The sequence below is a fragment of the Desulfovibrio oxyclinae DSM 11498 genome, from assembly GCF_000375485.1.
GTDB classification, from domain to species: domain Bacteria; phylum Desulfobacterota; class Desulfovibrionia; order Desulfovibrionales; family Desulfovibrionaceae; genus Pseudodesulfovibrio; species Pseudodesulfovibrio oxyclinae.
Genome location: NZ_AQXE01000002.1, coordinates 171,021 through 227,842 on the forward strand (window position 1 = coordinate 171,021; position 56,822 = coordinate 227,842).

Genomic DNA, 56,822 nt, shown 5'->3' on the forward strand with positions numbered 1-56,822 from the left:
CCGTTCTTGTACACGTTGGGGTCCAGCCAGAGTTCGAGCCGCTGCCACGGTTCGGGCAGCAGGGAGGAAGCGGCGGACGCGGCCAGCGCGATGGCGACCGGTTCGGTGCAGCCGAGGGCGGGCACCACTTCAAGGCGCAGGAGGTCCTTGACGGCGTAGGCCATATTATTGCCTTACGGTGGAGTTGGGACAGCTTTCGCTCATGGTGCACACGGCACAGCCGCCGGAGTACGGAAACGGGGTGAACACGGCGTACTTGCGGTTGATGGTGTTGTCGTCCTTCCATTCGATGCCGAGTTCGCCGGTGGCATCTTTGACGCCTTCCGGGGCGCGAGGCAGCGGGGCGCAGGCGCCTTGCTCCAGTTCGGGCACGAGGCCGCGGGCGGCGGTCATGACCATGCATACGGCCAGATTGTGGAAGGAAAGCGCGAATGCCGGAGAGTCGTTCCAGATGTAGTCGATCTCCTCGTCCACGTCAGCGTCGAGGAAAACGAGGATGTAGCCGTTTTCCCCTTCGGTGTTGGTGAGCTTGTAGGCATTGAGCTTCTTGACCCAGTCGTCCCAGCGGGGGGCGAATTCATCAAGCAGCTCCTGATCGATGCGTGTCTCGCCGGTAAGCTCGGCAAACATGAAGAGGTCGAATTCCGGTGTGGCTTCGAGTGTTTCCATTTCGTATTTCGGCAAGGTCGTTCTCCTTGAATGCGTTGTTTTGTCGGTGCCTGATTACCTTTTTTGGCACCGTGGCACAAGTTTTACGGGGGTGCGTTGCAATGAGCGGCGGGAGCGGGTAAAAGGGAAGTACTGTCGGAGGGATGAGTCCCCGTCATCCTTTTTGCCGGCAGCGAGAACCGAACCGGAGGCCGGATGACGAACGATCCTTCACCGACCGAGCGCAAGCAGCCGTTTCTGAACCGCGACCTGACCCAGCTGATGCTCGCCATCCTCATCGGCGTGCTTTCGGGCTACGGGGCGATTCTCTTCAAATACCTGCTCAAATCCATGCAGTGGCTGTTTTACCAGCACTCCGGGGAATTTCTCGAATACGCTCACGAGATACCCATGTGGGCCAAGGTTTCCATGCCCGCACTTGGAGGGTTGATAGTGGGACTCGTGGTGCACTTCTTTGCCAGCGAGGCCAAGGGGCACGGCGTGCCGGAAGTAATGCAGGCCATCGCCCTGCGTGGCGGTGTCATCCGCAAGCGCGTGGCGGCGGCCAAGATCTTCGCCTCGGCCGTGACCATCGGGTCGGGCGGCTCGGTTGGTCGTGAAGGACCCATGGTGCAGATCGGCTCATCCATCGGTTCGAGCATCGGTCAGGTATTCAAAGTCCCGAGCCGACACATGCGAACCATGATCGGCTGCGGCGCGGCAGCAGGTATTGCGGCCACCTTCAACGCGCCCATCGCGGGCGTGCTCTTTGCGCTTGAGATTATCATCGGCGACTGGGGCATGACATCGTTCTCGCCCGTGGTGCTGTCCTCGGTTACGGCCACGGCCATATCCCGTTATTATTTCGGTAACTTTCCGGCGTTTGAAATCCCGCATTACGCGGTGGTTTCCCCTTGGGAATATCTCATGTACCCGTTCCTCGGCGTGGCATCGGGGCTGATCGCTCTGAGCTTCACGCGCATTCTGTACGCCTTCGAGGACGGCTTCGAAGGCCTGCGGTTCATGCCGGAGTGGATCAAGCCGGCGGTGGGCGGCGCCATGCTCGGCGTGCTGGTGATCTTCTGCCCCGAGAGTTTCGGCGTGGGCTTCGGCGCCATGAACCTTTCGCTGACCAACCAGATGGGCTTTGTCATGCTTTTTGCCCTCATATGGGTCAAGATTCTGGCCTCGTCCCTGACGCTCGGTTCCGGCGGATCGGGCGGCATCTTCGCTCCTTCGTTGTTCATAGGAGCCATGACCGGCGGCGCGTTCGGCAGCCTCATGAATATCATGTTCCCCGGCGTGACTGCATCGCCCGGAGCCTATGCGCTGGTGGGTATGGGCGGCCTTGTGGCCGGGACCACCTATGCGCCGATCACCGCCATCCTGATCATCTTCGAGATGACCGGCTCGTATTCGATCATTCTGCCACTGATGCTGACCTGCATCACGGCGCTGGTGCTGAACTCGTCCATCAGCAAGGCCAGCATCTACACCATCAAGCTGCTCAGAAAGGGCATCGATCTGACGGGCGGACGCGTGCAGAACGTCTTGAAGAAGATGCTTGTGGTGGAGATGATGAGCGAGGACGTGGTCACCGTGAGCGAGGGAGCCACGCTGGAGTCCATCGTCTGGACCTTCAAGACGGAGAACGCGTCCTACCTGCACGTGGTGGACGGAGAGGGGATGCTCAAGGGTATCATCTCGTTCCGGGACATCCGGCCAGTCCTGCACGAAGAAGGGTTGCTGCAATTGCTCATCGCCAAGGACATTTGCACGACGGATCTTGCCACCATTCACATGGAGGACACGCTACAGACCGCGCTGGACCTGATTACGGAAAAGGGGGTCTCGCAGCTTCCGGTGGTGGATGCGGACGGCAGGCTCATCGGCTCGCTTACGGAGAGTGCCATCAATTCAGCCTACGGGCAGGAGCTGGTGCGGCAGGAGCTTTCCGGAGAAGGGTGAAGGCCGGGCCACAAGGCTCAGCGCCTGCGGCAGTAGCTCAGGAATTTCTTCGCTTCGGTGAACTCGGGGTTGAGCTTCAGGGCGTTTTCAAGCGCGTCCTGAGCCTCAGTGGCATTTCCCCGGTCCCAGTGGGCGCGGGCAAGGTTGAACAGCAGGTGCTCGTCGTCCCGGTTGTGCTCCAGCGCTTTGGAGTAGTAGCGGATGGACTCCTCAAAGTGCCCGTTCTTACGCAGATTCATGCCGAATTCATTGAGCTGCCTGCGGTGTTCGTAGCTGAAGGCGCCCTCAATTCCCATAAGGGTGTTCACCACCTTGCGCAGCTTCTCATAATCATTCTTTTCCGAGTACACTTTCCCAAGGCCGTAATTGGCATCGACGTTGAGATCATCGATCATCAGCGCCTTGACGAACTTGAGTTCGGCCTCGTCGAGCATCCCGAGGCTGAAATAGCGTTCCCCCTCGCGCAGTTTGCGCGCAAGGGATTCCAGCGCGGGCACGGTGTGCATGCGATAGTAATCGGGTTCGGGGGCGTACTGATGCAGGAATTCGAGCCGGGGGACCATGGTCTTCACGCCGGAGGGGACGTGATTGGCATTGAGCGGTTGCACCTCGAAGGTCTCATCATCCAGACGACGCACATACCAGAAGGTCTGGCCCTCATGTTTTCGCTGGGTGCCGCCGCTTCCGATGTCTTCCGCCTGACTGCGGGAAAAGACGCCGAGTATTTTGGGAAATTCCGACAACGTGAATCCTCCGGGTGCATTGGGTCGAATACCGATTAGACGCATCCGGGGCGGGTCTGTCAAGTTCCGATGGCTCGTGCGGAAATGGTTCAGGCCAGTACCAGCCGGTAGATCAAACGCTCCCAGCAGACACTGATGCGGTGGGCGGCGGAGTCGCAGAGGCCGAGATCGCGCAGTCTGCAATAGACGTGCAGCGGATTCAGTCGGTGTTGCAGACGTGAGCGCATGGTGTTCATGGCGGCCTCCCTTTTCCTTCTTATCGGCAGACCGCCGGAAGGCCTTAGGGGCGCGACACAGCCCAGACGTGGAACCCGGCGTCTTTCTTGAAACCGACGCCGACCGCCCCCTTGTGCAGGTACAGGCACATGGCCCAGTCGCGCTCGAAGGAGCTGCTGGTGGAGGACCAGTATGCCTCGCGCGTGTCGGCAAAGGGATGCTCGGCAGAAAGGGCCGGTGAGTGCTCGGATGCGTCCACCAGCGATTCGAGTTCGCGGATGGTGGGCAGCGCCCAGCCGGAGCGGTTCTCCGGGACGGGCGTTTCAAGCGCTTTTACGGCGGCGAGGGCATCCTTCCACGAACAGGGGCCGCTGGTCAGATCGGCGGACTTTGTCCAGAGCAGCCCCGTCAGTTCGTCGAGCACGGTCTCGCCCTGCGGCTTGAAGCGGGGCTCGGGCCATGCGGCACCGGTGGCGGTATCGTCGGCTCCGGTGTCGGCAAGCACGTCGCTGGTGCCGCACACGGGCCAGACGAGACAGTAACCGTCGCGCCTGCCGTAGAACATGCGCCCGCCTTCGGTGTGGACGTACCACTGGTAGCCGGGCTGCATGGCGCTGGGGGTGCTGGTCCAGTACCAGCCAAGCGGCCCCTTGTCGAAAGGGTGATCGGCCGGGATGGCGGGTTTGCGGTCGTTGAAAGAGATCAGTGAAAACATCTCGCGCCGGTTGGGCATTCGCCAGCCGCTGCATCCGCCGGGGCGGGAAGCGTCCAACTCGCGCACGGCCTCAAGGCACTCCTCGTAAGTGAGGGGAAAGTCGGTAAAATTCGGATTGCCGAGCCATGTCAGGCCGGTGAGTCTGTCGAGAACGGTTTCCCCGTCGCGCTTGAAGCGCGGTTTGGGCCAGCGGATTCCGGGGGAGAACTCGGCGTCCTGCCCGGAGCCGTCGCAGTCCACGGGATTGCCGTTTTCATCGGCGCAAAATGTCTGTCCGGTATTCAGGTATTTCATTGCTTCCTCATGACGAAGATCGCCAGCACGATGATGCCCAGCGCGCAGAGCACCCCACCCAGATACACCGCCTCCATGCCGAAGGCCGCGAAGAGACCGCCCATGAGCATGGGGGCCAGTGTCTGCGCCGTGCGCAGGATGGTGCCGTTGACGGCCATGAACGCCCCGCGCTGTTCTATTCCTGCCATGCTTGAGAGCATGGTCATGACGGTGGGAATGGTCAACCCCTGCGCCAGACCGAAAAAGGTCACCGGGGCGATGCTGTGCCAGAATCCCGGCATGTGCGGCAGACCCAGCATGGACACGGCGTAGCATACGCCGCCTGCGGCGATGAGGGTGCGCGGCCCGAAGCGGTCGGAGAGCTTGCCGATCTGGAACGAGGCCAGCGCCGTGATCATGGACGAGGCGAAGAAGATCATGCCGATGGCGGCTGGCGATGCGTGATAGCGCTGGTCCAACAGGATGGGCAGATAGGTCACGATGGGGCCATAGAGTACCGTGAACGTGAGCAGGGTGCAGCAGAACAGGCCGAGGGCGTTGCGTGAACGCATCTGGCTCAGGGCGTTTTTCAGATAGCTGGCAAGTTTTTCTTTAGTGCGCGGTTCCGGGGTGTTCATGCCCGAAGCGATGGCGAGTCCCACAGGGATGGCCAGCAGGGGCAGCAGGAACGGCCAGCGCCAGCCGATCATGGCCAAGAGGCCGCCCACTGCGGGGAACGCTGCCGTGCCGATGGAGAGTACCGCGGCGTTGTAGCCCATGGCGGTGGCCCGGTCGCGCCCTTCGTAAAGGTCGCCGATGATGGTGCCGTAGAGGACGCCCAGCGGGGCCGCGCCGCTGCCTTGCAGAAAGCGCAGAATCAGCAGGGAGTGCAGGTTGGGGGCAAAGAAACAGGCCGCGCCCGAGATGCCGAACAGGAAGAGCGACGGCACCAGTACGCGCTTTCGTCCCATCCGGTCGGCCAATATGCCCACCAGTGGCGAGAAGATCATGCCGGGCAGGGTGAAAATGGATATGACGAGTCCGATGCCCACGGGCCCTATTTCGAGTCCGTGCATGATGTCCGGCAGGGCCGGGATGATGCTGGAGACGCCGAGGATGGCCATGAGCGTCACGCTGAAGACGTACTGGAGGTTCTTGTCGAGGTAGAGTTTGCGCAAGGGTGTTTCCGTCCCGATGAGTAATGAAGGAGGGAATGTACTTGGTTTCGAACCGGAAGGAAACCCCGGAAGGCTTAGCGGGCGCGGCGGATGCGGTTGCGGCCTTCGTTCTTTGCGGCGTAGAGCGCTTTATCGGCCTTGTGGAACAGGGTGGTGGAATCCTTTTCGTCAAGGATGCTCAGGGAGGCGAAGCCGATGCTGACGGTAATATGCAATGAACCCTCTTCATACGGGATTTCCGACGCTTCGACGGTCGAGCGCAGGCGTTCAGCCGCCGTGGCCGCTTCGTTGATGTCGGTATCCGGCATGAGCACGGCGAATTCCTCGCCGCCCACTCTTGCAAGCAGGTCCTGCCGACGGCAGATCTTGTTCATGAGCCCGGCAAGGTGGCGTATCACGCTGTCGCCCACGGGGTGTCCGTGGGTGTCGTTGACCTGTTTGAAGTGGTCGATGTCCACCATGAGCAGCGAGAGGTCCGACCCTGATCGGCGCGACGAGTCGAATAATTCCCGAAGCGTTTTTTCGAAGACATGGCGATTCCGGCAGCCTGTAAGGGCGTCGGTTTCCGCCTGTTCCAGCAGACGGGTCTCCCGGGCCTTGCGCGTGCGGATGTCCACCGCGATGCCGGAGAGGTGCGTCGGTTTTCCCTCACGGTCCCGGGCCACGTTGCCGATCAGTTCCACCCAGCGGCCATTGCCTTTTGGGGCTCGAAGCTGCACGTCCATGCGAAAGGAAGTCGTGTACGACTCCGCCAGCTCGCGTGCGCGTGCGACCACCGCCCGGGCATGTTCCGGCGTCAGGAGAGCAAGCGCCCCGCGGATGTTGCAGGAAACGGTTCCTGTGGCGTCCGGCGCGGTGAGCTCCGTGGTGTACCAGACGCGGCTGGTGCGCAGGTCGCAGGACCACGCCGCGCTGTCCGTGAGTACCTTGAGGATGTCGAACTGCTGAAGCCTTTCCGAGAGCCGCTGCCTGATGACAGCACTGGCGATGAGCTGGGCCGCGGTCTTGAGCAGGGCGATCTCTGTCTCGGACCAGTCGTATTCGCGTTCGCAGTCGTCGAAGCCGAGGGTCCCCCACCAGACACCTTCCACCATGATGGGGATAGTGAGCATGGAGTGAATGCCCTGCTGAACGAGGGTCTCCCGCAGCCATGACTTCTCCATGGCGTGGGGCAGGGTCTTGTAAGGCCTACCCTCGGTACGGCCTTTCACCACGGCGCGATATTCGGGAAGTTCAAGTGAGCTGCTGAACATGGAGAACTGCGGCATGCCGATCTGGACATACCGCCGGGCCGAGGCCCATTCGAAAATATAGTCCTGGGTAACGCTGCTTTCCGTCAGGCGGATGGTCTGGAAAATCCAGACGCGGCTGACACCGGTGACGCGTCCGAGTTCGGCCAGCACGGTGTCCACACCGCGTGGCCAGCCCTGTCCGTTGACGAGGTCTTCTGCTCCGGCGGCAACGGCGGAAAGCAACGCGGTCGCGTCTATGCCGTGTCTGTCGTCGGAGCTGTTCATCTGCGTTACCTAGATAGCCGCGTCCATGAGCAGGTTGTCGCGGTGAATGGCTTCCTGAAAAGGTACAGGACCGATTGTCTGGGCAATTTCCGACGAGTTCTTTCCGGCGATGGAGTGCAGTTCGTCTGAAGAGTAGTTCGAGAGACCGACACCGAGCATGTCGCCGTCCGCCACGACCTGCACGAGCGTGCCGCGCGGGAAGCAGCCGTCAACCTTTTTGATTCCGGCCGGGAGCAGGCTCTTGCCGCCTTCGGTCAGGGCGCGTGCGGCCCCGGCGTCCACGGTGAGGGTGCCTGCCGGGTCTTCATGGTAGGCCAGCCAGAATTTCTTGCTGGAGACGGTGTTCTCCACCGGCAGGATGAAGGTGCCGTGGCGTTCGTCCTCGAAGGCCTGTTCAATGGAAAACTCGCCTTTGCCCGAGACGATGAGCGTGGCCACGCCGAGCTGTGCGGCGCGATGCGCTGCCCGGAGCTTGGAGTACATGCCGCCGGAACCCACGCTGGTCTTGCCGTCACACATGGTCTCGAAGTCAAGAGCGGAGATGTCCTCGATGATGCGCAGGCACTTGGCGTCGGGATTGCTGTCGGGGTTGGAGTCGAACACCCCGTCCGCGCTGGTGAGGTTCACGAACAGGTCTGCTCCGGCGAGGCCGAGGGCCATGGCGGCGAGTGTGTCGTTGTCGCCAAATTCCAGTTCCTGCACCGCAACGGTATCGTTTTCGTTGATGATGGGGATGACACCCCACGAAAGCAGGCGTTCAAGCGTGTTGCGGGCGTTGAGGAAACGGTGGCGGTCGCTCAACCCGTCGCGGGTGATGAGAATCTGCGCGGTGGTCTTGCCGAACCAGCCGAAGGCCTCGTCATAGTCATGCATGAGGCGGCCCTGTCCCACTGCGGACGCTGCCTGACGCGCGGGCAAGTCGTCCATGTCGGGCATCTGGCCGTTGTGGGCCTCGCGCATGCGCTTCCGGCCGGCGGCAACGGCGCCCGATGAGACGAGGATGATGTCCATCCCCCGGTCGTGCAGGCGGGAGAGCTGTCCGGCAAGTCGGATCATGGCCTCGCGGTTGAGACCTTCCTCGCGGGTCAGCACGGCGCTGCCCACCTTCACCAATACGCGGCCTGCCTGTTGAAGCAGCCCCTTACGCGGATTCTCTCTGGTCATCGTCCGGGTCTCCGGTCTTGTTCTCGGCTTCCTTTTCGGTTCTGTTCAGCTCGCGCAGTCTGTCCCACATGGCGTCGAGCAGTTCGTCCACTCCGTCGCCGTTGAGGGCGGAAATGAAGAACACGCCGGAATCCTGACATTTATCCCTGAGGTTTTCCAGTGTCTCCTGGTCCAGGGTGTCGATTTTGTTGATGACGCGGATCTGCGGCTTGTTGGCCAGCTCCGGATTGTAATCGGCAAGCTCGTCGTCGATGATGGAGTAGCCGTCCAGCGGATTCTCCATGTCCAGATCGTCGGCTGCGAGGATGTGCACGAGGAAGCGGGTGCGTTCCACGTGCTTGAGGAACGTGTGGCCGAGGCCCTGTCCCTGACTCGCGCCTTCGATGAGGCCCGGGATGTCGGCGATGACCATCTTGTTGAACCACTCGTCCTCCACCACGCCGAGGTTGGGGACCAGAGTGGTGAACGGGTAGGCCGCGATCTTGGGCCGGGCGGCGGAGACCTGCGAAATAAAGGTTGATTTTCCGGCGTTGGGCAGGCCCAGCAGGCCCACGTCGGCCAGAATCTTGAGTTCGAGGCGCAGCTTTTTTTCCTCGCCCGGCTTGCCTTCCTCGGCATAGCGCGGGGTGCGGTTGACGCTGGACTTGAAGTGCAGGTTGCCGCGTCCGCCCTGACCGCCCTTGCAGATGACCACTTCGGTGTCATCGTTCACCAGGTCAGCCACGAGTCGCTCGGTCTCGTTCCCGTCTTCGTCTTCGGTGACTTCGAAGATCAGCGTGCCGGTAGGCAGATCGATGTACAGATCGTCGGCGGCTCGGCCGTAACGGTCGCGTCCCATGCCGGGCTGCCCGTTTCTGGCGGCGTACTTGCGCTTGAGCCGGAAGTCGTACAGCGACATGAGGCGGGAGCTTGCGCGCAGGATAACGTCGCCGCCGCGTCCACCGTCGCCGCCGTCGGGGCCGCCCTTGGGGTTGTTGGCTTCGCGGAGCAGAGAGGCGCAGCCGTTGCCGCCCTTGCCGGATATTACCTTAATGGTCGCTTCATCTACGAATCGCATGATGTCTCCGTGGTCATGAGGCCGGGCGCAAAACCCTTCATCGGGCCTGCGAGGATTGCTGAAGGTGACTTCGCACCGTGCATCGTCCGGGTATTATGCCGAAACCTGCGAAAAATGGAATGGCGAAGTTTCAGCGGCTTGGTCAGCGTGCCCTCGGCTCGGGATCGTCCGGAATGGGACTCCCGGTTCGGGGTGTCGATCAACGCTCCTAGAGGCGGTCCTTTGGCGAATTTCCGGGCGGAGCTTCGGATTTCAAACGCCAAAACGGATGGGAAGCGCCTGTTAGACGCCTCCCATCCGAAGGGAAATCCTTAAGACCGGGCGCCGGGCCTAGGCCTCGGCGGGAACCACGTGTACGCGGGTCTTTACGGCTTTCTTGCGAGTGAACTTCTCGTACTTGACGATACCGTCGACGAGGGCGAACAGGGTGTAGTCCTTGCCCATGCCGACGCCGTTGCCCGGATGCACCTTGGTGCCGAGCTGACGCACGAGGATGTTGCCTGCTGCGACGTCCTGACCGCCGAAGCGCTTTACGCCCCGTCTTTGTCCGGCACTGTCGCGTCCGTTCCTGGAACTACCACCAGCTTTCTTATGAGCCATGATATCCTCCTGGCAGGGCTAGGCCTTGATGGCCTTGACCTTGATTTGAGTGAAGTCCTGGCGGTGACCCTTGGTGTTGCGGGCGTCTTTCTTGGACAGCTTGTGGAACACCACGACTTTCTTGCCGCGGTTGTGTCCGAGGACTTCGCATTCCACGGCAGCCCCTTCGACGTAGGGAGCACCAACTTTGGTGTCGCCGTCGTTGTCCACCAGAAGCACCTTGTCGATGCTGAGGGATTCCCCGGCTTCGACCTTCATCAGATCTACGTTGAGTTCAAGACCTTCTTCTACGCGGTACTGTTTTCCGCCGGTCTCGATAATTGCAAACATTGTCTACCTCCATCTGGTCAGAGAGCGGCAACCTATCTCCAAAACGCGCAGAAAGTCAAGGCCCGCTGACGTATTTTTTCACTTTTTGTACGGCTGGTCCGAAGCGTCCGCAACCGCCGCCACAAGCGCCTCCACGCGCGACGCTCCGGCTCTGCGCAACGTCCGTGCGCACTCCCGCAAAGTGGTCCCCGTTGTCAGCACGTCATCCACGAGCAGAACGCTTTTGGCTCGGACGGTTTCAGAGTTTGCGACAAAAGCTCCGGACAGGTTTTTTCGCCGCTCCCCGGGACCCAATTCGCTCTGCGGACGCGTTGCACGGATGCGGCGCAGAGCCTTCGGGCTCAACCGTCCTCCATGCTCCGACGTCACAGCATGCGCCAGCAGCAGGCTCTGGTTGAAGCCGCGCCAGCGAAGGCGTCTGCAATGAAGCGGGACTGGAACCACCAGCTCCGGCAGCTCATCCGTACCCCGTATGGACTCCCTCAGGATGGCGCGCAGTGGCGCGGTCATCTGGATGCCTCCGGCGAACTTCAGGCGCAGGATCATCTCCCGCAGCAGGTCGTCGTAGGCGCCATGAAAATGAATGCGCTCCCACGGCGGCGGTTCGATGCGACACATGGCGCACAGGGTCGGTTCACTGTCTGGGTCCGAGGAAAGTTCGCCGCACCGGGGGCAGTATCCTCCGGCGCGGGGGCGGAGCCTTTGTGCGCAGTCTTCGCAAAACAGCATGCCGAACGATGTTTGCGACGGGCAAAGTGTGCACCGCCCGGCATCAAGGCCAAGGCTTCGGGCCAATCCGGCAAACATTACGATTCCGGCCCGGTCCACGCCTCGCGACCGGCCCGCAGGAGGCGCTCTCGGGCGGACTCGTCGGCCCGCATGTCATTCGGTCCGTCCTTGCCCCGGAAATGAAGCGACTGCGCAATTTCTATCCCATAGTCCTTAAGGAAGAACCTCAGGGAGCGTTCTGCGCCTTCAAAGAGCTTTTCGCCACGCGGGCGGCCCGCAGCCATGGCCAGTGTCGCGGTGCGCGCAGGCTGTTCGACAAGCCACGACTCGCCGCGGTTCCGGGCGGCCCAGAACTGCTGCGAACGGTCCATGAGTGTCGTGAACCGCGAGGGCAGGGCATAAAAGTAGATGGGCGAGCTGATCAGGACGGTCCGGGCCTCCAGCAGAGGGCGGAACAGCTTCATGGAATCATCGCGCGGTGAGAGCACGCAGCATTTTTCCGGGGGCTGGCCCGCGGCCTTTTCGCATGCTCCACAGGCGAGGCAGTGCTCCACGGCGTAATCGCGCACGAAGAGGACCCGGGCCTCGCCGCCGGCATCCATGACGCCCTGCGCCATGAGTTCGGCGGCGTGGTCCGTGTTGCCTCCCTTGCGGTGGCTGCATGCGAATATGGCGGCGTAGCTCACTCGTCTACTCCTGTCCTGCGGCTTCCGTTTTGGACCATACCGGCTCCTTTCGCCGATAGTGGGCCACCACGTGATCCTCCACGTTCTCTATGTCCACGTCCCATTCGGGATGGATGTCCAGCACATAGAAAATCTGCGGCACGGCGCCGGGGTCTGCGGTCAGCTCAATCTTGTCCGACTTGGCGAAACGGAGATACCAACCTATCTCCATGGTCAGGCCTCAGCACTTGCCGCGAATGTCGGCGCGAACGACTTCTTCGCTCATTGCCGCCTCCTAAAGTCCCGTGAAGAAGGGGTTATGGTTCTTCTCGTCGCCCACCGTGGTCTCGGGGCCATGGCCCGGATACAGCACGGTCTCCGGCGGAAGGGTGAAGATGTTCTCCTCGACGGATTTCTTCAGCACGTCGAGGCTTCCGCCCGGAAAGTCGGTGCGGCCGATGGAGCGGTAGAAGACCAGATCGCCCACGAAGGCGCACTGGGCATCCGGGAAGTAGAAAGTCAGGCTGCCCTGCGAGTGACCGGGGGTGGCGAAGATGCGGCAGCGCATTCCCGCAAATTCGGTCTCGCCGGGAGTCAGCGGCTTGAAGTCGTAGGCCGGAACCTCGGGCAAACCCATCATTCCGCCGCCACCGAGTTCGGTGTCCAGCAGGGGACGGTCGTCCTCGGAGGCAAGGATGTCTTTTTCGAGGGCGTCGGCGAGGGCCTTGTTGCCCAGCGTGTGGTCGAAGTGCAGGTGCGTGTTGAGAATCGCGTCCACTTCGAGTCCCTGCTCTTCAAGGTACTTGAGTAGGGGGCCCGGTTCTCCGCCGGGATCCACCACCACGGCCCGGCCGCCGTCGGACAGAACGTAGCAGTTGGTTTCGAGCGGGCCGAGGGGAATGGTCTTTACGGTCATCTAGAATTCCTCCAACATGAGGTCGGCGAGTTCGAGGCGGGTGGACGTGCCGTCCTGCGCAGGCTGTCCGATCGCGAGCACCGCCTGCAATTCCTGGGTGTCGGGGATGCCGGCCGCTTCGAGGGCCGCGTCCTGGTCGTTGATGATCTGGCCCAGCCAGACGGCTCCGAGGCCCAGGTCGTGCACGGCCAGAAGCATGTTCTGGATGCAGGCGCCCGCGCCCTGATGGTCCTTCATTTCACTGTACATGCGTTCCTTGTCGAGCGTGATGCATATAAGCGCTGCGCTCTGTCGGACCACATGGGCGTATTTGGTGCATTCGGCCAGCTTTTCCTGTCGCGGGTCGCCCGCGGGGATGACGAGAAAACGCCACGGCTGGTTATTCAGCCCGCTGGGAGCCCATCGTCCCGCTTCGAGGATGGTCAGGATGTCCTCCCGCGAGACCGCGTCTCCGGTGAACTTGCGGATGCTTCTTCGTTCTCTGATTGCCTTCAGCACTGGAGTGTCCATTTCAATCATATCTACTCCGGTAGTTTTGGGTTAGCCTTTGTGGGTACATTATGCAGATGGACGCCGCAAGTACCGAAACCCTGTGACCGGATGCGGCGTCATTCGTATATGGAACTGAAACGTAGTTGTGAACCGGGGCCCCGGACGGAGTGAGAGGTTGAGCGAGAGCGAAGCGGAAAAGGAAATCATACGTGATGTGCAGGCCGGAGACACTGAGGCGTTCCGGTTTCTGGTGGAGCGTTACCAGGGACCGATCTACAACCTCATGCTTCGAAGCGTGACAGAGCGTGAAACCGCTGCGGATCTGGCTCAGGAGACGTTCACCAAGGCCTATGCCGCCATCGGCAGGTTCAACGCGTCCAAGCGGTTTTTCCCGTGGCTTTATGCTATAGGGATTAATCTGCTCAGGGACCATATGCGCAAATCCGGGCGGGAATACACAGGGATGGATCCGGATTGTCTCGGAGAAGGAGTGCCGCCCGTGGACATGCAGACCCGGCTTGATGGCCAGCGAATGGCCCAGGAGATTGAGAGGCTGCCCGAAGCCTACCGTGAAGCGCTGGTGTTGCGCTTTCGGGAGGATTGCAGCATGAAGGATATTGCCGAGGCGCTTTCCATTAGCGTGAGCGGCGCCAAGATGAGGGTTTCCAGAGGGCTTTGCATGCTCAGGAAACGATTCGGAGGCGAAAAGCATGACCAATGAACGTTTTGATGACGAAATGCTTGCCAGCATGATTCGCGAAATGCCCCGGGCGGATGTCCCGGAGGGGTTCGCAGACAGGGTCATGTCTTCTCTTGAGCCGCGCAGGCCGAGCCTGTGGGAACGGCTTCTGCTGTGGATGCGCAGGCCGATCACCATCCGGATAACTCCGGTCAGGGTTATCCCGGCCATGGCTGTTGCCGCGCTGCTGATGGTGCTGGCTCTGCCTATGCAGCAAATGGCGGTCGCGCCAGACGGATCGGGGGCGGTGCCCGTGCGGTTCGTGCTCGGCAAGAATGTCGACGCGAGACAGGTGGCCGTGATAGGCTCCTTCAACAACTGGTCCCCGGACGAAGCGGCCATGCGGTACGACAAGTCGCTGGGGGCATGGGTCGCCGACCTTGAGTTGCCGCCCGGAACGCACGAGTACGTTTTCCTCGTGGATGGTGAACGCGTCGTGGCCGACCCGGTGGCGCCGCTGAGCAGGGACGACGGTTTCGGCAACCGTAATTCGGTACTGTACCTCACAGGGGATCATGAACAGTCTTTGTAGAGTCATCCTCTTTACGACATTTCTGACGTTGCAGGCTGTCTCCGCCAGTGCGGATGACGGCCTGCAACGTTCTCACGAGGATTGGAGTCCGCAGGTGGCGGCGGTTCTCAAGCAGGCGCGGGAGCTTCGTTTCCCCACCTCGCTGCTTGAGGCCAAGGCCATGGAGGGGCGCGCCAAGCGCGTGCCTGCCGTGCGGGTTGCCGCAGTCCTCAAGGCCCACCTCGACAGTTATCTCAAGGCGCGCGCTGCGTTGGCCGATCTGCCCGGCGAGCGGGACCCCTACAAGGAGGTCCTGGCTGGCGAAGCCATTGGTTCCGGTGCTTCCGAACAGGCCGTGCGCGCCTATTTCAAACAGTTCCCCGATCAGGAGCTCGACCGCTTTTCTCTCGGTATGGACATGCTCGGCATGTTCGGCGAGCTGGATTATCCGGTCGAGGACGCCATGCGCATCTTCACGGCCGGATTCCAATCCGGTACGCTTGACGGCGAGTGGCGATATTTTTCCCGCGTGATTACCCTGACGAGGTCGCGCGGACTTTCTGACGACGCCGCGGCCAAGGTTGCCGTGGAAGTCCTGAAGGAAGGCGGAACCGTTCGAGACGCCATGGCCCTGCTCGGGCTGACATCCAGAGGTCTTTTCGAAGAAAGGAAATAGGGCTGTGACCACATGGCCCCTGATCCGTAAATGAGAACAAGGACGCTTTGTTCGCGAACACATGGGAGTCCTGAAAGTGAAAAGCCGTTTTGTTTCGGCAATTGTGCTGATGATGCTGGCATTGAGTGCCGGATGCGTACCATCGCTTACCGGAGCCCACTATCTCCAGCAGGAAGATTACGACGAAGGTATCAGAAGTATGCGACAGGAACTCGCACAGAATCCCAACGATCCTGCAGCCAATTACTATCTTGGCAGGATGTACATGGCCAAGCAGGAGCCGGAGCCGGCGCTTCCCTATCTGGAGAAAGCGGCAAAGCTGGATCCTGAAGACTCGGACTATCATTTCTGGGTCGGCGTGGCCAACTGGGCGCTTCTGAACTTCGACAAGGAGCGCGAGGCATACCGCCGGGCGCTTCAAGCCAACACTCGCCATGTCTCCGCGAACCTCTACCTCGCGCACAACTACCTTGACAGAGGCGAGTGGGAAAATGCCCTGGCGTTCTATGATCGCGTGCTTGAACTGGACCCCTACAACCCCGAAGCGCTCTACAGCAGGGGTGAGGCCCTTTACGGTATGGGTCGCAAGGAAGAGGCGCATCAGGCCTGGCTCGAATTCATGGAAGCCTACCCCGACGGCGTCCTCGGATTCAAGGCCACGGAAAATCTGAACTCGCTGGGCGACTACACCTATCGCAACTACATCCTCGGCCAGCGCAAGATTACGCTCCGTGTCCCCCGGTTCGAAATGGGGGAGACCATCATGACGCTGACCGACGAGTCCAAGCCCTCCCTTTCCGTGCTGGGGGCCATGCTTGAAAACAATAGAAAGCTCGATGTCCACGTGGTCGTGTTTGACGCGTCCGGTGCGGCATCGGCCAAACGGAAGGCCCTGCTCATCCGCAACTACGTTTCACGGATGTGGCCCGAAGTTGATCCCTCCCGCCTCAAGCCGAGTTGGTTCGGGCAGGGGGAAAAGGTAGAAACCGAAGACGGCACCATGACCCTTGATGAGACGGTCAAGTTCATCACCGTGGTCGAGTAGCCGTTTGGAGGAAGAGTCCATGAAGATTTTCATGAAGTATATACTGCTTTCCATGCTGGTGCTGATGCTGGCCGCGCCCGTTGCAATGGCGCAGACCGACACTGACACGACCGGCGATGACACTACGGTGACCGATACCGACACCGGCACGGAGACCGATACTGGCGCGGAAACGGACACTGATACCGACACCGATACCGACACCGGTGACGATACGGCGGAAACTTCGACTTTTGCCAACCCGACGCAGGCCGAACGTGCCGCCACGGTTGCGGAAGCCGCTGCCGAGGTGGCCGCTGCCGAAATGCAGGGCGACCTTGACGCCGCCACCGCCGAGACCGAAGCCGCCGAAGCCGATGTGGCCGCTGCCGAAGCCGACGTTACCGACGCTCAGGCCGCAGTAGACGCGGCGCAGGCCGACATCGCAGCCGCAGAGGCCGATCTGGCAGCCGCTGAAACCGATGAAGCGGCAGCCGCCGCCGAAGCGGACCTCGCAGCCGCGCAGGCCGACCTCGCGGAAGCGGAATCCGGCCTTGCGGCCGCCGAATCCGGTCTTGCAGCAGCCGAGAACGATCTGGCTGCGGCACAGACCAATGAACAGGCCGCTGCCGAAGCCGTGGCCGAAGCCGCATCCCTCGACGCCGGGGATATCGGTTCCATGCGCGATCAGGGCATGGGCTGGGGACAGATCGCTCAGGAACTGGGCCTGCACCCGAGCATCCTCGGCATGGGCCACAACAAGGCAAAGAGGCAGACTCAGCGCACGGCGGCCATGGCCGGACCGGGTAACGGTCGCGGCAAGGGCATGGGCCTCGCCAAGGGCCGCAAGACCACCCGCAACATGAAGACCGGAATCGCCAAGACCCCGGGCGTGCGCGGTGGCAAGGGCAACTCCAAGGGCAAGGCCATCGGTCTGAGCCGCGCCTCCTCCAAGGCCAAGGGCGGCGCCAAGGGTTCCAAGTCCGCATCCAGCGCTTCCGCTTCCGGTGGACGCGGCAACAGCGGTAAGGGAGCCGGCGGCAACAGCAACGCCGGAGGCAACGGCAAGGGCAAGGGCAAGGGTAATGGCCGGGGCAACGGCAACGGCAACAAGTAGCCCGGCCACTGAATGACGCAGATTATGGAGCGGTCCGCAGAGGCGGGACGCTCCTTTTTTCATGCTTTCGGCGCCACGGCTTTGAAAAACGGTTGAAACGCGCTATGCTCGCAGTACCCTTGACCCCGGAGGCCCATCATGTCGGATTCGACGGATCAATTGCGCGAGCAGTATCTGCAGATCAGCAGAAACCTGCTTTCCACGTTCCCAGAGGACGTTCCGCCGGTGCGGCTGTATGAGTGGAACGAGCTTCTGGAGCGGGTGGATATGTTCCATGAAGCCGAGAAGGTCATGAGCCCGGAGCGTCGGCGCGAGGCGCAGCAGACCTGCGACGAAGGGCGCCTGTATCTTCACCGCGACGACTATCGAACCTACGCCAAACTCCTGAGCAAGAACCTCGGCCTCGTCCTGCTTGAGGACGATCTCGACAACCGCGACGTGGCCGAAACCTTTTTTCGCGCTCTGGTCGAGAAGATGGGGACTTTCTATGACCAGCCGACCCATCACAGCCTCAGGGAGGTGCGCGCGGACCTTGGTGTGCTGTGCGAATATATCTGGACCAATCCCTGCCGCATCGGCTTTCTGGTGCGTACGCTGGGCTATGGATATTCGCTGGAAATACACACGGTGAACACCATCTTCATCGGCTTAGGCCTGCGCGTCATGGCTGCATGGCGCGACCTTCAGCGGCTGGAGCTCGGCAGCCTCGCCCTCGGGCTGGCCTTGCACGACGTGGGCATGATCCGCGTCCCCGGCTTCATCCGCGACAAGCCGGGCGTGCTCATGCACAACGAGCGGCAGTCCATGAAAAAGCATCCCGACACGGGCATGATGATGCTTGCCCGGCTCAAGGTGAAGGACCCGGTGGTGGAGGAGTGCGTGCAGCATCATCACGAGCGGGTCAACGGCACGGGATATCCCGGCAGGCTTCGCGGCGAGGCGGTGGGCCTGAACGCTCGAATCTGCGGCCTTGCAGATGCCTTCTGCGCTTCGGTGGGAGAGCGCCCCTATCATGGAGCCAAGGAAATGGAAAAGGCCGTCCGCCAGTTTTCGGACGACCCTTCCTATGACAGTCGTCTTGCGGGCCTTCTGGAACAGCTCGTCCTCAGGCGGGAGGAACCTTGCCCCCTGCCGTTCGTGCCGCGCTCCGGCCCCAGAACCTGATTATTTCATGCTTTTCACGGCGGCCAGAGCCGTGGTCACGGCCACGCCCGCGCCGCATTTCATGCGCATCCAGTCCGCGCCGGCAAGCACGGAACCTGCGGCGTGGAGGTGTTGCGCAAACGGCTTGCCGTCATTCCCCAGCGGCCGCAGGGATTCGTCGCAGACCAGTCCGGTGCGGTGCACTTTGTGGCCGCGCTGGTCGAAGTAATTGAAGCGGTGCCAGTCCTCGCGGCTATCGGGCTGCTGGACCGGCAGGCCGATGACGGTTTCGCGGATGCCGGTGCGTTCTCCTGTCAGCCCGCCGCCGAGGAAGCGGCCGCTGGCGAGCAGGACGTTTTTCGCCAGCACTTGGCGCTCCACGCTGGTGCCGGTGACGCGCAGGCGGTATAGTTCGTCGTGTTGGTCTTCCCAGACCAACCTCTGTTGACGGAAAAGGCGCAGATCCATGCCGGAAGACGCTTCCTCGAAGGCTTCCTTGATGCGGATGCCGGGAACACCCGGAGGCATGGTCGGAATTTCGAATATCCGCACGCCCAGCCGTCTTTCCATATCGTCCATAATGTCTTCGGGGCGATAGATGCCAAGACAGGCCGGGAGACCAAGCCACGACGCGTCACCGATCAGCGGTTGCAGCACCTTGGCGAAGCTTTCGCGGCCGCGTTCGGTTTCCAGCATCCGGGCCACGTTCTCAGCGTAGACTTCTCCGCCCGGTCCGGGCAGGCGTACGGTTTCGCCTCGCAGGTTCGCCCGTTTCGGGGAGAGGTTGGCCGCTATCTGGCGCGCGCTGAACCCCTTGAGCCCGGCGAAGTCAACGATGACGCATTCTTCCGTTCCCGCGAGCATCTCTTCCGCAGGCCGCATGGTTGCGGGCACGAACCACGTGCGCTTGAGGGTCCCGGCAGGGCTGGGCAGGCGGTGGTTTGTCTCTCCGCCCCCTTCGTAGCGGAGGCCGGAGCGGGTGAGGAAATCCGTCAGTTCGGTGAAGGCCTCACGCATCCCCGCTTCGTCAACGAAACGGTAGGGGTGCTGGGGAAAGGCGTTCAGCAGCTCCGGCAGGGCCTTGAACGGTTCGTTGACCGGTGTGGCCTTACCGCCTTCGTCGGTGGCGGGGATCGAACCAAGCAGGTCGAAGTAGCCGGTGGTGTAGGCCAGCGAACCCGTGTTGCCCGCCTGGGCCACGCTCATGCCGCGATTGGCTGCAAATATCGCTGCGGCCATGCCCGCGATGCCGGTCCCTATTATCGCGAGGTCGCAATGGATGGTGTCTGCCATGGCTAGTCGTCCTCTCCTTCGATCTGTTCCAGTCCCAGCAGGCCGCAGTGGAGCGCTTCGGCCAGCTCCGCCTGCACGAGCTGCGTTTCCCACAGCACCGGGCGCAGCCCCTTGAAGCGCTGGGCAAAGAAGCCCTGCATATTCTTCAGGCCGCCCGGGGAGTCGAACCGACCGGTGTCGTAAAGATGGGCGGCGATGCGCATTCCGCAGAACGAGCCCTGACAGGAGCCCTTGCCGATGCGGCTGCGAAGTCCCAGTGCCTGAAGTCCGGGGTCCGGGATGAATTCGGAGCAGTCGTTCATGATTTCGTCAATGGCGCTGGCGGGAACCATCTCGCACTCGCACAGGATGGGGTCGTCCGCGTCCGGATTGCGCGCCCAAATCTTCGGTGCACGTCCCGGTTCGGTCCACTCGCAGGCGTTGACCGTTGCCAGCGGCTCGGTGGCGGTCAGACACGGTGCGCTCACGCCGAGGCGCGATGCCACGAGGTCGGAGCATCTTTCGGCCATGACGCGGTAGGTGGTCAGCTTGCCGCCGGTGATGGTGCAGAAGTTGGAAAGGTTCGCGTCCTCGTGGTCGAACAGGGAGAAGTCGCGGGATACGCTGCGGCCGTCGCCTTCACCGTCGCCCACCAGTACCAGCGGGCGAACCCCGGCGTAGGCGCGGATATAACGCGTGTGGGCGAGGATGGGCATCATGGGCCAGCCCTGTTCCACGTTGCGGTCCACTTCCTCCACCGTGGGGCGCGCGTCGGCTGGGTCGTCCACGCGGACGCTGGTGGTGCCGAGGATGGAGACCGTGCCGCCCGGAACGAGAATGTCGCCGTCGGACGGCGGCCTCAGGCGGTTGATGACCCGGCTGGAGAGCCGCTCCTGCGTTACCAGCAGGGTGCCGCGGGAATAGAGCATGTCAACGGACGCCCCGGCCTGCGCGGCCACGGAGGCCGCCCATGCCCCGGCGGCGTTCACATACTGTTCGGCCTCAATGCGCAGTTCCTCGCCGGAGTCGGTGTCGCGACAAATGGCGGCGCGGATGCGTCCGTTTTCGATTTCGAAGCGTACTACCTCGGTATGCCGCAGGTATTTGCTGTTGTTGACGAGCTTGGCGTGCGCCACGTTTTCGAGCGACAGCTTGAAGGGGTCAACGGAGGCGTCGGGCACCTCGTAAACCGCAATGGTGTCCTCGGCGAGGTGTGGCTCCTGTTCGCGCGCTTCGGCCGGGTCCACTTCGGTACAGTCGATGCCGCACTTTTCGCAGTGGCTCTTGAAGTCGGCGATGAAGTTCTCGTCGTCTCCGGCGACCGCGCTGAAGTATCCGCCGGTTTCATCGACGCACTGGGGGGCGAGTTTTTTGAGAATGTCGCCTTCTTCGCGGCACTCCGCCGCCGCGTGTGCGTCGTTGGAGACGTAGCGGCCGCCGCTGTGCAGCAGACCGTGGTTGCCGCCGGAGGCTCCGGCGTTGACGTCGGAACGGTCCACAAGGGCGCAGTGCACGCCCCGTAGCGCCAGGTCGCGCATGACCCCGGTACCGGTGGCTCCGGCGCCGATGATCAGGACCTGTGTCTGTATTGTTTTTCTTGTGCCCACAGTGATACCCTCTCAGGTGTGGATGCGTTGTACGTCCATGGATGGTATCCAAAAGACGCGACTCGTGTATAGGAATTGTTTGGGCCTCGCAAGTTCGCACGGTGCGGCGAGGTCCGGTGCAGGTTTTCCGGCTCGGGACGAAATGCTTGCTCACCACTGATGCATGCAGTATGAGCGGCTCGTCGGGTGCCCCTGCCCCGCACAGCAAACCGGAGTTTCATCCCATGAAGAAATACGGAAAGTCCTTCAAGGAAAAGGCACAGTCCCTGCTGCCGAGCGATGGCAACTACGACATGTGTCTGACCTGCGGCCTCTGCTCGTCCGGCTGTCCCGCCTCGGGGCTGGCGGATATGGATCCGCGCAAATTTCTGCGCATGGCCGCCCTGAACATGGAACAGCAGCTCGAAACCACCCCGTGGGTCTGGATGTGTACCATGTGTCAGCGCTGTACGCACGTCTGTCCCATGAACATCGACATCCCCCGGCTCGTGTACCACGCCAGAACGCGTTGGCCGCGCGAAAAGCGCCCCAAGGGCATCGTCGGCTCCTGCGACGTGGCGCTTCGAACCGACACCGGCTCCGCCATGGGCGCGCGCCCCGAGGATTTCGAGTTCGTGGTGGAGGACATGCTGGAAGAGGTAAAGGAAACGCAGCCCGCACAGGCCGACCTGAGCGTTTCCATGAATCGAAAAGGGGCAAAGTTTTTTCTGAACCAGAACTCTCGCGAACCCATGACCGAGCCGGACGAGATGGTGCCGCTCTGGAAAATCCTCAACGTGGTGGGTGCGGACTGGACCTACAGCTCCGTGGGCTGGGCCGCCGAGAACTATTGCATGTTCGCCGCCGACGAAGAGGCGTGGGAGAGCATCGTCCGTACCAAGGTCCGGGCAGTGGAGGAGTTGGGCTGCGAGGTCTGGCTCAACACTGAATGAGGACACGAATTCTACGCAGTCCGGGCCGGACTGAAGAAATTCGGGATCACCCCCTCGTTCAGGCTGGAGAGCATCATCCCGCACTACGCGCGCTGGATTCGTGAAGGGCGGCTGCCCGTGAACAGCGACTGGAACACCACCGGCGTGAAATTCACCGTGCAGGATCCGTGTCAGCTGGTGCGCAAGTCGTTGGGCGACGACGTGGCCGATGACCTGCGTTTTGTGGTGAAGAAGGTCGTTGGCGAGAAAAACTTTATCGACATGCACCCGAACCGCTCCAACAACTACTGCTGCGGCGGCGGTGGCGGAGCGCTTCAGGGCGGCTTTCCCGAGGAGCGCCGCGCCTACGGGCTGCGCAAGTTCGAGCAGATCGAGGCCACCGGGGCCGCGTACTGCATCACCCCCTGTCACAACTGTCACTCCCAGGTCCACGACATCACCGACCATTTCGGCGGTGGCTGGCATACGGTCCACCTCTGGACTCTCATCTGCCTCTCGCTGGGCATTCTCGGCGAAAACGAGCGGTCCTATCTCGGTGAAGACCTTGCCGAACTTGGACTCTGATTCGTTCATGTCCGATATATACGTACGAAAAAGGCGACAGGGTCACCCTGCCGCCTTTTTTTTGTGCATTTCCCCGGACCGGGGATGAAAAATTAGCCTCAGGAGAATCCGCCGGAGCCGCAACCGCCGGAACCACACCCTCCACCGGGGCCGCCCGCGCCATATTTGTCGCCAAGGGCCTTTTTGAAGTCGGGAATCTCGACGCTCACGTCACCTCTGGTGTTTACCTGCGAAATGAGCCTGACGGCCTTTTCCCCGCCACAGGCCGGGCACTTCGGGGTTTCGTCGGGATCGAAAACAAGCTCCTCGAACTGCTTCTGGCAATCGGGACATTCGTATTCATAGATGGGCATGGCTAGCTCCTTGGTGATTGGATTTGCTCGGTCCATAAGATTGGTTCCCGATGACGGAATGTCAAGAGCAGGGTGATTGCACTTGTGAGGGGTGTTTTGTGCAAAATTAAGTGCAGCATGTTGCGCATTGAGCTGAAGTGTCTTTCTGGTGTTGTGGCTTAATATATTGTTATTATATGATTTTAGTGTTTTGGCATGCGCGGTGCTTTAGTGACAGTACAAAAGGCGAAAAGGCCCTCCGGGGCATCACACTCTCACTATAAGGCAAAGGAGAATTTCATGACCAAGAAGACACTCATCTTTTCCATCGTTGCAATCGCAATGTTTTCCATGGCCGCCATGGCCTATGCCGGACCGGGTTACGGACGCGGCGGCGGATGCGGCGGTCCCGGAATGGGTAGCGGTCACGGCTACGGACACGGCAACGGCTTTTACAGCCAGCTGACTCCGGAGAAGCAGGCCGCGGTTGACGGTATCTTTGAAAAGTACCGCGCAAAGCAGATCGAGCTTCGTGACAAGGCTCGCGCCGCACATATCAAGCTCGAAGCGTTTGCCAACTCCGGCAACCCCGACGAGAAGCGCATCGACGCACTCGTGGCCGATCTGACCGATATCCGCGAGCAGATGTGGGACAACCGCGCGGCCATGTCCAAGGAGATTGAAGCCGAAACCGGACTGCGCTTTGATGGTCGCGGTCGCCGCGGCGGAGGATTCAACTGCGCCTACCTCGAAGGTGATATGCGCGGCGGTCACGGCACGCACGGCTACGGTGCCGGTCATGGAATGAACCGCTGGTAGATTTCGGAAAACGTGACAGGAAACAAGTAACCGAAAACGGTAGTGATTCGGGGCAGCGGTTTGGGCGCCGCTGCCCCGTATCTCGATTCTCCCGGTTTCATGGCGATCTTCGCCGTGGTATCGGGAGGAGATGTTGCAGAAGGGCAGGGCACTGCATCCGCGCAGCATCTGGCGGCTAACGGCCTTGAAAAAGGCCGGCTTCGGGCATAAGGTCGCGCGCAGCGCACGCATCGGCGAGCGCGGAACGCATCAATGAGGATTTCGATGGAAGTACGTTCGATAGGTTCCGAGCACGGCCCGGTGGTGGCCCTCGTACTGGCGCTGATAGTGCTCGGGCTCGGCAGCGTTTTTCTGACGTGGCGCAGCATCGACCGTCAGAAGGAGCTGGTGCGTGAGCACATGATCCTCTCCGGCGGCTCCATCCTTCGCGGCGTGGAAGCCAACCTCATGCGCATCATGCGCGGCATGCGCGGCAATCCCGAAGTGACTTCACTTTTCCCCACTGTTGCGGCCGACCTTTTTTCCGAACTTTCCTCTGCCGAGGACATCGCCTTCGTGGGTGTTTACAATCCGGAAGGCACTCCGCTCATCGCCTCGGCGGACAACGAAGGACTCCGCCTCAAGCTCCCCGAGGACGGCGCAGTCATCAATTCCGGCAGTGCATGGCATGTCCTGAGTGAGCTCAAGGGCAGCGACGTGCTGGTATCCGGTCTGCTCATGCAGCCTGGTCTGGCCTTTATTTCAGGCGGAAAACGTCCCTTGCAGGAATGTGAGGAAGGCGAAGACTGCGATATGATAGGTGAAAACGATACGCATCGTGGTATGATGCACGGCGGCGGAGGCATGATGCACGGTCGCCGTGGCATGATGCACGAGGAAGGAGGGCGCGGACAGGGCAAACGCCTGAATCCGCCCGCAGCCTATCTTGTGGTGGGCATCAACGCCGCCAAACACATGGCGCAGTTCCGTCAGTACCGGCGCGCCGCCATTCTTCAGACCGGATATGTTTTTCTTGCGGCCGTGGTCCTGTGGTCGCTGGCTTTTGCATACCTCAGAAGGCGCGACCAGAGCCGCAGGCTGGACCGCATGGAGCAGTTCCAGAACAGGCTGCTCGACAACATGCCCGACGGTCTCGTCACGCTGGATTCCGACGGCACCATTCTTGCCGCCAACGGCTCCGCCAAGGTGCTGCTTGGACCGCAGGACGACGAGCCGCCCAACCTTCTGGGACGCAACTGGAAGGAATTTCCGTGCAGCGAAATAGGGGACGGGTACGACTGGCGTCAGTATGACCTTGAAGGGCGGCGTCTCGAAATACTTTCCATCCCGTTCACCGAGGATGAAGATGACGCGCAGGAGTTCGGCCGTCGTCTGGTGCTGATTCGCGACCGTACCCGCATCAAGAGCCTTGAGGAAGACCTCGACGAAGCGCGGCGACTGGCCGCGGTGGGACAGCTTGCCGCAGGTGTGGCCCATGAGGTGCGCAATCCGCTGAGTTCGCTGCGTGGCTTTGCACAACTCTTTGCGGAAAAGCTCAAGGGGCAGGCTCCCATGGACGCTTACGCCGCCACCATGGTCCAGGAGGCCGACCGCCTGAACCGCGTTGTGACGGACCTGCTGTATCTGGCACGCCCCCGGGCACTGGCGCCGGAACCCGTGGACATAGCCGAAGCCGCGGATGCCCTGAGCCGCCTGATGCATTTTGATCTCGAACACCGCCGCGTCACGCCGCAGACCGATTTTCAGGCATCGCACGCCATGGCGGATGCCGATGCGCTGCGGCAGATTCTGCTGAATCTCGTGACCAATGCGCTGGACGCCGTGGGCGACCGCGAGAACGGACAGGTGACCCTGCGCACTCGTCACGGCAAGGGCGGTGTCTGGGTCATCGTGGAGGATAACGGCGTCGGCATGGACGAAGAGACGCGTAATCAGGCGCTTGAACCGTTCTTTACCACCGGCAAGCGGTCCGGAACCGGACTGGGGCTTGCCATTGTTCAGAATATCATGCGCGCCCACAAGGGCCGCGTTGAAATAGAATCCGAACCGGGACACGGCACTGCCGTCAAACTGTTCTTTCCCGACATCGAGGACGACGTATGAGCGAAGAAAGAAAGACCGCACTCATCGTGGATGACGAACCCGGCCACAGGCTGATGGTCCGGGCCGTTCTGGAAGACGCCGGATGGAACGTGGCCGAGGCCGACAGCGGCGAATCCGCTCTGGAGGAGCTGGCCGCGCTGGCGACGGACGGCTGCAATCCCGCGGACTGTCCGCCGGACGTGGCGCTCGTGGACATGAAAATGCCCGGCATGGACGGGCTGGAGCTGCTGCGAGAACTCAACATGCGTCGCCCCGGACTCCCGGTGGTGCTGCTGACCGCATTCGGCAGCGTCGGTTCCGCCGTGGAGGCCATGAAAAAGGGCGCCTTCGACTACCTCACCAAACCGGCCGACAACGAAGAACTCAAGGCCGTTCTCGACAAGGCCCACGAATATCACAGGCTGCTGCGGGAGAACACGCGGCTTCGCAAAGGCTCCGGAAGTGGTGTGGATTTCATCGGCGCAAGCCCCGGCGTGCAGCGCGTGCGCGAACTCATTGCTCAGGCAGGTCCCAGCGAGGCCACCGTCATGGTGCTTGGCGAATCCGGTACCGGTAAGGAACTGGTCGCCGAGGCCCTGCATCAGTCCAGCCTTCGCGCGGACAAACCGCTCATCAAGGTCAACTGTGCCGCGTTGCCGGATGACCTGCTCGAATCCGAGCTGTTCGGTTACGTCAAGGGCGCGTTCACCGGCGCGGTGAAAGACAAGCCCGGACGCTTCCAGCTTGCCGACGGCGGCACGCTGTTTCTGGACGAAATCGGCGAAATGCCTCCGGCGCTTCAGGCAAAGCTGTTGCGCGCATTGCAGGAAAAGACCGTGGAACCGCTCGGCGGCGTGAGTACCGTCGAAACCGACGTGCGGATCATCGTGGCCACCAACCGCAACCTGCTGGCCGAAGTGGAGGCGGGCCGCTTCCGCGAGGACCTCTATTACAGGCTGGCCGTGCTCGAAATCCGCATCCCGCCGCTGCGCGACAGAAAGGACGACCTGCCGCTTTTGGTCAGCTTTCTGCTCGGCAAACTCGGCGAAAAGAACCGCAAGAACGTGCGCACCGTCACACCGGCATTCCTTGAAGCGCTCACCCGCTACGACTGGCCCGGCAATGTGCGCGAGTTGGAAAACGTCCTGGAACGCTCGCTCATTCTGGCACGCTCGGATGCCCTCGGTCCGGACCTGCTGCCCCCCATGATCACCGGCGCGGGCACCCCCGAGCAGGAGCACGAGCCGACATCGCACTCACCCGCCTCGCTGGAGGACGCGGAGAAAATGGCCATTGTCCGCGCGCTGGAAGAGAATCAGGGACACAGGGAGCGTACCGCTGAAGCCCTTGGTGTGAGCCGCAGGACGTTGCAATACAAGCTGAAAAAATACGGTCTGACACGCCGGGCTTGAGATTAGGGCTTTCGATTCGGGCGCATTTGATTTAGGTTTTGGTTGAATCCCCTTCTCCGGAGCGCCCATGACTGAAGAAATGCTGAACACGGACCGGATCGAAGTATCGCCGGAAATCCGGGAACAGGCGAAGGTCTATATGACCCGTCGGTTCCGGCACATCCACAAGCCCGATGCGTTGATGAAGAAGCTCGCCCGCCTCGGTCTGGAACACGTGGCCAAAGACATGGCGGCCCGGCCCGAAAAGTATGAAGCCGAGCGCTCCGCCGAGGCCCCTGTGGAGATCGGCGAGGAAAAGGTCGATCCTCTTGATTTTCTGCGCAAGGACCAGCAGCTGCCCTCGTTGCCGCAGGTGTTCATGGAGCTTCAGCAGGCCATCAACGCGCCCAACACCGGCGCGGACGATCTCGCCTCCATCATCAGTCAGGACCCCGGCCTCACCGCCTTTCTGCTGCGCATGGTCAACTCGGCCTTTTACAGCCTGCCCATGCAGATAGACACCATCTCGCGGGCCGTGACCGTCATCGGTGTAAAACAGCTTTCCACCATGGCCATCGGCACCTCGGTCATGAATCTTTTCAAGGATATACCGCCCGAAGTCGTGGATATGGAGCGGTTCTGGATGCACTCCATCACCTGCGGCCTCGTGGCGCGACGGCTGTGCATCATGACCGGAAGGGGCCAGCCCGAACGGGCTTTTGTGGCGGGCCTGCTGCACGACATCGGCCAATTGCTTTTCTTCAAGACCATGCCGGAAAAAGCGGCCGTGTTGCTGGCCGAGGCCAGACGTCGCGGCGAACTGCTTTCCAAGACCGAAGTGGACGTGCTCGGATTCGACCATGCAACCCTCGGTGGAATGCTGCTTCGCAAATGGAATTTCCCCTACGTCCTTGTGGCGGGGGTCCTTGAGCATCATAACCCCAAGAAATCCCAGAAAGAAGCCGAGCCGGCTCTCGTGCACTGCGCCGAAACCATCACCACCGGGCTGGGCATCGGCTCCAGCGGCGAATACTATGTGCAGCCGCCTTACCCCGAGGTCTGGGCCGCGCTTGGATTGACCCCGGGCGAATTGGAGGANATGATCCACAGCCTTGAAGACGAGCTTGAGGATTCCTTCAGCATCCTGATACCCGAGCCGCGTTGACATCCCCCGGCAAAGGGCTTACTTCGGCACCAGATTTCAATCGGAGGCACTACACATGCGCGAAAAAGTTGAAGCCGTGCTCGAACAGGTACGCCCCATGCTCAAAGCCGACGGCGGTGACGTGGAGTTGGTGGAGATCACCGATCAGGGCATCGTCAAGGTCCGCCTGCAGGGAGCCTGCAAAGGTTGCCCCATGTCTCAGGTGACCCTGAAGAACGCCATCGAGCGCACCATTCTCAAGGCCATCCCTGAAGTGAAGGGCGTGGAGCCCGCGGACTAGCCTCCGCACCCACACGGAACCAACGAACAGGCGTCGCCGGTGCATCCGGGGACGCCGTGTTGCTACTGACAAAGAAGAGGACCGACATGACCATCGTATCCCGGTTTGCCCCGAGTCCCACGGGTTTTCTGCACATCGGCGGCGCACGCACCGCCCTGTTTTCCTGGCTGCTCGCCCGCCATTCTGGCGGAAAATTTCTGCTGCGCGTCGAAGACACCGATCGTGAACGCAGCACCCAGGAAGCCATCGACGCCATCCTCGACGCCATGAAATGGCTCGGACTGGAACACGACGGCGAAATCACCTACCAGAGCGAACGCGCCGACAGGCACAACGAAGTGATCGACCAGCTCATCGAGGCAGGGCACGCCTACTATTGCGACTGTACCAAGGAGCAGGTGGACGCCATGCGCGAGAAAGCCCGCGCCGAGGGCCGCAAGCCCAAATACGACGGCTCCTGCCGAGAAAAGGGACTCGAAGCCGGACCGGACCGCGTCGTGCGCCTTAAGGCCCCCCTCGACGGCGTCACCGCCTACGACGATCTGGTCAAAGGTCCCATCGCCGTAAATAACGAGGAAATGGACGACATGATCCTGCGCCGCTCCGACGGCTCTCCGACCTACAACCTCGCGGTAGTGGTGGACGACCACGACATGGGCGTGAACCACGTCCTTCGCGGCGACGACCACGTTAACAACACCCCGCGTCAGATCCTCATCTACAAGGCCATGGGCTGGGAAGTCCCAACCTTCGGCCACGTGCCCATGATCCTCGGTCCGGACAAGAAAAAACTTTCCAAACGCCACGGTGCCCTGTCCGTCATGGAATACGAAAAGCTTGGCTACCTGCCGGAAGCCGCATGCAACTACCTCGCGCGTCTCGGCTGGTCCCACGGCGATCAGGAGATCTTCTCCCGTCAGGAGATGATCGACCTCTTCGATACCGCCAACCTCGGCAACTCCCCGTCCGTCTTCGACCTTAAGAAGTTCGAATGGGTCAACGCCCACTGGATCAAGGAAGCCGACCCCGAACGCCTGACCGACATGGTCATGGACTTCATCGGACGCGAACTCGGCGAAGAAGCAGCAGCCTCCGCACCGCGCGATAAAGTGCTGGCCCTCGTGCCGCACCTGCAGCCCCGCGCCAAAGCCATCCCCGAAATGGTCGAGCAGGCGCGCCCCTTCATCGTGGATGCCGCATCGCTTCCCTACGACGAAAAAGCCGTCACCAAGTTCATTACCGAAGAAGCCAAACCGCTGCTGCAAGACGTCCTCAATCGACTCGAAGCAGACGAAACCTTCACCCACGACTCCCTCGAAGCCGTCTGCAAAGGCGTCCTCGAAGAACGTGAACTCAAATTCAAAGTGCTCGCCCAGCCCCTGCGCGTCGCCGTCACCGGCACCACTAAAAGCCCAAGCATCTATGACACCATGCTCGTGCTCGGACGTGAAGAAACCCTCGCCCGCATTCGCCGCGCACTCGATATGTAGCCCTCACCAGCGATGACGATAAAAAGTCCGCCGACCATAATGGTCGGCGGACTTTTTTTTGTGCCTCCGGCGGGTCTCCGACGGCCCTCCGGGGGCTTAAGAACCCTTTTGCAAAAGGGTTCTTAAGAATCTCCCAAAAACATTTGGCTTGCCAAGCCGCATTGGAGCTGTCGGAAAGCCGAGGTTCGTAGGCGGCTTGGCGGGGCTTGCGGAAAGTATTTATCTGATATAGACAAGTTTGTATAAATCTCTAGTCTTATGTGGAGGGCTAATGTCTAGATACTACGTGAACCGTAACGCACAGGGTAATGGCGACCATGAAGTTCATAAGGATGGGTGTTCACACATGCCCAAGCCAGAGAACCGTATATATCTTGGACGATTTGACAATTGTCGCGGTGCAGTGCGTGAAGCGAAGAAACGTTATCAGAAATCGAACGGATGTTACTTTTGTTGCCGGGAGTGCCATACCGGCTAGCAAACGTAAGATAATGTAAATTTGGCTTTATTCACATTCCGTCCCCGTCAGCGGGGTTGCAGCTGGGACGCGGGTTTTGCGGCCGCATGAACCCGGCAGCTGCAACGCCGCTGACAACTCAGGGATTCCAAAGGGGGCCCGCCCCTTTGGCGGGGTGCAGGGGCAGCGCCCCTGCCCGTCGGAGACATAACGTGTTTCTGGTCGCCTGTGGTGCCGATTTACGCGTTTTTGTCGCTCCACGGTACTATGACGCGTGTGGCGATGCGGAAGAGCCAGTCGGTGGCGAGTCCGAGCAGTCCTATGATGATGAGTCCTGCGAAGATTCGGTCGATGGCGAGGAAGCGTTGTGCCCTGAGGATCATGTATCCGAGGCCGGAGTTTGCTGCCACGAGTTCGGCTACGACGAGGTAGGTCCATGCCCAGCCGACGGTTATGCGCAGGTCGTCCATGAGTCCGGGCAGTGCTCCGGGGATGAGGACGAGGCGATAGGTCTGTGATTTGGAGGCGCCGAGGGTGGCTGCGGCTTTTGAGAGATCCTTGGGGACGCCTGCTGTGGTATCGGCGACCATGAGCACGAGTTGGAAGAAGGTTCCGAGAAAGATGACCATGAATTTCTGGAAGTCGCCTATGCCGAAGTAGAGCAGGGTCAGGGGGACCAGTGCGACGACGGGCAGGTAGCGGGCGAATTCCATGAGGGGCTGGAAGAGGGCGGCGAGGCGTCGGCTGGTGGCGATGCCCATGCCGAGGGGCACGGCGGTGGCGACGGCCATGGCCCAGCCCACCATGACGCGGTAGGTGGAGTCCCATGCGTAGGTGATCAGGATGCCTTCGTTGTACATTTCGCCGAAGGCCTGAAAGACGCGGTGCGGTTTGGGGAGGAAGAGTTCCTTGACCGAACCGGTGTAGGCCACGGCGGCCCAGATACCTAAAATGACCAGGAACGAGGCCATGGTCAGCCCCGTTCCCGGTTTGATTTTATTGGATATGCGTTTGGCGAGGGCCATTACTCGGTGGCTTCCTTGATGTATTTGTCGGTGATGAGGGAGTCGGTGGCGAGTTCGCTGGAGATGATTCCCTTTTTCTGCCAGAACTTGCCGGCGCGTTCGGCGACTTCGTAGATATCGTTTTCGGTGTCGCGGTCGAAGAATTCGAGGTTGCCTTCGGCGCCGAAGAAGGTCACGCCGGAGGCCATGTCTGCGATGGCTTCTGCGGATTCGCCGAGGCCTTCGCCCATGATGGCGTTTCCTTCATCGGGGTTGGCGCGGTACCATTCAATGGCTTCGAACCATGCCTTGGTCATGCCCACAGCGGCTTCGGGATTTTCTTCGGCGAAGTCTTTGCGCATGACGAAGACGTCCACGATGGTGCGGGGGAATTCCTTGGAGGAAGCGAGCACGTGGCCGCCTTCGCGTTCGGAGGCCTTGGAGAGCCACGGTTCCCAGGACACGGCGGCGTCGAGGTTGCCGGCGACGAATGCGGCTCCGGCGTCGGATGCGCCCATTTCGTGGATGGTCACGGAGTCTTCGGGCACGCCTGCTTTCTGCAGGGCGGTGAGGAAGAAGAAATAGGATGTGGAGCTCTTGTCGAGGCCGATGGACTTGCCGCGAAGGTCGGCGAGAGAGTCGATGCCTTTGCCTGCGATGATGCCGTCACCGCCGGAGGATTCGTCCATGGCGAAGAGCACGGTTTCCGGGGTGCCTTTGGCAAAGTGGATGACTTCGCGGTCCAGGACGTTGCCCAGTGCGTCGATATTGCCGGATGCCATGGCGGCGGCGTACTGGGATTCGTCGTCGATGATCATGATATCGACGTCGAGGCCGTACTTGTCGAAAAAGCCTTTTTCCTGCGCGATGTAGAGGGGGGCGTAGCCTACCCATGTGGCGAAGGCCACGCGAACCTGGGTCTTGGAAGCCATCGCCGGGCCTGCGGCCAGCAGCAGACAGGCCGCGATAAGCAGCATGGTGCTCAGTCTTTTCATCGCTCACTCTCCTTTTTGATGACGAAATCGTAAATGTATAGCAACTGACCCGGTGGTAATTACTCATTCTTTTGCGAAATCGCAAGAGATTGGGTGCCGACTGGTGGGCATATCATGTACTTGGAGTTCGTGGGCAAACGTGATAAAGCGGCGCGACGACTTATCCAAGGAGAATACAAAGCGCCATGAGAGCAAAAACATATCTTGAAGAGGCTCTGAAGGGAGCCGTGGAAGGCAAGGGCTGGGAATGGCCCGAAAAGGCCGTCATCGAGCCGCCCAAGGACAAGCAATTCGGCGACATGTCCGCGAATGTGGCCATGATGCTTGCCAAGCAGGCTAAAAAGTCCCCGCGTGATATCGCAACGGACCTTGCTGATGCGCTTGGCGGTGATGCCAATATCGAAAAGGTGGACATCGCCGGTCCCGGTTTTCTGAATTTCACTTTCTCTCCGGATTTCTGGCGCGAAACCGTGAAGGTCGTTCGCGAGGCGGGCGAATCTTACGGAAACGTCGAGACCGGAAAAGGGACGAAGGTTCAGGTGGAGTACGTGTCCGCCAACCCCACCGGCCCGCTGCACATCGGGCACGGTCGCGGCGCGGCGCTGGGTGACAGCCTCGCGCGCATCCTTGAAAAGGCCGGGTACGACGTTGAATGCGAATACTACATCAACGACGCCGGGCGTCAGATGCTCATCCTCGGCGGCTCCATCCTGTATCGTGCCCGCCAGATAAAGGGCCTGAACCCAGCCGAGCCGGAAGATTTCTACAAGGGCGAATACATCACCGATATCGCCGGGCGCGTGCTGGAGAAGCACCCCGACCTCACCGAAATGGACGAGGCCGAAGCCGTGGAGATCTGCAAGATCTTCGGCAAGGACGAAATCCTTGAAGGCATCCAGCGTGACCTGCAGGCTTTCGGCGTGCGGCACGACGTGTGGTTCTCGGAAAAGAGCCTCGTGGATGACGGCATGGTTGATGAAACCTTCGGTGATCTTCGCGAGTCCGGTCTCGGATTCGATGAGGAAGGAGCCTTCTGGTTCCGCTCCACCCAGTTCGGCGACGACAAGGACCGAGTGCTGCGCAAGTCCAATGGTGACACCACCTATTTCGCCTCGGACATCGCTTACCACGACAACAAGTTCAAGCGCGGCTTCGATATGGTCATCGACATCTGGGGCGCGGACCATCACGGATACGTGCCGAGGATGCAGGCCGCCTGCGAAGCCATCGGCCGGAAGGGGCAACTCAGCGTCATTCTGGTGAACCTCGTGAACCTGCTGAAGAACGGTGAACCTGTGGCCATGAGCACCCGCGCGGGTCAGTTCGAAACGCTGGCCGACGTGGTTTCCGAGGTCGGCTCCGACGCTTCGCGGTTCATGTTCCTGTCCCGCAAGTCCGATTCACGGCTGGATTTCGACCTTGAGCTGGTCAAGCAGAAGACCATGGACAACCCGGTTTACTACGTCCAGTACGCCCATGCCCGCGTCTGTTCCATGAAGACCAAGGCCGAGGGTGAAGGGGTTTCCGTGGCCGAGCCTTCCGCGCAGTCGCTGTCACTCTTGGACACCGAGCAGGACATGGAACTGCTCAAGTGTCTGGACCAGTATCCCGACTACGTGGAGTCCGCCGCGCGTCAGCAGAGTCCGCATATAATCAGTATGTATCTGCAAGAACTTGCATCAACGCTTCACAGGTACTATACAAAAGTTCATGTCCTCTCGGCAGGTCCGGAAGTCGCCTCTGCGCGGCTCATGCTTCTTGACAGCGTGGCGAGCGTTTTGGCGAACGGCCTTTCTCTGCTCGGAGTGAATGCGCCCGAGCGAATGTAATCAACGAGGATAATCATGGCTGCAAACGGCAGAAAGGCAAGCAAACAGACACCCCGAATGCCCAAGGTTCCCAAGGAGCCCAAGGTCTGGAACCTCCGGCTGACGGTTCCCGGACTGATCTGCGGCATCGGGATATCCGGGCTTGCCCTGACCCTTTTCTTCATCCTCGGCCTGCTCGTCGGGCGAGGCTACCGTGTCGAGGAAAAGGTGCCCCGTCTTGCAGCCATGATGCCCGAACAGCCCGTTGCCGTGAGTGAACACGGGGCCAAGGCTGATAATGATGGGGATCGCGAGGTGCTCAAGCCGGAAGACTTGAGCTACCCCGAAAACCTTTCCAAAGCGCCAGCCAAGCCCAAGCCGAAAAAGCCCGAGAAACCCGAGCCTTCCGAAAAGAAGGTGGAGGAAAAGGCTGAAAAGAAAGCCGCTGAGAAAAGCGAGCCCGCCCAGCAGGAAAAGAACGCTGCCGTCACTGCCGGGGAAAACGTCTACGACTACGTGTATCAGGCCGCCTCGTTCCGAGATCGCGACATGGCCATGAAGCTGGCCGCGAAGATCAACAAGGCCCAACTGGTATCCCGGGTGGAAGCGTTCGAGACCAGCAGCGGCAACTGGTATCGGGTCATGGTGCTGCATCGCGGCACGCCGGAATCCACCGAGTCCATGAAGTCGGTTCTGGAAAAGTTCGGTATCAGCAAGCCTCTCATGAAGCAGAAGAAACCCGTCGCTGCCGACGGGTAGCTTCCGCGTCAATCGTCAGAATCAACCAAGTCCCGTCCCCGGAACCATCTGGCGTCCGGTCAGGGTGGTTTCGTAGCCGCCAAGTTTTCCTATCCGTTTCAGCAGGGCATCCGAACGAATGAGCTCCAGCAGGGTGGTCACGCGCGGATCGTCCATGAACCGGCTTGGGATCGCCAGATCGTAGCGTTCGCGCGCCAGCGGAACGAAGTCCAGATCGAGCGCCCGCGCCGCAGCCATGATTCCCATGCCGCAGTCCGCCGCGCCAGTGAGCACGTTCACGGCCACGGCCATGTGGGTGAACTCTTCGTTGTCGTACCCTTGCACGCTGTGAGGCGTGATCCCTTCCTTCTTCAAATGATGATCCAGCAGGATGCGGGTGCCCGCGCCGCGCTGACGGTTGATGAACGTCAGATCCTCGCGGGTCAGGCTTTCGATGCCCGTGATGCCCTTGGGGTTGCCTTTGGGCACGATGAGGCCCTGATGCCGGATGGCGAGGTTGATCACGCTCAGGTCCATGCCGGGAAGGTATTTTTCCAGAAAAGGAAAGTTGAAGTCCCCGCTTTCGGGATCGAACAGGTGGCAGCCCGCGAATAGGGCGGAGCCAGCCTTCAGGGCGTTGAGACCACCCATGCTGCCCACGTGCGCAGAGACCAGTCGCCATGGCTCGTCCATGCCCATGAGCTCGTCGGCGAGCACATCCAGAATGTTGTCGTGGCTGCCCACATGCACAAGTACGCGTTCGACTTCGTCGGGCGGCACCAGCAGGCGAGCGGAAACGGTTTCGCCCGCTTCCACGCCTTCCATGGTGGCGGGGATGGTGGTGTAGCCCTGCGCCTTGGTCAGGGTGGTGATCATCCCGGCTCCGCGGCCCAACGGCGTGGCGACGATGCGGTCGTCCACGCGGCCCATGGCGAGGCGCACCACTTCCTCCATGCCCGGCTTGCTCGGCAGCTTGCGGGTGAGCACGGCTTCGGTTTCGGGGCGACGGGGAGCGGGGCGGCGTTCCATCCACGCGGCCAGCGGCCCGAGCAGTTCCTCGTAACAGACGGCCGCGCTGACGGGATAGCCCGGGGCACCCACAAGGAGCCTGCCGGGATATCCGGAGGCTTCTCCCGAAACAGCCAGCAGGGTCGGCTTGCCGGGCATGACGTTGATGCCGTGCACCAGCACGTTGCCCAACTCCTCGAACACCGCCCGCGTGAAGTCCTTACTGCCTGCCGAGGATCCGGCTCCCACCACCACGATGTTGCAGCCTTGGGCCAGTGCGTCGATGACCGCTTTCTTGAGGCTGGTCCGGTCATCGGGGACCACTGGGACGCTTTCGGCTTCGAGGCCCCACTCGCGGGCGAGGGAGACGAATACCTGCGAGTTGGACTCGATGACCTGTCCGGCCCGGGGAGCGGGGCACTTGGAGAAGTCGAGCACTTCGTCGCCGGTTGGGATGAAGCGGGCAGCGACCCTGCCGCGCACTTCCAACTCGTAAATGCCTGCGGAGAGCAGGGCGCCCACGTCGTACGGCGTGAGCAGCCTGCCCTGCGGAATGAGCAGCTCGGTGGAGACGATGTCCTCGCCGATGCGCCGGACGTGCTGCCACGGTGCGGCAGGGGCTTCAATCTCCACGGTGTCGTCATCCACCTGCACCACGTTTTCCACCATGATGACCGCGTTGCGGTTCTCCGGCAGCGGATTGCCCGTGTTGACGGGCTGGTAGCCGTCGCCTCGGGTGAGCCTCACCGGTTCGTCCTCACGGGCCGGGAAGGTGTCCTCGGCCCGGACGGCGATGCCGTCCATGGCGGCGGCGTGAAAGGTGGGCGACGAGCAGCGCGCGTAGACGGCTTTTGCCGTGACGCGTCCGGCCGCCTCGTGTGCGGGGATGGTCTCGGCGGGGCAGAGAGTGTCCCGGTCGAGGCTGTTCTTGGCACGCTCAAGCGCTTCGGGCACCGGCGTGGTGGTCAGGTAGATGTTGCGGCCCATGGCGTCCTCCCCGGACGGTTATTCGTGCTTGAACTCGCCGTTTTCGTAGATGAGCACCTCGGAGCCGTCTTCCAGCTCGGCGGTGACGGTCTTGGGCTCGGTGTTCACCAGATCCCAGTGCAGCGCGGAGTCGTTGAAGCCGAGCTGCTTCTTGAGGTTCTGATCCAGCTCGGATTGATCACCCGCGTAGGTGTCGGCATAGGAAGCGCCCACGGCAACGTGGCAGTTGCCGTAATCGCCGCCGAAGTTCTCGTCGAACAGCGTGTTGGCCATGAACTTGCCGATGCGCGAGAAGCGGCGGTCGGTCAGGGAAAACTCGCCAAGCTGCGGCGCGCCTTCATCCATGGCGAGCTGCTTGGCCACGAACTCCGCGCCTTCCTCGGCGTCGGATTCGACAACGCGGCCGTCCTTGAAGGTCAGGCGCACGCCCTTGACGTAGTTGCCGGAGCGGAAAGAGGGCTGGTCGGCGTAGTAGACGCCTTCCGTGCCGTGCCAGTCGGGGGAGGTGAAAATCTCGAAGCTGGGCAGGTTGTGCCCGGACACGCCGAGCCAGCGGCGTTTTTCACCGGGCGTCACCACGAGGTCTGTGCTTTCGGATTTGACCCGGATGCGGCGGATGGGCAGCTCGTTGAGCCACTGTTTCACCTTCAGGGTCTGCTCGAAGATCACGTTCCATTCGGCCTCGGGGTCTTCCTTGTCGAGGAAGCAGGCGTTGACGATTTCCTGCTTGTATTCATCAAGGCTCATGGATGCAGAGTCGGCCAGCGCCTGCGTGGGATACATGCAAAGGGTCCATGCGAAATCGCCGGACTGTTCGCGGCCTTCCATGATCTCCCGCAGGAATTTGCGGGACACGGCGGCCTTGCCCAGCCGTGCCGGATCGACATCCTTGAGATGGGTGAGGGAGGCCGGGGCGATGAGGGAGATAACGCCGTTGAGGTTTTCCATCAGCGGCTTGTCGCCAGGAGGGACGGTCTCGATCTGCCGGTCGTCGCCCTTGCCGTAGAAGCTCTTTTCCATTTCGGTGGAGAGGTTGGCGCGGGGGACGGGAATCACTCCCTTGTCCATGAGCAGGTCGAACATGGCTTCGGCCAGCGGCAGGGCGTCGAGATCGTAGCGCAGCATGACCATGTCGCCTCTTTCGTAAGGACGGGTGCGTGCGGTTTCCAGCCCCCACCAGAGGGTCTGGGCATATTTCTTGAGTTCTTCCGGGGTGAACATTGAATAACTCCGTGTTGAATGATTCTTAGGTCGTCCGGGCAAGATAGACTACCGCGCACGGGAGTTCAACAGGGCTTTCACAGTTTGGTCGCCATGAGCCTTTGAAAACGGGCGTCGGTGCTTGACAGGGCCGGGGGTTGGGGCTATTGGCAAAACTCGATTCCGACACAAAGTGCGCGCCGCCCGAAACCCTGCGCAAGGGGTTTTGTGTTGCGCGCCCGGAAGCGTAATGCTAAGGGATGCTCCTGCAATGCGCCACCGCACGGCGGTGAGCGTTGCGGATCAAGAAAAATACTCATTTTGGAGGAAATCATGGGTTACAGGATTACTATCGACGTTGAGAAGTGCACCGGCGACGGTGAATGTGTGGACGTCTGCCCCACCGAAGTGTACGAACTTCAGGACGGCAAGGCCGTTGCCGTGAATGAAGAAGAATGCCTCGGCTGCGAATCCTGCGTGGAAGTCTGCGAGCAGGACGCCATCGTCATCGAGGAAGACTAACCCTCGTTTCGTACGCAAACTGCCGGGGGAGGCTCAGGCCGTCCCCGGCAGTATATTTGCGCCCGACAAGCCACATGCCGCCCGTACGGCAGGGACAACGCCCTCCGGGGCGGTTTTTTTTACTCGGGGCCGGGGTTGACGATATGCCTCAACGACTTATTTCATTGGTCAAATCTCAGACCGACACGCCGTAGAAGACACCTCGGCGGCCCAAGGAGCGAAATACATGGCTTTGGATTTCACCCAGTTTTTTGAACGGTATGAAGAACTCGTGTCCGAGGTGGACGCCGTCTTCAACAAATTCGAAACCGATTTTCCGGAGCAGGTGCGCTGTGAGAAGGGCTGCAGCGACTGCTGCTATGCCCTCTTCGACCTCTCCCTCGTTGAAGCGCTCTACGTCAATCACCACTTCCGGGAACGTTTTGCCGGACTGGAGCGCAATGACATCATGGAACGCGCCGCAGACATTGATCGCCAGCTCTTCCGCCTCAAGCGGGAGCTGTGGAAGGCGAGTCAGGCGGGCAAATCCACCGAAGAAATTTTCGAGACCGTCGCGCGCACCCGTATGCGCTGTCCCATGCTCGGAGAGGGAGACCTCTGCGTGATGTACGACAAGCGCCCCATCACCTGCCGTCTCTACGGCGTGCCCACGGCCATCGAAGGCAAGGGGCACACCTGCGCAAAGTCCGGATTCAAGGGCGGCGAGAAGTATCCCACCGTTCACGTGGACATGATCCACGAGCGCCTCATGGACATCAGCCGCGACATCGCGGAGCATCTCGGCTCCAAGTACAAGGCCATTCACGAGATGTTGGTGCCTCTTTCCATGGCGCTGGTTACGGATTACAATGAGGATTACCTCGGCGTGCGCAAGCCCGGCGATGACGCCAAGCCGGAAGCCGCCGCACCCGCGCCGCAGCCTCAGGCATCCGGAGCGTCCATCCCCAAGATGGAGGACGCACCCTCCGAGGCCTGCAACACCTGTGACTCGGACAAGTCGCTCTGCGCCAGCTGCAAGGAGAACTCCTTCTCCATCGTGCTCGGCGGCGACGACGAATAGGGGGACCCCATGATTCAGGAAGCGACCCTCACGCCCGAAGAGCGCGAAGAGCAAAAGCGGCTCATGTACGACAAGATGTCGCCGAGGCGACGCAAGTTCGTGGACCGCATCGGCTTCGACAAGTGGGACCCGTTCGAAAAGCCGTTCGACCCCATCGACCTGCGCACGGACGCCACCGGTCACACGGCGCATCAGCTTACGCACCTGTTCTTGCGCGACAAGGGTGCACAGCTCAATCAGGAATTCGTGGACGCGATCAACGAATTCAACGTCATGCTGGTCATGAACTTCGAGAAGGTTCGACCCATATACGAGTATTGCCTCTGGTACGAGGAACTGACCCGCAAGCGCGGCATCAAGCCATAACTTCAAGGACGGGAACATGCAGAAATTCGATAATCTCGACGATTACATCGCCGACCTCAAGGCCAAGCTGGAAAAGAACGCCGGCTGTGCCAATACCATGTACAATCTGGGCGTGGCCCTGCTCTCCAAGCGTGAGTTCATGGATGCCGAACGCTACTTCCTCGACTGCGTGGCGGAATCCCCGCGCATGGCCGAGGCCTACGTGCAGCTCGGCGGCATCGCCCTGCAGCGCGGCGACCTCGACGGTTGCCTGAACTACAACATTCAGGCCACCAAGGTTCGTCCCTTCTTCGCCGTGCCCTGGGGCAATGTAGGCTACATCCAGCTCGAAAAGGGCGAAGTGGACAAGGCCATCCAGACGTTCAAGCGCGCCCTGAAGTACGATCCCGAATTCGTGCAGGTGCTGGCTACCCTCGGTAGCGCCTACATCGCCATCGGCGACTATGAAGAAGCCGAAAAGAATCTCGACAAGTGCCTGCAACTCAACGAGAAATTCGGACCGGCCTGGAACAACCTCGCCATTGTCAACGTGCATCACGGCGAGTGGAAGAAGGCCAAGGACTGCCTCGACAAGGCCGCCGAAACCGGATTCGAACCGCCCGAAGATCTTCGGAAGGAAGTCGAGTCCAACCTGTAACCCGCCGGAAGTCCCGGCGGAAGGAAGGGAATACATGTCCCGTTTCCGCCAGACGAAGAAATCGGTCAGGGAGATTCTCGCCTCTCGCGAATGGGAGTCGAGACTCGAAGAATTGAACCAGTGGGCCCCCGGACAGCTGGTGGGCCCGCTGTTTTCGCTCCGCCTCGACAGGGATCAGGACGTGCGTTGGCGCACGGCCAGAGCCTTCGGGCTGGTGGCAAAGCGCATGGCGGACGCAGGCATGGAAAAGGCCCGCGTGCTCATGCGAACCTTCATGTGGTACATGAACGAGGAGTCTGGAAACCTCGGCTGGGGCGTTCCCGAAGCCATGGCCGAGGCCATGGTGCAGGACGAACGTCTGGCTGACGAATTCGCCTCAATTCTCGCCTCGTACATCTTCTGCGACGATGAGTGCGACGGCAACTACCTTGATCACCCCGAATTGCGACGCGGCGTCTTCTGGGCGCTTGGCAGACTGTCTCAGGAGCGACCCAAGTACGTGCGTCCCCATGCGCGGTTCCTCGTGCCCGCCCTGAGTGACGCGGATGCCTCGAATCGGGGCCTCGCGGCCTGGACGCTGGGCATTCTCCAATACGAGGAAGCCCGTGAAGCACTGGGGATGCTCACCGAAGACGCGGGACAGCTGCAACTTTTCCGCAACGGTCAGGTTGAAGACTGCACCGTCGGCGGCCTCGCCCTCGAAGCCATGCAGCGCATGGAGTGATCTTCACGAAATACTGAAAATGAAGGGCGGGACTTCGGTTCCGCCTTTTTTTATGCCGATTCCGGAAGTTGACATCTTTTTTGTGGGCGAAACCGACCCGATCCCGGGCGGTAGTCATGCGACTTGCCCATCGCTTCGTTCTCAATTAGCCTTCGCGAATGATTTTACATGTGCTTGTGAGGGATCTCCTCATTTTTGTGGTCGGGGTGTGGTTTTTCGAGTTCTGGCTGGATGTCAGGCTGCCGGATGAAAACAACCTGCTGCTGTTTTTCGTGGCCATTCCCATCATCTGGGCGACCATGATGCAGATGTGGACGGCCATCAGCTACAGGGAGCAGAAAAGCAGGGCGCTGTACTGGGCATGTCACATGCTGGGCGTGCTGCTGCTGAGCTGCTCCGTCTTTCTTATCAGCGCGGTGCTGAACACCATCGAGACTTCTCTGGATCCCACAGGCAACATTCTCTTCCATGGCGTGGGCTGGTCGGCCATTCTGAGCATCATTTTCTATGATGTGGTGGATATCGCACGCATGGAGCATGCCGACAGGGACTGACCTGCATACACGGTCATGCTCCGGTGCAGCCGATGCGTTGTGAAATCGGCGGGGTCCGGGGTGTCACAAGGTGACGGGGCCGGGCGATCCGGGTGCATGGCTATTTCCAGACGGGAGCTTCGCTGAGCAGCGCTTCGGCCTCGGCGTGGGGCAGGGGCTTGGAGAAGTAGTATCCCTGTCCGTATTCGCAGCCCAGCGCCTTGAGCACATTGAGCTGCGACTCTTCCTCGACACCTTCTGCGATGACGCTCTTGCCGAGGCTGTGTGCCAGCGACACGATGGTTCGCACGATTTCCATGTTCTCGCGTTTCTGCTCCATATCCCCGACAAACGACTGGTCGATCTTCAGGAAATGGAAAGGGAAGCGGTGTAGATGCGAGAGTGAGGAGTAGCCCGTGCCGAAGTCGTCGATGGAAAGGTGGAACGCGCGGTTCTCGAATTCTTTCAGGACGGCCAGCGCGTAGTCCATGTTTTCCATGATGCCGCTTTCCGTGACTTCGATCTTGATGAGCTCCGGCCGGATCCCGGAACGATCAATGATGTCACTGAGGCGCGTGACAATGCCCTCGGTCTTCATCTGCTCCACGGAGAGGTTCACGCTCATGGAAAGGTTGTTGAACGCGGGATAGCGTTCCTGCCAGATGCGAAGCTGCCGCGCGGATGCTTCGAGCATGAATTCGCCCATGGGCACGATGAGCCCGGTCTCCTCGGCGAGGGGAATGAATGCGCCCGGCGGGACGAGTCCGTCGGTGGGGTGCTCCCAGCGGATGAGCGCCTCGAAGCCGTGCACGCGACCGGATCGCAGGTCGATGATCGGCTGGTAGTAGGGGACGAATTCCCCGTTCTCCACGGCTTTGGTGAGATCGGTTTCCAGCTTGAGCCGTTCGGAGGCGTCGCGGTGCATGTCTTCATCAAAAACAACTGACCGGGCGCGGCCGCGCGCCTTGGCGCGGTACATGGCGGTTTCGGCGTCGCGCAGCAGTTCGCCCGCGGAAGAGAATGACCCCGGTCCGGTAACGATGCCGATGCTGGCGGTGAGAAAAATTTCCTGCCCGTCCACGTCGAACGGGTCCGTGAGGGCGTCGCGGATTTCCTCGGCAATGGACAGGGATTCCTCCGCCGACTGGAGCGTCGGAAGCAGCAGCGTGAATTCATCTCCGCCAAGACGGGCGAGGGTGTCTTCCGGGCGGATGATCTGTCCAACTCGCCATGCAAAGGCCATGAGCATGGAGTCGCCCGCGGCGTGGCCGAGAGAGTCGTTGACCGCCTTGAAATTATCCACGTCCAGGAAAAGCACGGCAAACGGCTGTCCGTTCTTGCGTGCACGGCGCATGGTCTGCCCCACGCGGTCAATGAACAGGGCCTTGTTGGGCAGGCCGGTCAGGCTGTCGTGGAAGGCGTCGTGCAGCAGCTGGTCTTCAGCCTGCTTGCGCTGCGTGATGTCCGAGGCATAGATGTGCACCGTATTCTGTTCGGGGAGCGGATGGTACGTCCATGAAAGGATGCGGTCTCCGGCAGTGCTTTCAACGCCTATGCGGTTCTCGCCGGTGCGGATGCAGCGTGCGACCATGTCCCGATGATTTTCGGGCAGCAAGCGATTGATGTCGCCGCCGATTTCACGGGTCAAGTCCTGAGCGGTGGGGTTGGCGTACACCACTTCCGCCTCGGGGCCCACGGAGATGACCGGTTCAGGGGATTCGCGCGGGAAGGCGGCCAGCCGGGATATCTCCTGCTGCTGTTCGCGAATTTCCGTCAGGTCCACGACCACGGCGAAAGCACCGATGGTCTCTCCGTCGAGCGCATGCAGGGGGGAAACGTCGTATCGCACGAAGACGCGATTTCCGCGGGCCGAAACCGTATCCAGATGCAGGTTCTGGAAAGGGCGGTCTTCGACCATGGCCCGACCGGCGATGGTGCTTTTGGCAGGGTCCCCGTAAAAGAACTCGGCCAGATGCATGCCGAAGTAATCGTCGGGGTCGCCCTCGCGTTCATACAGGTCCAGATAGGCGCGGTTTACATAGGTCAGGCGCTCATCCGTATCCACGGCGAGGCATGGGACGGAAATGGCTTCAAGAATGCCGTTCAGGTGCCCGATCTTGTGCTTGAGTTCCGTGACCATCTTGACCGCGTCAGAGGTAAGACGGCGCATCCCCGGGCCCATGGGGCTGTAGTCGGGCTGGGCATCGTAATCGCCGCCTGCAACGCGGTGGGTGTAGTCAACTGCGTGACGAATGCCCATGGTGATGCCTCTGGCGGTTCTGGCGAGAAAAGCCAGGGCGAACAGGGTCGCGAGGGCGCTCAGACCGGCCCCGGCGAATCGCCAGCGCTGATAGGATTCGATGCGTTTTTGAATGAGGCGGTCCATTTCATCCATGGCCCGCGAGAGTAGCTGGACGCTGCCTCGACGGACCTCGCGCGCCTGCCTGGCCAGAGTGTCCCAGACGGGATCGCCCTGTTGCCAGCGTTCAAGCTCGAACGTGAGGAGTTCAACCTGTCTCTGATATTCCGCGAGCTGCTCTGCATAAATACCGCTCAAGGAAACGCTTTTCCCGTAATAGAGCGGGTCGGCCTCAATGGCGGCTCTGGAGCGCCTTTGCAGATCCTGAGTGCGAGCCGTGCGCAACAGCAGGCTCTCATCGAGCAGCGAGCGGGAAAGGGAAACCTTGGCCCCTGCCATGGCTCTGTGAGCAAGATACTCCACCTTTCCGGCAAAGGCCGTGTTGTGGGGCAGTGTCGGGATGGTGGCCCATGCGAGCATGGCGCTGTCCAGCGCGGGGTCGAGGTTAAGGCGGCTGCAGTTCGCCGCCTTCTCGAAAAGTGCCAATAGTTCTTTGATGACGCCATCCAGCCCGTCGGGACTGTTGTGGATGTAATTCTGCCATGCACTGCGGATGTCTGTTGTCGCAGGGCAGCCTGAAGAATTGCGGAACGAGGTGAAAATGGGTGCGGAGAGTTTGTTTTCCAGTTGGTCGATGTGATGCTGGACCTCCATCTGAAGCGGAGGAATCTCGCGGGTAGCCTCGGTGTCTCCGCGTTTGGCGCGTCCGTGCAATGTCAGAAGCCGCTGGGTGATGCCGAGGGTTTGCAGGGTCTCCCGGATCGCGTCGGTGCCGGCGAGTTCGGACCGGGCGATATTCACGTCGTGGCGGAAGTTGAGTTCCATGAACACCGAAAGGACCACGATTGGCAGCATGAAGATCAGAGCCGCAAGGGCCAGACGACGTGGAGTGGAAAGGGTGGTGGGCTTGCGGGGCCCTCTGATCGAAATTGCCATTGGGGAACTCTGCCTCATGGCACGCGGGCTGTCCAGCGGTTGCTTTGAATGATGGCGCATGGTTGCGCCCTTTGGTAAGGAAAAATGAAAAAAGGTAAAATTCCTGCTTGACAATCGAAGGGGTGCTGTATAGAAATTCGTCCTCGTCAACGACGAAGGCGCGTAGCTCAGGGGGAGAGCACTTGCTTGACACGCAAGGGGTCAGCAGTTCAAATCTGCTCGTGCCTACCAGAAAATCAAAGAGGGAGGCCACGCCTCCCTCTTATTTTTTTATGTGTATCAAAACGCCTCGGGAGGAGGACTGCCATGCAGATCGAAGTGGCCGGCAAGCCGGTGGAAGTCGCAGAGGGCGCTTCTTGCGGCGAGGTTCTGAAAGAGAGCCTTTCCAAGAAGCAGTTCAAGAACGTCGTCGTGGCAAGGTGCGGCGAAACCCTGCTGGACCTTTCCACTACCGTGCCCACCGACTGCACCACCCTTGAGCCGGTGACCGCCGACTCTCCCGAAGGGCTGGATGTCATCCGCCATTCCACCGCCCACCTCATGGCCGAGGCCGTGAAGAAGCTGTTCCCCACCGCCAAAGTGACCATCGGTCCCGCTGTGGACAACGGCTTTTACTACGACTTTGACTACGAGCGTCCGTTCACCCCGGAAGACCTGGAAGCCATCGAGAAAGAGATGCAGCGCTCCGTTGGCTCGGATCAGGAGTTTTCCTGTCGTGTCGTTCCGGCCGAGCAGGCCCGCTCGGAGTTCAAGGAGCAGGGCGAGGACTACAAGCTCGAACTCATCGACGAGCTGGGCGAGGACAACTATTCCATATATCAGCACGGTGAATTCACCGACCTGTGCCGCGGTCCGCACGTGCCGCGCACCGGTATGCTCAAGGCCTTCAAGCTGCTCAGCGTGGCGGGCGCCTATTGGCGCGGCGACGAGAACAACAAGCAGTTGCAGCGCATCTACGGCACCGCCTGGGGCAACCCCAAGGAGCTCAAGAAGTACCTGCACCAGCTTGAGGAAGCCAAGAAGCGCGACCACCGCAAGCTCGGCACCCAGCTGGACCTGTTCAGCTTTCAGGAAGCCGGCGGCGCGGGCATGGTCTACTGGCACCCCAAGGGAGCGCTGGTCCGGACCATCCTCGAAGATTTCGTGACCAAGGAACAGATCAAGCGCGGCTACGAGCTGGTGCGTGGACCGCAGATCCTCAAGCGCGAGCTCTGGGAGACTTCTGGCCACTACGAGAACTACCGTGAAAATATGTATTTCACGGAGATCGACGAGCAGGCTTACGGTGTCAAGCCAATGAACTGCCTCGCGCACATGCTCATCTACAATCGCAAGCTCATGAGCTACCGCGATCTGCCGCAGCGTTATTTCGAGCTGGGCGTGGTGCACCGCCACGAGAAGTCCGGTGTGTTGCACGGCCTGCTTCGCGTGCGCTCCTTCACACAGGATGACGCACACATTCTGTGCCGTCCCGACCAGCTTCAGGACGAAATCAAGGGCGTCATCAAATGGGTTCAGGACCTCATGGGCCTGTTCGGTTTCTCCTACTCCATGGAAATCAGCACCCGTCCCGAGAAGTCCATTGGTTCGGACGAGGACTGGAACCGCGCCATCGACGCGCTCAAGGAAGCCATGGAGGCCGTCGGGCTTCCGTACGAAATCAACGAAGGCGACGGTGCTTTCTACGGTCCCAAGATCGATGTGAAAGTTACCGACTGCCTTGGACGCGAATGGCAGTGTTCCACCATTCAGGTGGACTTCACCCTGCCCGAGCGTTTCGACCTGACATACATCGGGGACGACGGCGAAAAGCATCGCCCCGTCATGGTTCACCGTGCCATCATGGGGTCGGTGGAGCGATTCCTGGGGATTCTGATCGAACATTATGCCGGAGCGTTCCCGGTCTGGTTTGCTCCTGTGCAGGCCAAGATACTGAACGTTACCGACGATCAGAAGGAATTTGCGGAAAAAGTCTTGCAATTCTTCCGGGAAAAAGGCATCCGCATCGAAGCGGATCTTCGGAATGAGAAGCTTGGTTACAAGGTTCGCGAGGCTCAACTCGAGAAGATCCCGTACATGTTTGTCATTGGGGACAAGGAAGTTGAAGCCGGATGCGTCAATGTTCGCATGAGGGGCGGCGATGACCCCGGGCTGCTTTCGCTTGAGGAAGCGGCTGCTCTCATCAAGGACGCATCTGAGGAACCATTCAAAAATGGAGGGATGAGCTATAGCTTTTAAGCGTAATGACCGCGGTCGCGGCAGGAGAGATGAAGGCCCCCGGCGCAATGAGCGTATTCGGATTCCCAAAATCATGGTTATTGATGAAAAGGGAACGCAGCTCGGGGTGTTGGAAACCCGTACCGCTTTGGCTCAGGCCAAGGAACGCGGGCTCGATCTTGTGGAAGTGGCTCCCAATGCAGACCCGCCGGTCTGTAAGTTCATGGATTACGGGAAGTTCCTCTACCAGCAGAAGAAACGTCTGCAGGAAGCCAAGAAGAACCAGAGCGTCATCCAGATCAAGGAAGTCAAGTTTCGTCCCAAGACCGACGACCACGACTACAATACGAAGCTCAAGCACATCCGCAAGTTCCTTGAGGGTGGAGACCGCTGCAAAGTGACCATATTTTTCCGGGGTCGCGAAATCGTCCATAAGGACCGCGGCCTCATGGTGCTGGAAAGAGTGCAGCAGGACACCGAGGATATCGCCAAGGTTGAAAGCAAGCCGACGAGCGAAGGTCGTACCATGACCATGATGCTCGCGCCGGTGAAGCGCTAGGCGAAGATATTCGGGGCTCGCTCGGTCCGGTTAACATACAGGAGGATCATAATGCCCAAGATCAAAACCAGACGCGCCGCCGCCAAACGGTTCAGCCAGACCGGCAGTGGCAAGTTCAAGCGTCGCCGCAAGAACCTGAGGCACATTCTTACCAAAAAGAATGCGAAGAGGCGTCGTCGCCTCGGCCAGTCCACCACCGTGGACAAGACCAACGAAAAGGCCGTACGCCGCCAGCTGCCCAACGGCTAGCAGGCACCGTATCCGCCCTGCCGGGGGGAGCTGCTCCCGACCCGGAGGGTACTAAGCGATGGAGGTATCCAAATGAGAGTGAAACGCGGAGTGCCCGCACACAAGCGGCACAAGAAATATCTGAAGATGGCCAAGGGCTACCGTGGCGCAGGCTCCCGCCTGTACCGCACCGCGCGCGAGCGTGTTGAAAAGGCCCTTACCAACGCCTACCGCGACCGCAAGCGTAAAAAGCGCGAGTTCCGCAAACTGTGGATCATGCGCATCAACGCTGCCGCGCGTCTGCACGGCCTTTCCTACAGCCGTTTCATGAATGGCCTTTCCAAGGCCGGAATCGAGCTGAACCGTAAAGTCCTGGCCGACATGGCCGTTCGCGACAAAGAAGCGTTCGCGAAGATCGCCGAGGCCGCCAAAGCACAGGTTGGCTAACCGTGAATGAAGATCTGAAGACCTTTGTCGAAGGTCTCGAAAGCCTGGCCCTCGAGTGCGAAGCACGCAAGGGTCAGGCTTGTTCGTTGAAGGAACTGGAAGAACTGCGCGTCGAATACCTCGGCCGCAAGGGCAAGCTGGCCGCCAACATGGGCGTGCTCGGCAAACTCTCCAACGACCTCAAGCCCGAGGCTGGCCGCAAGGCCAACGAGGTCAAGGAGCGCATCGCCGGAATGCTGGAGCAGTGGCAGGCCGAACTGCAGGCCGCCGAAGCCGCGGAAAAGCTCAAGCGCTTCGACCCTTCCATGCCCGGACGCAAGCCCTGGGCCGGTTCGCTTCACCCCGTGACGTTGGTCATGGACGAGATCTGCGACATCCTCACCGGACTCGGCTTCGAGCACGCAAGTGGCCCGGAAGTCGAGAACGACTGGCATAATTTCGAGGCGCTGAACATTCCGCCCGAGCACCCCGCGCGCGACATGCAGGACACCCTGTACGTGTCTGAGAGCATTGTTCTCCGCACGCACACCTCGCCCATGCAGGTGCGCAGCATGCTTGGCAGAAAGCCTCCCGTGGCCGTCATCGCCCCGGGCAAGGTGTATCGCCGCGACTCGGACCTGACCCACACTCCCATGTTCCACCAGATTGAGGGACTCCTCGTGGATCGCGGCGTGAGCATGTCCGACCTGCGCGGCACGCTGACCGCCTTTGTGCGGCAGCTGTTCGGCACCGGGACCGAGGTGCGTTTCCGTCCCAGCTTCTTCCCCTTCACCGAACCCAGCGCCGAGGTGGACATCTCCTGCGTCATGTGCGGCGGCAAGGGAAGCAACAAGGACGGCAGCACCTGTCGCGTCTGCAAGGGCACCGGCTGGGTCGAGATTCTCGGCTGCGGCATGGTTGACCCCAACGTCTTCAAATCCGTGGGCTACGATCCCGAGGAATTCACGGGATTCGCCTTCGGGCTGGGAATCGAACGCGTGGCCATGCTGAAATACGGCATCGGCGACCTGCGCATGTTCTTCGAGAACGACGTCCGGTTCCTGGAACAGTTCGCCTAGCGAGAGACTATCAGTCGCGGCCCGGTCCTGCCCACCCGGGCGTCCGGGCCGCGCTTTCATTTTTGCAATATTTCAAGGCTCTACGGTGTAGCTATGCTTGTCAGTTTCAATTGGTTGCGTGAGTTCGTGCCCTTCGAGGGCGAGGCTCAGGAGTTGGGTGATCGCCTGACCATGCTCGGTCTCGAACTGGATTCCATCGAGGACCCGTTCGAGTCGATCAAGGATATAGTTGTCGGCCATGTGGTGGAGTGCGCAAAGCACCCCGAGGCCGACAAACTCTCGGTCTGCACGGTGGATCTCGGCGACGAGACCGTGGACATCGTCTGCGGCGCCCCCAACGTGGGCAAGGGACAGCTCGTTCCCGTCGCCAAGGTCGGCACCACCCTGCCCGACGGCCTCAAGATCAAGAAGGCCAAGCTGCGCGGCGTCAAGTCGTTCGGCATGATCTGCTCCGAGCGGGAGCTCGGGCTTTCCGACGATCACGAAGGCATCTGGGTGCTGCCGGAGAACCTCAAAGTCGGCGCCAAGCTCGTGGACGAACTCAACCTTGAGCGCACCGTCCTCGACTTCGACATCACGCCCAACCGCGCCGACTGCCTCTCCATCCTCGGATTTGCCCGTGAAACCGCGCTGGCGTTCGACCTGCCGCTGACCATGCCCAAGCTGGATCTTAAGGAAGCCGGCGGCAATGCGGCTGACGAGGTCAAAATCCTTATCGACGACCCCGAGCTCTGCCCCCTCTATCAGGCGCGTGTGCTCAATAACGTCACTGTGGGCAAGTCCCCGGACTGGATGCGTTTCCGCCTGTTCTCCGTGGGACAGCGTCCCATCGGCAACATCGTGGACGTGACCAACTACATTCTTTTCGAACTGGGCCAGCCTCTGCACGCCTTTGATCTGAACCGCATAGAGGACGCCACCATCCGCGTGGCGCCGGCCGAAGACGGCATGCGCTTCACCACCCTCGACGGTCAGGAGCGCAAGCTGCTCTCCAGCGACCTGCTCATCTGGGACGGCAAGAAGCCGGTGGCGCTCGCGGGCGTCATGGGCGGGCTCAACTCCGAGATGCAAAATGACAGCACCAACGTGCTGCTCGAATCCGCGGTCTTCCGCCCCGGCACCATCCGCAAGACAGCCCGCAGGCTGGCCCTGCCCAGTGACGCGTCCTATCGTTTCGAACGCGGCGTGGATCAGGTCATGAACTCGTTCGCCATGAACCGCGCGGCGCAGCTTATGTCCGAAGTGGCAGGCGGGACCGTCATGTCCGGTGTGGCAAAGAACGAGCCCAAACCGTGGCAGGACCGTACCCTCGGATACCGTCACGACAAGTGCATGTCCCTGCTCGGGCTGGATCTTGATCAGGATTTCGCCAAGAAGGTCTTCACCCTTGAAGGCTGCAAGGTGGACGACTCCGATTCCGCGAATTGGAAGGTGGACACGCCATCCCATCGCCTGGACCTTGAACGCGAGGTGGATCTGTACGAAGAGGTCGGCCGTGTCTACGGGCTGGACCGCATTGAGGCCAAGCTGCCGCGCGTGGCCAAGAGCCTTGAAGGCACCGTCACCGCCGAGACGGAATACGGTTTCGTCAAGGGCCTGAAGTACTGGGGCATGGGCGTGGGGCTGAATGAAGCCATCAACTACAGCTTTGTTGGCGGCGAAGATCTCGACCGCCTGAACCTGCCCGAGGAAGGCCGCGTGCCCATCGCCAACCCGCTCTCCGAGGATCAGAACGTCATGCGTTCGGACCTCGCTCCGGGGTTGCTGAACACGCTCAAGCACAACCTGGCGCAGGGCAATACGCACATCCGCGTATTCGAGGTGGCCCGCAAGTTCACTGCCGACAGCGAATCCGACACGCAGACGCGAGAGAATCTGCGCCTCGGCATCCTGCTGTACGGCGCCCGTCACGCCAATGAATGGCCGTGGCCCGCAGAGGACGCGGATTACCTCGATCTCAAGGGACATGTGGAGCACCTGCTGGACAACCATTTCAAGCTGCCCGCCTGCTGCTTCTCCCTCGTTGAGAATCACGCCTACCTCGAACCTTGCGTGGACGTGCGCGTGTGCGATCGTTCCGTTGGATTCATGGGCCGCGTCAAGGACGACATCGCGGACTTCTACCATGCACGCAAGGACGTCTGGCTGGCGGACGTCGATGCTCAGGCGCTGCGTGAGCTTCGCGACGAGCACGTCATCAAGTTCAACGAACTGCCCAAGTTCCCGCCGAGCCGTCGCGACGTGACCCTCGTCTGTCCCATGGACCTCAATGCGGGCACTGTGGTGGACACCATCAACGAGATGAAGCTGCCGCTGCTGGAATCCGTGGAACTTGTGGCCGAATTCATCCCCGAGGGCGAAGATCGCCGCAACCTGTCCTTCCGCCTGACCTACCGTCACGCGAACAAGACCCTCAAGGACAAGGAAGTGGACAAACAGCACAAACGCCTCGTGGACGAACTGGTCGAGAAGCTTCCGGTCAGCGTCTAGGGTTCCGATCCATATCAATACAAAAGACCCCGCCGAAGCGGGGTCTTTTGTTATCCTATGCGAAAGTGCGTGCTTGTTTATTTGGCGACTGTCTCGGCGTCGGATGCATTGTCTTCGGGATCTGGATCATCCGGCATGGCCACTCTGACGTAATCGACCACGTCTGTGATGCCGGCAATGTCGTGAGCCTTGCCGAGTGCCGCGCGTTTATCCTCTTCGGACCTGACCAGACCGGTCACCACGGCCGTGCCCCCGAACACGTTTCCGTGAACGCGTTGTCCTTCTGCCGAGGATATACGTTTCAGTGCAGACTGGAGGCGGCGCGTGCGGTCACGGTCCTGGATGGTATTTTCCGATGGAGGGAAGAAACGGCAGGTGAGGCGTTTCAGCCCCTGCACGGAGCTGGCAATGCGTATGGCGCTGTCAGCCCATTCCCTGTCCGGAGCCGGGCCGGTCAGGTAGCCGTGTGCGTTGTAGACGTGAACCGTCAGCCCGAGGTAGCCGTTCATGCGCAGCCGCTCGCGGATGCGCCGTTGGAGCGTTTCGTCGATGCAGCCATAGTTGCTGTTGAAGTCCACGCGGCCCTTGGGTGCGTGCTCGTCCACCAGCACCGCGACGTCGTACCCGGTCTTTCCCATGCCGGCCACTTGCAGCGCGGGTGCGGCGCAGGCGGTGAGGATGCAGACGGTCAGCAGGGCGAGCAGTCTTGACATGGCGGACATCGCTACCTCGTACAGCGGTTATGGCGTTATGAGGATCAGTTCATTTCCGGGCTGTCCTTGAGGAACAGCAGATATCGTTGTCCGGAGATCATCTGCCTGTCCACAGGCAAAAGGAATTCCGGTTTCGGGTCGATCTCTTCCCAGTGCTTCACGCGAATGATGAGCGCGGCCTTGTCATTGGCTTCCAGCTCCGCCTCAATCGTCTCCCAGTTGTGGGACTCGAAGAGTTCTTGCTCGGAATAATAGGAGAAGATGCCCGAATAGATTTTGTAAGCCATGGGCTCATAGCCGCGCTCGGCATAGTCCTTGAGGATCAGCGCCTGCCGCTTGGGACTGAGGGCTTTGTCCAGCGACGGGGCCATAAGGGTCCCCACGGGCAGCAGCCAGAGGGTGACCACGAGCGGCATGAGCAACAATCCCGGTTTCCAGCCTCTGTCCGCGACATACCAGAGCGCGCCGGCAGCCGCCAGCAGGACGCTCCCGGCGATGCCCGCGCCCCTGAGCTGGGTCGGGAGCGGGAACAGGTCGCCGCCGAAAAGCAGGGCTGCGCCGAGCAGGGCAAACAGGCCGGCCGATGCCAGCCAGACGCGCCGGACTCTGTCGGACGACCAGCGCGAAAGAGCGTCCGCCGTGATGATCGCCAAGGGCGGGAACATGGGCAGGATGTAGATCAGCACCTTGCCGGAAAGCGACGAGAGAAACACGAAGATGCTTACGGCCATGATCCAGCTGTAGGTCAGATGCCCGGCGCGCTTGCGTCCTTGCCAGATGTTCGTCCAGAACGATTCCTTGAGCAGTTTGCGGAAGGGGACCCCGGCAAGCGTCAGCGTCCACGGGAGCCATGCGGCCGGAAGGGCGATGAAGTAGTATTCCCAGCCTTCCTTGTGATGGAAGGTGTTGGTGGCGCGCTTGAGCACGTGCTTGCCCAGCACCTGATCGAAAAGGTAGTCGAAACCGCCCATGACCCAGACCACGCCGCCCAGCCACAGGGCCAGCATCCCGATCATGGCGCCGAATCCGATGAGCGTGTTGCGGTGGAGGAAGCGTTTCAGGTTGCCGTTCCAGAGCAGGAAGACAAGCGTGGTCAGCACCGGGAACAGGAATCCGAGCGGCCCCTTAATGAGCGTTGCCACGCCCGCGAGCAGGAAGCCCCACACGGGCCAAAGCCCCGGCCGGTCCGTGGCGTATGCCTTGAAGAACGCGGCGTGCGAGGCGAGAATGAAGGCCCCGAACAGCAGGTCCATGCGCGAATAGTGGAACAGCGCGCACAGGAACAGTGAGCTGAGAAGAATCAGTGCGCTGCCGAGGCTGGTGCCGCGTCCTGCGCCGATGGTTCTCGCCAGCAGGTACCCTGCATATACGAAAAGCAAACCGGACAGGGCCGAGCCGATGAAGAACACCGTAGGCATGTCCGCCGGGGTGAGCTTGTCGATGACCCAAAGGAACCAGAAATATACCGGTGGCTTGTCGGGATACGGTTGGCCGTTGAGCGCCAGCACGAGCCAGTCGCCCTTTACCGCGAGGTTGCGGTAGGCGTCAGCATAGCGGACCTCGTCGGAGAACCACAGGGCGCGGTTGTTGAGCGAATGAAAGGTCTGGGCAAGGACCGTGAGGGTCATGACCAGCCAGGGATGGCGTTCGCAGGCGTTCCAGATGCGTGCGGTCAGTTCTTTCATGCCTTATTTCCGTGAAAAGGTGTAGATTGCGACGATGGACACGGAGCCGAGCAGCCAGCCGAAAAAGACGTCGGACGGGTGGTGCATGCCGAGATAGATGCGCGAGAATCCCACCAGAGCGATCCCCACGCCCAGGGCGAGGCTAAGCCAGTGTCTTCCGCAGAACAGGGCAAGGGCCCCGGCAGCGCCGGTGATCTCGGTGGTATGCCCGGACGGCAGTGAGTGGTTCGCGCCGCTGCTGGTGAGCGGGTCGAAGAACATTCCTTCCCCGGGGCGCGGCCTGCCGATGGTCATCTTGAGAAATCGAACGGTGATCAGCGCGATGAGCAGCTGCACGATGATGTAGACGAAGAAGAACCGTTTCGTTCTCGCGTCGCCGCGTCTCCATGCAACAATGAGCATGGCCAGAAACACCACGTAGAAGAACGGGTTCCCGAAGTCGGTCACGAAGTTCATGAACTGGGTCATTTCGGGATGATCCGCCCGGAAGGTGGAAAAGAAGGAGACCACTTCCGCTTCGGTGCCTATCAGCGTCACCGTGGCGGCGAGCGCGGCAAGAAGGGGCAGCGAGGTCAGCAGCCAATCGACGAGAGGGCGTGCTCGATTCATTGAATGTCCGTGGGGTTATTCGGTGCCGGATTCGTTTTCGGGAAAGGCTTCCCAAGTGTAGCGTTCCCAGACTTCGCGGGAAGCGCCGAGCTCCTGCAGGATGTCGTGCAGTTCTCGGCCTTCCTTTTTCCAGTACTTGTACTCATGCTCGGCGCACTCGAAAGGAATCACGAGATCGCCGTTTTCATCGAAATAGGGTTTGCCAGTGTCCATGGGTCGGGACCATTTCACGAAACGGGCCGGAATTCAAGATGCAAAGGGCGAAACCCCGGCAGGAGACGTTCCGTGCCGGGGGTTTCGCGTATCAAGCTGGATGGTTACGCGGCCTGTGTGTCGCAGACGAAGCGGTCTACTTCGCGCACCTTTTTGATGATGGATTTGGAGATGCGTTTGAACTCGCCGAAGTCGCGAGGTTCGTACTTCGCCTTGGCGCGGGTCAGCCCTGCGAGGTTCAGCGTCTCGTTGAAGAGATACGGCAGATACACGGGGTTTTGCTTCACGAAGAAATCCACTTCCTGAAGCGCCTTGTGAATCTCCTGCTGATTGTTGTTGCAGTTGCGGAAGAGCTTGCCGAGCCGTTTTTCGATGTGCCTGAGTGAATTGGACCACTGATGGCTCTCGGGCCGGATCTGCATGGTGTGGTTCATGGTGCGGCACTGGTAAAGCTCGTCCATGAAACGTTCCACCGAGCCGGGGGCGGACGAGAACGCGCCCTGCGCCCATGCCTCCTGAAGCGTCATCCTGCGGCTGCCTTCGATGGGAGCGCCCCCGCCGTACACGTTGTAGACCGGGAAAGGCGCCTTCTTGAGGTCTTCTTCCAGATCGCGCTTGGCGCTGAGATACTGCGGCGTGGAGATGATCTCCTGCCCGTCCATGTTGCGCAGTTTCTGGTGCTTGGCGGGATTGAACTCGAAATTGCGGTTGGTGGCGTGGTGCCCCTCGGCATGGGAGCGCTGGTTGATCCACGCGAAATCCTGCCCAACGAGCGTGATGTGGCCGACTCCGAGCCAGCGAAGCAGCCGGGCCAGCGTCAGGGAGACGTTACCGCCCGCGTCCAGAACCAGCTCACGTCCCTTCATCAGATACGTGCCGAGGCCGCCGACGGTCCACAGCGGGATGGTGGGGCC

Annotated in this window: 57 protein-coding genes and 1 tRNA gene (2 of these 58 cut by a window edge); 29 read left to right on the forward strand and 29 right to left on the reverse strand. The window is 60.8% G+C overall.

The annotated features are described in order from the left end of the window. Positions 1-164: the beginning of an L-cysteine desulfidase family protein gene (locus B149_RS0103425; RefSeq protein ID WP_018123765.1), read on the reverse strand. 1,150 nt of this gene lie to the left of the window's left edge; only the first 164 of its 1,314 coding nucleotides appear in the window; its start codon is at positions 162-164; its stop codon lies beyond the left edge, outside the window. A gap of 1 nt (position 165) precedes the next feature. Continuing rightward, positions 166-684 (reverse strand): hypothetical protein, encoded by a 519-nt coding sequence (locus tag B149_RS0103430; protein ID WP_018123766.1) that lies wholly within the window; start codon positions 682-684, stop codon positions 166-168. Between the two features lie 180 nt (positions 685-864). Here B149_RS0103430 and B149_RS0103435 point away from each other — a divergent pair, with 180 nt between their 5' ends. After that, positions 865-2,616 carry a chloride channel protein gene (locus B149_RS0103435; RefSeq protein WP_018123767.1) on the forward strand — a complete coding sequence of 584 codons (1,752 nt, stop codon included), beginning with the start codon at positions 865-867 and terminating at the stop codon, positions 2,614-2,616. Positions 2,617-2,633: 17 nt separating this feature from the next. Here B149_RS0103435 and B149_RS0103440 read toward each other — a convergent pair whose 3' ends face one another. From B149_RS0103440 to B149_RS0103505, 14 genes are all read right to left on the reverse strand, one after another. Beyond that, on the reverse strand, positions 2,634-3,359 hold the full coding sequence (locus B149_RS0103440) for a tetratricopeptide repeat protein (RefSeq protein ID WP_018123768.1): 726 nt from the start codon (positions 3,357-3,359) through the stop codon (positions 2,634-2,636). An 89-nt stretch (positions 3,360-3,448) separates the two neighbouring features. Then, positions 3,449-3,595, reverse strand: coding sequence for a hypothetical protein (locus B149_RS18670; protein WP_018123769.1), 147 nt, complete (start codon positions 3,593-3,595; stop codon positions 3,449-3,451). Between the two features lie 44 nt (positions 3,596-3,639). Further along, positions 3,640-4,584, reverse strand: coding sequence for an Lcl C-terminal domain-containing protein (locus B149_RS0103450; RefSeq protein WP_018123770.1), 945 nt, complete (start codon positions 4,582-4,584; stop codon positions 3,640-3,642). Continuing rightward, positions 4,581-5,741: an MFS transporter gene (locus B149_RS0103455; protein ID WP_018123771.1), complete on the reverse strand. Its 1,161-nt coding sequence runs from the start codon at positions 5,739-5,741 to the stop codon at positions 4,581-4,583. The genes B149_RS0103450 and B149_RS0103455 overlap by 4 nt, the downstream gene beginning before the upstream one ends. A 74-nt stretch (positions 5,742-5,815) precedes the next feature. Continuing rightward, positions 5,816-7,258: a sensor domain-containing diguanylate cyclase gene (locus B149_RS16310; protein ID WP_018123772.1), complete on the reverse strand. Its 1,443-nt coding sequence runs from the start codon at positions 7,256-7,258 to the stop codon at positions 5,816-5,818. Between the two features lie 9 nt (positions 7,259-7,267). Next, positions 7,268-8,422 carry a glutamate 5-kinase gene (proB, locus tag B149_RS0103465; protein ID WP_018123773.1) on the reverse strand — a complete coding sequence of 385 codons (1,155 nt, stop codon included), beginning with the start codon at positions 8,420-8,422 and terminating at the stop codon, positions 7,268-7,270. Continuing rightward, positions 8,400-9,479 (reverse strand): GTPase ObgE, encoded by a 1,080-nt coding sequence (gene obgE, locus B149_RS0103470; RefSeq protein ID WP_018123774.1) that lies wholly within the window; start codon positions 9,477-9,479, stop codon positions 8,400-8,402. The genes proB and obgE overlap by 23 nt, the downstream gene beginning before the upstream one ends. Before the next feature lie 330 nt (positions 9,480-9,809). Further along, positions 9,810-10,079 (reverse strand): 50S ribosomal protein L27, encoded by a 270-nt coding sequence (rpmA, locus tag B149_RS0103475; protein ID WP_018123775.1) that lies wholly within the window; start codon positions 10,077-10,079, stop codon positions 9,810-9,812. A gap of 18 nt (positions 10,080-10,097) precedes the next feature. Beyond that, complete coding sequence (gene rplU, locus B149_RS0103480) at positions 10,098-10,409, reverse strand: 50S ribosomal protein L21 (protein ID WP_018123776.1); 312 nt, start codon at positions 10,407-10,409, stop codon at positions 10,098-10,100. A gap of 78 nt (positions 10,410-10,487) precedes the next feature. Beyond that, positions 10,488-11,138 carry a ComF family protein gene (locus B149_RS0103485; RefSeq protein WP_169332898.1) on the reverse strand — a complete coding sequence of 217 codons (651 nt, stop codon included), beginning with the start codon at positions 11,136-11,138 and terminating at the stop codon, positions 10,488-10,490. Positions 11,139-11,215: 77 nt separating this feature from the next. Beyond that, positions 11,216-11,824 carry a flavodoxin family protein gene (locus B149_RS0103490; protein WP_018123778.1) on the reverse strand — a complete coding sequence of 203 codons (609 nt, stop codon included), beginning with the start codon at positions 11,822-11,824 and terminating at the stop codon, positions 11,216-11,218. A gap of 4 nt (positions 11,825-11,828) precedes the next feature. Continuing rightward, positions 11,829-12,035, reverse strand: coding sequence for a hypothetical protein (locus B149_RS0103495; protein WP_018123779.1), 207 nt, complete (start codon positions 12,033-12,035; stop codon positions 11,829-11,831). 63 nt (positions 12,036-12,098) lie between these two features. Further along, positions 12,099-12,719: an MBL fold metallo-hydrolase gene (locus tag B149_RS0103500; protein ID WP_018123780.1), complete on the reverse strand. Its 621-nt coding sequence runs from the start codon at positions 12,717-12,719 to the stop codon at positions 12,099-12,101. Beyond that, the gene (locus B149_RS0103505) at positions 12,720-13,238 is read right to left on the reverse strand and encodes a nitroreductase family protein (RefSeq protein ID WP_018123781.1); all 519 of its coding nucleotides are present in this window, start codon (positions 13,236-13,238) and stop codon (positions 12,720-12,722) included. A gap of 148 nt (positions 13,239-13,386) precedes the next feature. Between B149_RS0103505 and B149_RS0103510 the strand changes: the two genes are divergently transcribed. From B149_RS0103510 to B149_RS16330, 6 genes are all read left to right on the forward strand, one after another. Beyond that, positions 13,387-13,932, forward strand: coding sequence for an RNA polymerase sigma factor (locus B149_RS0103510; protein ID WP_018123782.1), 546 nt, complete (start codon positions 13,387-13,389; stop codon positions 13,930-13,932). Continuing rightward, a complete protein-coding gene (locus B149_RS17735) occupies positions 13,922-14,482 on the forward strand; it encodes an isoamylase early set domain-containing protein (protein WP_018123783.1) in 561 nt (186 codons plus the stop codon). Before B149_RS0103510 ends, B149_RS17735 begins: the two co-directional genes overlap by 11 nt. Beyond that, positions 14,466-15,137, forward strand: a complete 672-nt coding sequence (locus B149_RS0103520; RefSeq protein WP_156816731.1) for a hypothetical protein — start codon at positions 14,466-14,468, stop codon at positions 15,135-15,137. The genes B149_RS17735 and B149_RS0103520 overlap by 17 nt, the downstream gene beginning before the upstream one ends. Before the next feature lie 76 nt (positions 15,138-15,213). After that, positions 15,214-16,182 (forward strand): tetratricopeptide repeat protein, encoded by a 969-nt coding sequence (locus B149_RS0103525; RefSeq protein ID WP_026167430.1) that lies wholly within the window; start codon positions 15,214-15,216, stop codon positions 16,180-16,182. Between the two features lie 19 nt (positions 16,183-16,201). After that, a complete protein-coding gene (locus B149_RS17740; protein ID WP_018123786.1) occupies positions 16,202-17,278 on the forward strand; it encodes a hypothetical protein in 1,077 nt (358 codons plus the stop codon). Between the two features lie 138 nt (positions 17,279-17,416). After that, the gene (locus B149_RS16330; RefSeq protein ID WP_018123787.1) at positions 17,417-18,442 is read left to right on the forward strand and encodes an HD-GYP domain-containing protein; all 1,026 of its coding nucleotides are present in this window, start codon (positions 17,417-17,419) and stop codon (positions 18,440-18,442) included. Here B149_RS16330 and glpB read toward each other — a convergent pair whose 3' ends face one another. After that, positions 18,443-19,714: a glycerol-3-phosphate dehydrogenase subunit GlpB gene (gene glpB / locus B149_RS0103540; RefSeq protein ID WP_018123788.1), complete on the reverse strand. Its 1,272-nt coding sequence runs from the start codon at positions 19,712-19,714 to the stop codon at positions 18,443-18,445. A 2-nt stretch (positions 19,715-19,716) separates the two neighbouring features. Beyond that, the gene (locus B149_RS0103545; protein WP_018123789.1) at positions 19,717-21,300 is read right to left on the reverse strand and encodes an FAD-dependent oxidoreductase; all 1,584 of its coding nucleotides are present in this window, start codon (positions 21,298-21,300) and stop codon (positions 19,717-19,719) included. 224 nt (positions 21,301-21,524) lie between these two features. On the opposite strand from B149_RS0103545, the gene B149_RS18215 reads away from it, so the two are divergent. After that, positions 21,525-22,796 carry a (Fe-S)-binding protein gene (locus B149_RS18215; RefSeq protein ID WP_245533185.1) on the forward strand — a complete coding sequence of 424 codons (1,272 nt, stop codon included), beginning with the start codon at positions 21,525-21,527 and terminating at the stop codon, positions 22,794-22,796. A 98-nt stretch (positions 22,797-22,894) separates the two neighbouring features. Here B149_RS18215 and B149_RS17745 read toward each other — a convergent pair whose 3' ends face one another. Continuing rightward, the gene (locus B149_RS17745; protein ID WP_018123792.1) at positions 22,895-23,149 is read right to left on the reverse strand and encodes an FmdB family zinc ribbon protein; all 255 of its coding nucleotides are present in this window, start codon (positions 23,147-23,149) and stop codon (positions 22,895-22,897) included. Positions 23,150-23,428: 279 nt separating this feature from the next. Here B149_RS17745 and B149_RS0103565 point away from each other — a divergent pair, with 279 nt between their 5' ends. From B149_RS0103565 to gltX, 6 genes are all read left to right on the forward strand, one after another. Continuing rightward, on the forward strand, positions 23,429-23,947 hold the full coding sequence (locus tag B149_RS0103565; protein ID WP_018123793.1) for a periplasmic heavy metal sensor: 519 nt from the start codon (positions 23,429-23,431) through the stop codon (positions 23,945-23,947). 264 nt (positions 23,948-24,211) lie between these two features. Then, positions 24,212-26,050 carry a two-component system sensor histidine kinase NtrB gene (locus B149_RS0103575; RefSeq protein ID WP_040372157.1) on the forward strand — a complete coding sequence of 613 codons (1,839 nt, stop codon included), beginning with the start codon at positions 24,212-24,214 and terminating at the stop codon, positions 26,048-26,050. Then, positions 26,047-27,441: a sigma-54-dependent transcriptional regulator gene (locus tag B149_RS0103580; RefSeq protein ID WP_018123796.1), complete on the forward strand. Its 1,395-nt coding sequence runs from the start codon at positions 26,047-26,049 to the stop codon at positions 27,439-27,441. The genes B149_RS0103575 and B149_RS0103580 overlap by 4 nt, the downstream gene beginning before the upstream one ends. Positions 27,442-27,667: 226 nt before the next feature. Beyond that, a complete protein-coding gene (locus B149_RS0103585; RefSeq protein ID WP_425386873.1) occupies positions 27,668-28,585 on the forward strand; it encodes an HDOD domain-containing protein in 918 nt (305 codons plus the stop codon). A gap of 55 nt (positions 28,586-28,640) precedes the next feature. Further along, positions 28,641-28,865 carry a NifU family protein gene (locus B149_RS0103590; protein WP_018123798.1) on the forward strand — a complete coding sequence of 75 codons (225 nt, stop codon included), beginning with the start codon at positions 28,641-28,643 and terminating at the stop codon, positions 28,863-28,865. An 86-nt stretch (positions 28,866-28,951) separates the two neighbouring features. After that, on the forward strand, positions 28,952-30,355 hold the full coding sequence (gltX, locus tag B149_RS0103595) for a glutamate--tRNA ligase (protein WP_018123799.1): 1,404 nt from the start codon (positions 28,952-28,954) through the stop codon (positions 30,353-30,355). Positions 30,356-31,051: 696 nt separating this feature from the next. Here the strand turns inward: gltX and B149_RS0103605 are convergent. Together B149_RS0103605 and B149_RS0103610 are read right to left on the reverse strand one after the other, a co-directional pair. Beyond that, positions 31,052-31,837 carry an ABC transporter permease gene (locus B149_RS0103605; RefSeq protein ID WP_018123800.1) on the reverse strand — a complete coding sequence of 262 codons (786 nt, stop codon included), beginning with the start codon at positions 31,835-31,837 and terminating at the stop codon, positions 31,052-31,054. Further along, complete coding sequence (locus B149_RS0103610) at positions 31,837-32,811, reverse strand: ABC transporter substrate-binding protein (protein ID WP_018123801.1); 975 nt, start codon at positions 32,809-32,811, stop codon at positions 31,837-31,839. The genes B149_RS0103605 and B149_RS0103610 overlap by 1 nt, the downstream gene beginning before the upstream one ends. Positions 32,812-32,996: 185 nt before the next feature. On the opposite strand from B149_RS0103610, the gene argS reads away from it, so the two are divergent. Together argS and B149_RS0103620 are read left to right on the forward strand one after the other, a co-directional pair. Then, positions 32,997-34,640 carry an arginine--tRNA ligase gene (gene argS, locus B149_RS0103615; RefSeq protein ID WP_018123802.1) on the forward strand — a complete coding sequence of 548 codons (1,644 nt, stop codon included), beginning with the start codon at positions 32,997-32,999 and terminating at the stop codon, positions 34,638-34,640. A 15-nt stretch (positions 34,641-34,655) separates the two neighbouring features. Beyond that, positions 34,656-35,378 carry an SPOR domain-containing protein gene (locus B149_RS0103620; protein ID WP_018123803.1) on the forward strand — a complete coding sequence of 241 codons (723 nt, stop codon included), beginning with the start codon at positions 34,656-34,658 and terminating at the stop codon, positions 35,376-35,378. A 21-nt stretch (positions 35,379-35,399) separates the two neighbouring features. On the opposite strand, the gene B149_RS0103625 is transcribed toward B149_RS0103620, so the two are convergent. Together B149_RS0103625 and B149_RS0103630 are read right to left on the reverse strand one after the other, a co-directional pair. After that, positions 35,400-37,352 carry a molybdopterin biosynthesis protein gene (locus B149_RS0103625; protein WP_018123804.1) on the reverse strand — a complete coding sequence of 651 codons (1,953 nt, stop codon included), beginning with the start codon at positions 37,350-37,352 and terminating at the stop codon, positions 35,400-35,402. Positions 37,353-37,370: 18 nt separating this feature from the next. Continuing rightward, complete coding sequence (locus tag B149_RS0103630) at positions 37,371-38,573, reverse strand: aminopeptidase (protein WP_018123805.1); 1,203 nt, start codon at positions 38,571-38,573, stop codon at positions 37,371-37,373. 312 nt (positions 38,574-38,885) lie between these two features. Here B149_RS0103630 and B149_RS0103635 point away from each other — a divergent pair, with 312 nt between their 5' ends. From B149_RS0103635 to B149_RS0103660, 6 genes are all read left to right on the forward strand, one after another. Next, positions 38,886-39,074: a ferredoxin gene (locus tag B149_RS0103635; protein WP_018123806.1), complete on the forward strand. Its 189-nt coding sequence runs from the start codon at positions 38,886-38,888 to the stop codon at positions 39,072-39,074. 226 nt (positions 39,075-39,300) lie between these two features. Next, on the forward strand, positions 39,301-40,134 hold the full coding sequence (locus B149_RS0103640; RefSeq protein WP_018123807.1) for a YkgJ family cysteine cluster protein: 834 nt from the start codon (positions 39,301-39,303) through the stop codon (positions 40,132-40,134). A 9-nt stretch (positions 40,135-40,143) separates the two neighbouring features. After that, positions 40,144-40,500 carry a hypothetical protein gene (locus tag B149_RS0103645; protein WP_018123808.1) on the forward strand — a complete coding sequence of 119 codons (357 nt, stop codon included), beginning with the start codon at positions 40,144-40,146 and terminating at the stop codon, positions 40,498-40,500. A 16-nt stretch (positions 40,501-40,516) separates the two neighbouring features. Then, positions 40,517-41,137 carry a tetratricopeptide repeat protein gene (locus B149_RS0103650; protein ID WP_018123809.1) on the forward strand — a complete coding sequence of 207 codons (621 nt, stop codon included), beginning with the start codon at positions 40,517-40,519 and terminating at the stop codon, positions 41,135-41,137. 34 nt (positions 41,138-41,171) lie between these two features. After that, positions 41,172-41,861: a DVU0298 family protein gene (locus B149_RS0103655; protein WP_018123810.1), complete on the forward strand. Its 690-nt coding sequence runs from the start codon at positions 41,172-41,174 to the stop codon at positions 41,859-41,861. Positions 41,862-42,067: 206 nt separating this feature from the next. After that, the gene (locus tag B149_RS0103660; RefSeq protein ID WP_245533186.1) at positions 42,068-42,415 is read left to right on the forward strand and encodes a hypothetical protein; all 348 of its coding nucleotides are present in this window, start codon (positions 42,068-42,070) and stop codon (positions 42,413-42,415) included. A gap of 100 nt (positions 42,416-42,515) precedes the next feature. On the opposite strand, the gene B149_RS17750 is transcribed toward B149_RS0103660, so the two are convergent. After that, entirely contained in the window at positions 42,516-45,689 is a 3,174-nt protein-coding gene (locus tag B149_RS17750; RefSeq protein ID WP_018123812.1) for a putative bifunctional diguanylate cyclase/phosphodiesterase, read from the reverse strand. A gap of 156 nt (positions 45,690-45,845) precedes the next feature. Here B149_RS17750 and B149_RS0103670 point away from each other — a divergent pair. The 7 genes from B149_RS0103670 to pheT all read left to right on the forward strand — a co-directional run bounded on the left by B149_RS0103670 (position 45,846) and on the right by pheT (position 52,688). Beyond that, positions 45,846-45,920, forward strand: a tRNA-Val gene (locus B149_RS0103670). Between the two features lie 75 nt (positions 45,921-45,995). Continuing rightward, entirely contained in the window at positions 45,996-47,927 is a 1,932-nt protein-coding gene (gene thrS / locus B149_RS0103675) for a threonine--tRNA ligase (RefSeq protein WP_018123813.1), read from the forward strand. Beyond that, positions 47,917-48,465 carry a translation initiation factor IF-3 gene (gene infC / locus B149_RS0103680; RefSeq protein ID WP_083909142.1) on the forward strand — a complete coding sequence of 183 codons (549 nt, stop codon included), beginning with the start codon at positions 47,917-47,919 and terminating at the stop codon, positions 48,463-48,465. The genes thrS and infC overlap by 11 nt, the downstream gene beginning before the upstream one ends. Before the next feature lie 51 nt (positions 48,466-48,516). Next, positions 48,517-48,714, forward strand: coding sequence for a 50S ribosomal protein L35 (rpmI, locus tag B149_RS0103685; RefSeq protein ID WP_018123815.1), 198 nt, complete (start codon positions 48,517-48,519; stop codon positions 48,712-48,714). Positions 48,715-48,786: 72 nt separating this feature from the next. Beyond that, positions 48,787-49,140, forward strand: a complete 354-nt coding sequence (gene rplT, locus B149_RS0103690) for a 50S ribosomal protein L20 (RefSeq protein ID WP_018123816.1) — start codon at positions 48,787-48,789, stop codon at positions 49,138-49,140. Positions 49,141-49,142: 2 nt separating this feature from the next. Continuing rightward, positions 49,143-50,198: a phenylalanine--tRNA ligase subunit alpha gene (gene pheS, locus B149_RS0103695; RefSeq protein ID WP_018123817.1), complete on the forward strand. Its 1,056-nt coding sequence runs from the start codon at positions 49,143-49,145 to the stop codon at positions 50,196-50,198. 93 nt (positions 50,199-50,291) lie between these two features. Next, a complete protein-coding gene (pheT, locus tag B149_RS0103700; protein ID WP_018123818.1) occupies positions 50,292-52,688 on the forward strand; it encodes a phenylalanine--tRNA ligase subunit beta in 2,397 nt (798 codons plus the stop codon). A 77-nt stretch (positions 52,689-52,765) separates the two neighbouring features. Here pheT and B149_RS0103705 read toward each other — a convergent pair whose 3' ends face one another. From B149_RS0103705 to B149_RS0103725, 5 genes are all read right to left on the reverse strand, one after another. Further along, a complete protein-coding gene (locus B149_RS0103705; protein WP_169332899.1) occupies positions 52,766-53,401 on the reverse strand; it encodes a BON domain-containing protein in 636 nt (211 codons plus the stop codon). A gap of 44 nt (positions 53,402-53,445) precedes the next feature. Next, the gene (locus B149_RS0103710; RefSeq protein ID WP_018123820.1) at positions 53,446-55,086 is read right to left on the reverse strand and encodes an ArnT family glycosyltransferase; all 1,641 of its coding nucleotides are present in this window, start codon (positions 55,084-55,086) and stop codon (positions 53,446-53,448) included. A 3-nt stretch (positions 55,087-55,089) separates the two neighbouring features. After that, positions 55,090-55,695 (reverse strand): phosphatase PAP2 family protein, encoded by a 606-nt coding sequence (locus B149_RS0103715; RefSeq protein ID WP_018123821.1) that lies wholly within the window; start codon positions 55,693-55,695, stop codon positions 55,090-55,092. A 15-nt stretch (positions 55,696-55,710) separates the two neighbouring features. Further along, entirely contained in the window at positions 55,711-55,908 is a 198-nt protein-coding gene (locus B149_RS0103720) for a hypothetical protein (RefSeq protein WP_040372158.1), read from the reverse strand. A 104-nt stretch (positions 55,909-56,012) separates the two neighbouring features. Beyond that, a protein-coding gene (locus tag B149_RS0103725) for a motility associated factor glycosyltransferase family protein (RefSeq protein WP_018123823.1) crosses the window boundary here: on the reverse strand, positions 56,013-56,822 show its 3' portion. Its footprint extends 954 nt past the window's final position; only the last 810 of its 1,764 coding nucleotides appear in the window; the start codon falls outside the window, past its right edge; its stop codon occupies positions 56,013-56,015.

Coding starts and splice junctions, on each gene's coding strand:
- B149_RS0103630 (WP_018123805.1), bottom strand. CDS start 38,573: ATGTTCACCCCGGAAGAACTCAAGAAATATGCCCAGACCCTCTGGTGG.
- B149_RS0103590 (WP_018123798.1), top strand. CDS start 28,641: ATGCGCGAAAAAGTTGAAGCCGTGCTCGAACAGGTACGCCCCATGCTC.
- pheT (WP_018123818.1), top strand. CDS start 50,292: ATGCTTGTCAGTTTCAATTGGTTGCGTGAGTTCGTGCCCTTCGAGGGC.
- B149_RS17740 (WP_018123786.1), top strand. CDS start 16,202: ATGAAGATTTTCATGAAGTATATACTGCTTTCCATGCTGGTGCTGATG.
- rpmA (WP_018123775.1), bottom strand. CDS start 10,079: ATGGCTCATAAGAAAGCTGGTGGTAGTTCCAGGAACGGACGCGACAGT.
- B149_RS18670 (WP_018123769.1), bottom strand. CDS start 3,595: ATGAACACCATGCGCTCACGTCTGCAACACCGACTGAATCCGCTGCAC.
- B149_RS16330 (WP_018123787.1), top strand. CDS start 17,417: ATGTCGGATTCGACGGATCAATTGCGCGAGCAGTATCTGCAGATCAGC.
- B149_RS0103580 (WP_018123796.1), top strand. CDS start 26,047: ATGAGCGAAGAAAGAAAGACCGCACTCATCGTGGATGACGAACCCGGC.
- B149_RS0103520 (WP_156816731.1), top strand. CDS start 14,466: ATGAACAGTCTTTGTAGAGTCATCCTCTTTACGACATTTCTGACGTTG.
- B149_RS0103720 (WP_040372158.1), bottom strand. CDS start 55,908: ATGGACACTGGCAAACCCTATTTCGATGAAAACGGCGATCTCGTGATT.
- B149_RS17735 (WP_018123783.1), top strand. CDS start 13,922: ATGACCAATGAACGTTTTGATGACGAAATGCTTGCCAGCATGATTCGC.
- B149_RS0103435 (WP_018123767.1), top strand. CDS start 865: ATGACGAACGATCCTTCACCGACCGAGCGCAAGCAGCCGTTTCTGAAC.
- B149_RS0103650 (WP_018123809.1), top strand. CDS start 40,517: ATGCAGAAATTCGATAATCTCGACGATTACATCGCCGACCTCAAGGCC.
- rplU (WP_018123776.1), bottom strand. CDS start 10,409: ATGTTTGCAATTATCGAGACCGGCGGAAAACAGTACCGCGTAGAAGAA.
- B149_RS0103645 (WP_018123808.1), top strand. CDS start 40,144: ATGATTCAGGAAGCGACCCTCACGCCCGAAGAGCGCGAAGAGCAAAAG.
- B149_RS0103635 (WP_018123806.1), top strand. CDS start 38,886: ATGGGTTACAGGATTACTATCGACGTTGAGAAGTGCACCGGCGACGGT.
- B149_RS0103500 (WP_018123780.1), bottom strand. CDS start 12,719: ATGACCGTAAAGACCATTCCCCTCGGCCCGCTCGAAACCAACTGCTAC.
- B149_RS0103505 (WP_018123781.1), bottom strand. CDS start 13,238: ATGATTGAAATGGACACTCCAGTGCTGAAGGCAATCAGAGAACGAAGA.
- B149_RS0103640 (WP_018123807.1), top strand. CDS start 39,301: ATGGCTTTGGATTTCACCCAGTTTTTTGAACGGTATGAAGAACTCGTG.
- B149_RS0103450 (WP_018123770.1), bottom strand. CDS start 4,584: ATGAAATACCTGAATACCGGACAGACATTTTGCGCCGATGAAAACGGC.
- B149_RS17750 (WP_018123812.1), bottom strand. CDS start 45,689: ATGGCAATTTCGATCAGAGGGCCCCGCAAGCCCACCACCCTTTCCACT.
- B149_RS0103610 (WP_018123801.1), bottom strand. CDS start 32,811: ATGAAAAGACTGAGCACCATGCTGCTTATCGCGGCCTGTCTGCTGCTG.
- gltX (WP_018123799.1), top strand. CDS start 28,952: ATGACCATCGTATCCCGGTTTGCCCCGAGTCCCACGGGTTTTCTGCAC.
- glpB (WP_018123788.1), bottom strand. CDS start 19,714: ATGGCAGACACCATCCATTGCGACCTCGCGATAATAGGGACCGGCATC.
- thrS (WP_018123813.1), top strand. CDS start 45,996: ATGCAGATCGAAGTGGCCGGCAAGCCGGTGGAAGTCGCAGAGGGCGCT.
- B149_RS0103655 (WP_018123810.1), top strand. CDS start 41,172: ATGTCCCGTTTCCGCCAGACGAAGAAATCGGTCAGGGAGATTCTCGCC.
- B149_RS0103620 (WP_018123803.1), top strand. CDS start 34,656: ATGGCTGCAAACGGCAGAAAGGCAAGCAAACAGACACCCCGAATGCCC.
- B149_RS0103715 (WP_018123821.1), bottom strand. CDS start 55,695: ATGAATCGAGCACGCCCTCTCGTCGATTGGCTGCTGACCTCGCTGCCC.
- B149_RS0103485 (WP_169332898.1), bottom strand. CDS start 11,138: ATGCTGTTTTGCGAAGACTGCGCACAAAGGCTCCGCCCCCGCGCCGGA.
- B149_RS0103705 (WP_169332899.1), bottom strand. CDS start 53,401: ATGTCAAGACTGCTCGCCCTGCTGACCGTCTGCATCCTCACCGCCTGC.
- B149_RS0103625 (WP_018123804.1), bottom strand. CDS start 37,352: ATGGGCCGCAACATCTACCTGACCACCACGCCGGTGCCCGAAGCGCTT.
- obgE (WP_018123774.1), bottom strand. CDS start 9,479: ATGCGATTCGTAGATGAAGCGACCATTAAGGTAATATCCGGCAAGGGC.
- B149_RS17745 (WP_018123792.1), bottom strand. CDS start 23,149: ATGCCCATCTATGAATACGAATGTCCCGATTGCCAGAAGCAGTTCGAG.
- argS (WP_018123802.1), top strand. CDS start 32,997: ATGAGAGCAAAAACATATCTTGAAGAGGCTCTGAAGGGAGCCGTGGAA.
- B149_RS0103605 (WP_018123800.1), bottom strand. CDS start 31,837: ATGGCCCTCGCCAAACGCATATCCAATAAAATCAAACCGGGAACGGGG.
- rplT (WP_018123816.1), top strand. CDS start 48,787: ATGAGAGTGAAACGCGGAGTGCCCGCACACAAGCGGCACAAGAAATAT.
- B149_RS0103575 (WP_040372157.1), top strand. CDS start 24,212: ATGGAAGTACGTTCGATAGGTTCCGAGCACGGCCCGGTGGTGGCCCTC.
- B149_RS0103565 (WP_018123793.1), top strand. CDS start 23,429: ATGACCAAGAAGACACTCATCTTTTCCATCGTTGCAATCGCAATGTTT.
- rpmI (WP_018123815.1), top strand. CDS start 48,517: ATGCCCAAGATCAAAACCAGACGCGCCGCCGCCAAACGGTTCAGCCAG.
- B149_RS16310 (WP_018123772.1), bottom strand. CDS start 7,258: ATGAACAGCTCCGACGACAGACACGGCATAGACGCGACCGCGTTGCTT.
- proB (WP_018123773.1), bottom strand. CDS start 8,422: ATGACCAGAGAGAATCCGCGTAAGGGGCTGCTTCAACAGGCAGGCCGC.
- B149_RS0103495 (WP_018123779.1), bottom strand. CDS start 12,035: ATGGAGATAGGTTGGTATCTCCGTTTCGCCAAGTCGGACAAGATTGAG.
- B149_RS0103710 (WP_018123820.1), bottom strand. CDS start 55,086: ATGAAAGAACTGACCGCACGCATCTGGAACGCCTGCGAACGCCATCCC.